Source organism: Halomonas borealis (assembly GCF_004798905.1).
Lineage (GTDB): Bacteria > Pseudomonadota > Gammaproteobacteria > Pseudomonadales > Halomonadaceae > Halomonas > Halomonas borealis.
Window position 1 is genome coordinate 451708 of the sequence record NZ_SDMO01000001.1, and the last position, 57346, is coordinate 509053.

General features: G+C 67.0%; 53 protein-coding genes (2 of these 53 running past the window's edge). 33 read left to right on the forward strand and 20 right to left on the reverse strand.

The window, feature by feature from the left end; translation table 11 throughout:
• The 5 genes from ETC07_RS02110 to ETC07_RS02130 form a co-directional block, all read right to left on the reverse strand.
• Window positions 1-1062: the 5' end (the start) of a bifunctional prephenate dehydrogenase/3-phosphoshikimate 1-carboxyvinyltransferase gene (locus ETC07_RS02110; RefSeq protein WP_136246842.1), read on the reverse strand. Its footprint begins 1290 nt before the window's first position; the window shows 1062 of its 2352 coding nt (coding positions 1-1062); the start codon lies at window positions 1060-1062; its stop codon lies off the left edge, out of view.
• Between the two features lies 1 nt (window position 1063).
• Entirely contained in the window at window positions 1064-2155 is a 1092-nt protein-coding gene (gene pheA / locus ETC07_RS02115; protein WP_136246843.1) for a prephenate dehydratase, read from the reverse strand.
• Window positions 2156-2246: 91 nt separating this feature from the next.
• Complete coding sequence (gene serC, locus ETC07_RS02120) at window positions 2247-3350, reverse strand: 3-phosphoserine/phosphohydroxythreonine transaminase (protein ID WP_136246844.1); 1104 nt, start codon at window positions 3348-3350, stop codon at window positions 2247-2249.
• A 20-nt stretch (window positions 3351-3370) separates the two neighbouring features.
• The gene (gyrA, locus tag ETC07_RS02125) at window positions 3371-6061 is read right to left on the reverse strand and encodes a DNA gyrase subunit A (protein ID WP_136246845.1); all 2691 of its coding nucleotides are present in this window, start codon (window positions 6059-6061) and stop codon (window positions 3371-3373) included.
• A 159-nt stretch (window positions 6062-6220) separates the two neighbouring features.
• Window positions 6221-6640, reverse strand: coding sequence for an acyl-CoA thioesterase (locus ETC07_RS02130; RefSeq protein WP_136246846.1), 420 nt, complete (start codon window positions 6638-6640; stop codon window positions 6221-6223).
• 159 nt (window positions 6641-6799) lie between these two features.
• Here ETC07_RS02130 and ETC07_RS02135 point away from each other — a divergent pair, with 159 nt between their 5' ends.
• From ETC07_RS02135 to nth, 11 genes are all read left to right on the forward strand, one after another.
• Window positions 6800-7732, forward strand: coding sequence for a recombination-associated protein RdgC (locus tag ETC07_RS02135; RefSeq protein ID WP_136246847.1), 933 nt, complete (start codon window positions 6800-6802; stop codon window positions 7730-7732).
• 19 nt (window positions 7733-7751) lie between these two features.
• A complete protein-coding gene (locus ETC07_RS02140; protein ID WP_136246848.1) occupies window positions 7752-8915 on the forward strand; it encodes a 1-acyl-sn-glycerol-3-phosphate acyltransferase in 1164 nt (387 codons plus the stop codon).
• Between the two features lie 64 nt (window positions 8916-8979).
• Window positions 8980-10146 carry a cation diffusion facilitator family transporter gene (locus tag ETC07_RS02145; RefSeq protein ID WP_136246849.1) on the forward strand — a complete coding sequence of 389 codons (1167 nt, stop codon included), beginning with the start codon at window positions 8980-8982 and terminating at the stop codon, window positions 10144-10146.
• A gap of 82 nt (window positions 10147-10228) precedes the next feature.
• Window positions 10229-10945 carry a transglutaminase-like cysteine peptidase gene (locus ETC07_RS02150; RefSeq protein ID WP_136246850.1) on the forward strand — a complete coding sequence of 239 codons (717 nt, stop codon included), beginning with the start codon at window positions 10229-10231 and terminating at the stop codon, window positions 10943-10945.
• A gap of 3 nt (window positions 10946-10948) precedes the next feature.
• Window positions 10949-12877 (forward strand): EAL domain-containing protein, encoded by a 1929-nt coding sequence (locus tag ETC07_RS02155; protein WP_136246851.1) that lies wholly within the window; start codon window positions 10949-10951, stop codon window positions 12875-12877.
• 76 nt (window positions 12878-12953) lie between these two features.
• A complete protein-coding gene (locus ETC07_RS02160; protein WP_136246852.1) occupies window positions 12954-13235 on the forward strand; it encodes a hypothetical protein in 282 nt (93 codons plus the stop codon).
• A gap of 110 nt (window positions 13236-13345) precedes the next feature.
• The gene (thiI, locus tag ETC07_RS02165; RefSeq protein WP_136246853.1) at window positions 13346-14839 is read left to right on the forward strand and encodes a tRNA uracil 4-sulfurtransferase ThiI; all 1494 of its coding nucleotides are present in this window, start codon (window positions 13346-13348) and stop codon (window positions 14837-14839) included.
• A gap of 132 nt (window positions 14840-14971) precedes the next feature.
• Window positions 14972-17113 carry a putative bifunctional diguanylate cyclase/phosphodiesterase gene (locus ETC07_RS02170; protein WP_136246854.1) on the forward strand — a complete coding sequence of 714 codons (2142 nt, stop codon included), beginning with the start codon at window positions 14972-14974 and terminating at the stop codon, window positions 17111-17113.
• A gap of 177 nt (window positions 17114-17290) precedes the next feature.
• Window positions 17291-19327 carry a methionine--tRNA ligase gene (gene metG / locus ETC07_RS02175; RefSeq protein WP_136246855.1) on the forward strand — a complete coding sequence of 679 codons (2037 nt, stop codon included), beginning with the start codon at window positions 17291-17293 and terminating at the stop codon, window positions 19325-19327.
• Between the two features lie 7 nt (window positions 19328-19334).
• Window positions 19335-20300 carry an RnfABCDGE type electron transport complex subunit B gene (locus ETC07_RS02180; protein ID WP_136246856.1) on the forward strand — a complete coding sequence of 322 codons (966 nt, stop codon included), beginning with the start codon at window positions 19335-19337 and terminating at the stop codon, window positions 20298-20300.
• A gap of 17 nt (window positions 20301-20317) precedes the next feature.
• Window positions 20318-20953: an endonuclease III gene (nth, locus tag ETC07_RS02185; RefSeq protein WP_136246857.1), complete on the forward strand. Its 636-nt coding sequence runs from the start codon at window positions 20318-20320 to the stop codon at window positions 20951-20953.
• 93 nt (window positions 20954-21046) lie between these two features.
• Here nth and ETC07_RS02190 read toward each other — a convergent pair whose 3' ends face one another.
• The 6 genes from ETC07_RS02190 to ETC07_RS02215 form a co-directional block, all read right to left on the reverse strand.
• Window positions 21047-21241 carry a hypothetical protein gene (locus ETC07_RS02190; protein WP_136246858.1) on the reverse strand — a complete coding sequence of 65 codons (195 nt, stop codon included), beginning with the start codon at window positions 21239-21241 and terminating at the stop codon, window positions 21047-21049.
• Between the two features lie 15 nt (window positions 21242-21256).
• Window positions 21257-22465: a YeeE/YedE family protein gene (locus ETC07_RS02195; protein ID WP_136246859.1), complete on the reverse strand. Its 1209-nt coding sequence runs from the start codon at window positions 22463-22465 to the stop codon at window positions 21257-21259.
• 68 nt (window positions 22466-22533) lie between these two features.
• A complete protein-coding gene (locus ETC07_RS02200) occupies window positions 22534-23496 on the reverse strand; it encodes a sulfurtransferase (RefSeq protein WP_136246860.1) in 963 nt (320 codons plus the stop codon).
• 126 nt (window positions 23497-23622) lie between these two features.
• Window positions 23623-24300, reverse strand: a complete 678-nt coding sequence (locus ETC07_RS02205; RefSeq protein ID WP_136246861.1) for a glutathione S-transferase family protein — start codon at window positions 24298-24300, stop codon at window positions 23623-23625.
• A 163-nt stretch (window positions 24301-24463) separates the two neighbouring features.
• Window positions 24464-24766 (reverse strand): HlyU family transcriptional regulator, encoded by a 303-nt coding sequence (locus ETC07_RS02210; protein WP_136246862.1) that lies wholly within the window; start codon window positions 24764-24766, stop codon window positions 24464-24466.
• Window positions 24767-24836: 70 nt separating this feature from the next.
• Window positions 24837-26057 (reverse strand): argininosuccinate synthase, encoded by a 1221-nt coding sequence (locus ETC07_RS02215; protein ID WP_136246863.1) that lies wholly within the window; start codon window positions 26055-26057, stop codon window positions 24837-24839.
• A 155-nt stretch (window positions 26058-26212) separates the two neighbouring features.
• Here ETC07_RS02215 and rnt point away from each other — a divergent pair, with 155 nt between their 5' ends.
• Complete coding sequence (gene rnt, locus ETC07_RS02220; protein ID WP_136246864.1) at window positions 26213-26881, forward strand: ribonuclease T; 669 nt, start codon at window positions 26213-26215, stop codon at window positions 26879-26881.
• Between the two features lie 251 nt (window positions 26882-27132).
• Here rnt and ETC07_RS02225 read toward each other — a convergent pair whose 3' ends face one another.
• Entirely contained in the window at window positions 27133-27477 is a 345-nt protein-coding gene (locus tag ETC07_RS02225; protein ID WP_136246865.1) for a Grx4 family monothiol glutaredoxin, read from the reverse strand.
• A gap of 154 nt (window positions 27478-27631) precedes the next feature.
• Here ETC07_RS02225 and argF point away from each other — a divergent pair, with 154 nt between their 5' ends.
• The 6 genes from argF to ETC07_RS02255 all read left to right on the forward strand — a co-directional run bounded on the left by argF (window position 27632) and on the right by ETC07_RS02255 (window position 34839).
• Entirely contained in the window at window positions 27632-28552 is a 921-nt protein-coding gene (gene argF / locus ETC07_RS02230) for an ornithine carbamoyltransferase (protein WP_136246866.1), read from the forward strand.
• Window positions 28553-28758: 206 nt separating this feature from the next.
• Window positions 28759-29667 (forward strand): beta-keto acid cleavage family enzyme, encoded by a 909-nt coding sequence (locus tag ETC07_RS02235; RefSeq protein ID WP_136246867.1) that lies wholly within the window; start codon window positions 28759-28761, stop codon window positions 29665-29667.
• Window positions 29664-30620: an L-carnitine dehydrogenase gene (locus ETC07_RS02240; protein ID WP_136246868.1), complete on the forward strand. Its 957-nt coding sequence runs from the start codon at window positions 29664-29666 to the stop codon at window positions 30618-30620. Before ETC07_RS02235 ends, ETC07_RS02240 begins: the two co-directional genes overlap by 4 nt.
• Entirely contained in the window at window positions 30620-31081 is a 462-nt protein-coding gene (locus tag ETC07_RS02245; protein ID WP_136246869.1) for a thioesterase family protein, read from the forward strand. The genes ETC07_RS02240 and ETC07_RS02245 overlap by 1 nt, the downstream gene beginning before the upstream one ends.
• A 195-nt stretch (window positions 31082-31276) precedes the next feature.
• On the forward strand, window positions 31277-32848 hold the full coding sequence (locus ETC07_RS02250) for a BCCT family transporter (protein ID WP_136247020.1): 1572 nt from the start codon (window positions 31277-31279) through the stop codon (window positions 32846-32848).
• Between the two features lie 236 nt (window positions 32849-33084).
• Window positions 33085-34839 carry a BCCT family transporter gene (locus tag ETC07_RS02255; RefSeq protein WP_240724533.1) on the forward strand — a complete coding sequence of 585 codons (1755 nt, stop codon included), beginning with the start codon at window positions 33085-33087 and terminating at the stop codon, window positions 34837-34839.
• A gap of 134 nt (window positions 34840-34973) precedes the next feature.
• Here the strand turns inward: ETC07_RS02255 and ETC07_RS02260 are convergent, their stop codons facing one another.
• The 4 genes from ETC07_RS02260 to ETC07_RS02275 all read right to left on the reverse strand — a co-directional run bounded on the left by ETC07_RS02260 (window position 34974) and on the right by ETC07_RS02275 (window position 38905).
• Entirely contained in the window at window positions 34974-35936 is a 963-nt protein-coding gene (locus ETC07_RS02260) for a GlxA family transcriptional regulator (protein WP_136246870.1), read from the reverse strand.
• Window positions 35937-36047: 111 nt separating this feature from the next.
• Entirely contained in the window at window positions 36048-37352 is a 1305-nt protein-coding gene (locus tag ETC07_RS02265) for a TRAP transporter large permease (protein ID WP_136246871.1), read from the reverse strand.
• Window positions 37353-37898, reverse strand: coding sequence for a TRAP transporter small permease (locus ETC07_RS02270; RefSeq protein WP_136246872.1), 546 nt, complete (start codon window positions 37896-37898; stop codon window positions 37353-37355).
• Window positions 37895-38905: a TRAP transporter substrate-binding protein gene (locus ETC07_RS02275; RefSeq protein ID WP_136246873.1), complete on the reverse strand. Its 1011-nt coding sequence runs from the start codon at window positions 38903-38905 to the stop codon at window positions 37895-37897. Before ETC07_RS02275 ends, ETC07_RS02270 begins: the two co-directional genes overlap by 4 nt.
• A 192-nt stretch (window positions 38906-39097) precedes the next feature.
• Between ETC07_RS02275 and ETC07_RS02280 the strand changes: the two genes are divergently transcribed.
• From ETC07_RS02280 to ETC07_RS02295, 4 genes are all read left to right on the forward strand, one after another.
• Window positions 39098-40051, forward strand: coding sequence for a GlxA family transcriptional regulator (locus tag ETC07_RS02280; RefSeq protein WP_136246874.1), 954 nt, complete (start codon window positions 39098-39100; stop codon window positions 40049-40051).
• Window positions 40052-40122: 71 nt separating this feature from the next.
• Window positions 40123-40497 carry a Rieske (2Fe-2S) protein gene (locus tag ETC07_RS02285; RefSeq protein ID WP_136246875.1) on the forward strand — a complete coding sequence of 125 codons (375 nt, stop codon included), beginning with the start codon at window positions 40123-40125 and terminating at the stop codon, window positions 40495-40497.
• Between the two features lie 114 nt (window positions 40498-40611).
• Window positions 40612-41838 (forward strand): TauD/TfdA family dioxygenase, encoded by a 1227-nt coding sequence (locus ETC07_RS02290; RefSeq protein WP_136246876.1) that lies wholly within the window; start codon window positions 40612-40614, stop codon window positions 41836-41838.
• 40 nt (window positions 41839-41878) lie between these two features.
• Window positions 41879-43207, forward strand: coding sequence for an MFS transporter (locus ETC07_RS02295; RefSeq protein WP_168709151.1), 1329 nt, complete (start codon window positions 41879-41881; stop codon window positions 43205-43207).
• 4 nt (window positions 43208-43211) lie between these two features.
• On the opposite strand, the gene ETC07_RS02300 is transcribed toward ETC07_RS02295, so the two are convergent.
• Window positions 43212-44213 carry a GlxA family transcriptional regulator gene (locus ETC07_RS02300; protein WP_136246877.1) on the reverse strand — a complete coding sequence of 334 codons (1002 nt, stop codon included), beginning with the start codon at window positions 44211-44213 and terminating at the stop codon, window positions 43212-43214.
• Window positions 44214-44349: 136 nt separating this feature from the next.
• On the opposite strand from ETC07_RS02300, the gene tmpA reads away from it, so the two are divergent.
• The 11 genes from tmpA to ETC07_RS02355 all read left to right on the forward strand — a co-directional run bounded on the left by tmpA (window position 44350) and on the right by ETC07_RS02355 (window position 55280).
• Window positions 44350-45498 (forward strand): 2-trimethylaminoethylphosphonate dioxygenase, encoded by a 1149-nt coding sequence (gene tmpA, locus ETC07_RS02305; protein ID WP_136246878.1) that lies wholly within the window; start codon window positions 44350-44352, stop codon window positions 45496-45498.
• Entirely contained in the window at window positions 45495-46082 is a 588-nt protein-coding gene (locus ETC07_RS02310) for an HD domain-containing protein (RefSeq protein WP_136246879.1), read from the forward strand. The genes tmpA and ETC07_RS02310 overlap by 4 nt, the downstream gene beginning before the upstream one ends.
• Window positions 46079-47677: a 5-guanidino-2-oxopentanoate decarboxylase gene (locus ETC07_RS02315; RefSeq protein ID WP_136246880.1), complete on the forward strand. Its 1599-nt coding sequence runs from the start codon at window positions 46079-46081 to the stop codon at window positions 47675-47677. Before ETC07_RS02310 ends, ETC07_RS02315 begins: the two co-directional genes overlap by 4 nt.
• A gap of 97 nt (window positions 47678-47774) precedes the next feature.
• Window positions 47775-48716: a glycine betaine ABC transporter substrate-binding protein gene (locus tag ETC07_RS02320; protein ID WP_136246881.1), complete on the forward strand. Its 942-nt coding sequence runs from the start codon at window positions 47775-47777 to the stop codon at window positions 48714-48716.
• Entirely contained in the window at window positions 48713-49444 is a 732-nt protein-coding gene (locus tag ETC07_RS02325) for a class II aldolase/adducin family protein (protein WP_136246882.1), read from the forward strand. Before ETC07_RS02320 ends, ETC07_RS02325 begins: the two co-directional genes overlap by 4 nt.
• Before the next feature lie 31 nt (window positions 49445-49475).
• Window positions 49476-50669, forward strand: a complete 1194-nt coding sequence (locus tag ETC07_RS02330; RefSeq protein ID WP_136246883.1) for a pyridoxal phosphate-dependent aminotransferase — start codon at window positions 49476-49478, stop codon at window positions 50667-50669.
• Window positions 50670-50676: 7 nt separating this feature from the next.
• Window positions 50677-51480, forward strand: coding sequence for an ATP-binding cassette domain-containing protein (locus ETC07_RS02335; protein ID WP_136246884.1), 804 nt, complete (start codon window positions 50677-50679; stop codon window positions 51478-51480).
• A 49-nt stretch (window positions 51481-51529) separates the two neighbouring features.
• Window positions 51530-52297, forward strand: a complete 768-nt coding sequence (locus ETC07_RS02340) for a transporter substrate-binding domain-containing protein (protein ID WP_136246885.1) — start codon at window positions 51530-51532, stop codon at window positions 52295-52297.
• 85 nt (window positions 52298-52382) lie between these two features.
• Window positions 52383-53096: an ABC transporter permease gene (locus tag ETC07_RS02345; protein ID WP_136246886.1), complete on the forward strand. Its 714-nt coding sequence runs from the start codon at window positions 52383-52385 to the stop codon at window positions 53094-53096.
• Between the two features lies 1 nt (window position 53097).
• Window positions 53098-53850, forward strand: coding sequence for an ABC transporter permease (locus ETC07_RS02350; protein ID WP_136246887.1), 753 nt, complete (start codon window positions 53098-53100; stop codon window positions 53848-53850).
• Window positions 53838-55280, forward strand: a complete 1443-nt coding sequence (locus ETC07_RS02355; protein WP_136246888.1) for an aldehyde dehydrogenase family protein — start codon at window positions 53838-53840, stop codon at window positions 55278-55280. The genes ETC07_RS02350 and ETC07_RS02355 overlap by 13 nt, the downstream gene beginning before the upstream one ends.
• Before the next feature lie 82 nt (window positions 55281-55362).
• Here ETC07_RS02355 and ETC07_RS02360 read toward each other — a convergent pair whose 3' ends face one another.
• The 3 genes from ETC07_RS02360 to ETC07_RS02370 form a co-directional block, all read right to left on the reverse strand.
• Window positions 55363-55701 carry a tRNA-binding protein gene (locus ETC07_RS02360; protein WP_136246889.1) on the reverse strand — a complete coding sequence of 113 codons (339 nt, stop codon included), beginning with the start codon at window positions 55699-55701 and terminating at the stop codon, window positions 55363-55365.
• Window positions 55702-55756: 55 nt separating this feature from the next.
• Window positions 55757-56680: an aromatic amino acid exporter YddG gene (gene yddG / locus ETC07_RS02365; protein WP_136246890.1), complete on the reverse strand. Its 924-nt coding sequence runs from the start codon at window positions 56678-56680 to the stop codon at window positions 55757-55759.
• A 75-nt stretch (window positions 56681-56755) separates the two neighbouring features.
• Window positions 56756-57346 carry the 3' portion of an AraC family transcriptional regulator gene (locus tag ETC07_RS02370; RefSeq protein ID WP_168709152.1) on the reverse strand. Its footprint extends 219 nt past the window's final position, so 591 of the gene's 810 nt are visible here — the last part of the coding sequence; the start codon falls outside the window, past its right edge — the gene reads right to left on this strand; its stop codon occupies window positions 56756-56758.

A 57346-nucleotide genomic window follows, 5' to 3' on the forward strand; every position in this document is an offset into this window, starting at 1 on the left:
GCGGATACGCCCGGTCACACCGCCACCGGGGGCGACCCGGTAACGCAGCTTGTCTTGTGCTTGCATCTGGTATTCCGCCTGGTAACTGGTCTGGTTAATCAGGGAGTCGAAGTAATGTCGAGCGTGACTGGCACGATCGAAGGTCGCCAGCATGGCATCGGTGTCGCCGTGCTCGACCGCTCGACGCAACCGGGCCACGCCGGCCTCGAAGTCGTCGAGGGCATGCAACACCGCATCACGGTTGGCGACGAAGATGTCGCGCCACATCACCGGATCGCTGCCGGCGATGCGCGTGAAATCGCGAAACCCGCCGGCGGCATAGCGGAAGATATCGAGGCGCTCGTCCTGACGCGCCAGGGTGTCGACCAGCGAGAAGGCCAGCAGGTGCGGTAGATGACTGGTACGGGCCAGCACCTCATCGTGGCGCGCTACCTCCATCTCGAGCACCTCGGCGCCGGTGGCTTCCCACAGCGTGCGCACCATGCCCAGAGCGTCGGGGTCGGTGCTCGACTCGGGCGTGAGGATCACCTTGTGGCCGACATAGAGATCGGGGTTGGACGCCGCGACGCCGCTCTTCTCGGAGCCGGCGATGGGGTGCCCCAGCACCAACCTCGGCGGCATGCCGCCGAAGACCGCCTCGGCCGCCTCGCGGATGGCCGCCTTGGTGCTGCCGACATCGGTGATCACCGGATCGATGCCGGCCCGGCGAATGCCGACGGCAAGCGTTGCCATCACCTCGCGCATGGCCAGCACCGGCACCGCCAGCACGACCAGATCGACACCCTCGAGCAGCGCTTCGAGCCGGGTGCCGCCTCGGTCGATCAACCCCATCTCGACGCCGCGGGTGATTTCCTCGGCATCCGGGTCGCAGGCCAGGATCTCGCCGGCGGCGGCTTTTCCTACCGCCCCGAAGCCGGCGGCGTCTTTTTCTATCGCCCCGAACCCGGCGGCATCTTTTTCGACCGCCCCGAAGCCGGCGGCGCGTAGCGCGGCGGCCAGCGAGCCGCCGATCAGGCCGAGGCCGACGATCAACACCCGGGAGGAAAGCGCCTGACGCTCCATCCTAGAGCACGCCCTGGGGATAGGAGCCCAGCACCTTGACCTCGGCGGCACGAACCTGCACTTCTTCGAGCATCGCGGCGACCCGCGGCTCGTCCCGGTGGCCCCTGAGATCGATGAAGAAGACGTAGTTCCACACCCCGCTGCGCGAGGGGCGCGTCTCCAGGCGCGTCAGGTCGATCCGGTGGCGATGGAAGGGTTCCAGCAGGTCGTGCAGGGCACCCGGCTGGTTGCGCATGGCCACCACGATGGAGGTCTTGTCCTCGCCGGACATCGGCACGTCCTGGTTGCCGATGATCAAGAAACGCGTGGAGTTGTCCGGGCGATCCTCGATCTTCTCGGCGATGCGCGTCAGGCCATAAAGCTTGGCGGCCATGTCGCCGGCGATGGCGGCGCTGTGCCACTCGGTCTTGACCAGTCGGGCCGCCTCGGCGTTGGACGACACCGGCACCCGCTCGGCATGCGGGTAATGGGCGTCCAGCCACTTGCGACACTGGGCGAAGGACTGCGGATGGGAGTAGATCCGCGAGACCTTGTCGCGCCGCGTGGTATCGGCCACCAGCAGATGATGGTGGATGCGCAGCACGACCTCGCCGCAGATGCGCATCCCCGAGTCGATGAAGGAGTCCAGGGTGTGATTGATCACGCCCTCGGTGGAGTTCTCCACCGGCACCACGCCGTAGTTGACGGCGCCGGCCTCCACCTCACGGAACACCTCATCGATGGCCGCCATGGGCAGGCTCACGGCGCTGTCGCCGAAATGCTTGAGCGTCGCCTGCTGGGTGAAGGTGCCTTCCGGCCCCAGATAGGCGACCTTGACCGGCTGCTCGAGGGCCAGGCAGGCGGACATGATCTCGCGGAACAGGCGCGCCATTTCCTCGCCATCGAGGGGGCCAGGGTTGAGCTCCATGATCCGACGCAGCACCTGAGCCTCGCGCTCGGGCCGATAGAAGACGGCACCGGGATCGCCCTGGGTCTTGACCTCGGCGACGCGGCGCGCGCATTCCGCGCGCTCGCTGATCAAGCGCAGGATGTCGTGGTCCAGTTCGTCGATGCGCTGACGGAGCGAATCGAGATTGATGGGGGTATCACTCATGGTGGTTCCCTTGTATCGGGGACAGAGCCCGGTGTCTGGCTTGTCGAGGCCCGAGGTTCGAGAACGCCTTGTCACCTCGTGCCTCGCTCCGTTATCCCTTGCGGCGCTCGAAATCCGCCATGAAGTGGACCAGGGCGTCCACGGCGGCTTCCGGCACGGCGTTGTACAGGCTCGCCCGCATGCCGCCGACGCTGCGGTGCCCCTTGAGGTTGAGCAGGCCGGCCTGCTCGGCCTCCTTGAGGAAGGGCTCGTCGAGCCGATCGTCGTCGAGCACGAAGGGCACGTTCATCCGCGAGCGGTTCGCCGTGGCGATGGGGTTCGAGTAGAGGCCGCCGCCATCGATGGCGGCGTAGAGCTTCTCCGCCTTGCGGTTATTGAGCGCATCCATGGCGGCCAGGCCGCCGATGTCATGCTTGAGCCACTGGAACACCAACCCCGCCAGGTACCAGCTGTAGGTCGCCGGCGTATTGACCATGGAGCCGGCCTCGGCCTGAGCCTTGTAGCCCATCAGGCTCGGCATTCCGGCACAGCCACGGTCGAGCAGGTCGTCACGCACGATCGCCAGCGTCAAGCCGGCCGGGCCGATGTTCTTCTGGGCACCGGCATAGATGACACCGAACGGCGAAACATCCAGCGGACCGGACAGGAGGCTCGACGACATGTCGCAGACCAGCGGCACCTCGCTGCCATCGGGGCGAACGCCCCGCGGCACGTAGTCGAACTCGAGACCCCCGATGGTCTCGTTGGCGGTGTAGTGCAGGTAGGCCGCGTCATCGGCCAGCGCGATGTCGGCCTGGCACGGCACCGCACGATGGCCATTCGCCTCGCTGGACGCCACGACCGGCGCGGCCCCGAACAGGTGGCGCGCCTCGGCGATGGCCTTCTTGCCCCAGATGCCGGTATGCAGGAAGTTGGCGCTACCGCCAAGCCCTAGCAGGTTATAGGGCACCGCGGCGAACTGCATCGTCGCCCCACCCTGGGTGAAGATCACCCGATAGTTATCGGGGATCGCCAACAGCTCACGGAGATCGCTCTCGGCCTGCTCGGCGATGGCCACGAACTCGGGGGAACGGTGGCTCATCTCCATCACCGAGAGGCCGCGCCCACGATAATCGAGCAGCTCGTCGCGGGCACGCTCCAGCACCGCCTGTGGCAAGGCGGCCGGGCCGGCACAGAAATTGAAGTGGCGTGTCATCGGCGTCGTTCCGTCATGAGTTACTGATCATCGTCGGTGGCCGGCGGTTCGCCGCCGGCGTCGGCCTCGGGCGCATCACCCTCTTCTCCTGCGGGCAACGCTTCCTCCTCGGGTTCGTCGACACGCACCGTCTTGACCAGCGCCTCGCTCTCGCCCAAGCGGATCAACATCACCCCTTGGGTGTTACGCGAGTTGATCGACACCTCGTCGACCCGGGTACGCACCAGGGTGCCGCGGTCGGTGATCAGCATCATCTCATCGGCGCCATAGACCTGCATCGCCGCCACCAGGGCGCCGTTGCGCTCGCTGGTCTGCATGGCGATCACCCCCTGGCCGCCGCGTCCGCGCAGCGGGAACTCCTCGAGCCGCGTGCGCTTGCCATAGCCGTTCTCGCTGGCGGTCAGGATGGTGATCTGACCGCCGTTGCCGGCCGCGGTCTCGGCCTGGGTCTCGCCATCCACCGCATCCTCGGCATCGATGCGCTGACTCTGCGGGATGATCAGGCTGATCACCTCGGCGCCACCCTGCAGCCTCATGCCCCGCACGCCACGGGCGGTGCGGCCCATGCTACGCACGTCGCGCTCCTCGAAGCGGATCGCCTTGCCATTGGAAGACAGCAGCATGGCGTGGTCCGCCCCGCTGGTGATGGCGGCCCCGACCAGCCGATCGTCCTCTTCCAGCTCGATGGCGATCAGGCCCACGCTGCGCGGCCGGGAGAACTGCTCCAGGCTGGTACGCTTGACCGTACCCTTGGCGGTGGCGAAGAAGATGTAGCTCTCGGGATCGTAATCGCGCACCGGCAGGATGGCGTTGATCGACTCACCTTCAGCCAGCGGCAGCATATTGACCAGCGGCTTGCCACGCGAGCCGCGGCTGGCCGCCGGCATCTCGTAGACCTTGAGCCAGTAGACCTTGCCGCGATTGGAGAACAGCAACACGGTGTCGTGGGTCGAGGCCACCAGCAGGTGCTCGATGATGTCCTCGTCCTTCATCGTGGTCGCCGATTTGCCACGGCCGCCGCGGCGCTGGGCCTGATAATCGGAGAGCGGCTGGGTCTTGGCGTAGCCGGAGCGGGACACGGTGACCACCATGTCCTCCTCGGCGATCAAGTCTTCGATGGACAGATCGAGGTGGCTGGCCTGAATCTCGGTACGGCGCGCTTCGCCGAACTGGTCGCGCACGGCGGTCAGCTCCTCGCGAATCACCTCCAGCAGGCGTTCGGCACTGGCCAGGATCGCGGTGAGCTCGGCGATCTTCTCGAGAATGCCCAGGTATTCATCGAGCAGCTTCTCGGTCTCGAGCCCGGTCAGGCGGTGCAGGCGCAGTTCGAGGATCGCCTGGGCCTGGCCCGGCGAGAGGCGATACTGGCTGGCTTCGTCGTTGAGACCGAAGCCCTCGTCCAGGTCCTCGGGCTTGCAGGAATGGGCGCCGGCCCGCTCCAGCATGCCGGTGACCTGCCCCGGCGCCCAGCTGCGGCCGAGCAGCTTGTCCTTGGCCTCGGTGGCATTCGGCGAGGCCTTGATCAGCTCGATCACCTCGTCGATGTTGGAGATGGCGACGGTCAGGCCTTCGAGGATATGACCGCGCTCGCGGGCCTTCTTGAGTTCGAACAGGGTGCGACGCGTGACCACCTCGCGGCGGTGGCGGATGAAAGCCTCGAGCACCTGCTTGAGGGTGTGGATGCGCGGCTCGCCGCTCTCGAGGGCCACCATGTTGATGCCGAAGACGTTCTGCAACTGAGTCTGGGAGAAGAGGTTGTTGACCACCACCTCGCCGGACTCGCCGCGCTTGACCTCGATGACGACGCGCAGCCCATCCTTGTCGGACTCGTCACGCAGCTCGGCGATGCCGTCGATGCGCTTGTCCTTGACCAGCTCGGCGATCTTCTCGATCAACCGCGCCTTGTTCACTTGGTACGGCAGCTCGGTGACGATGATGTGATCGCGACCGGTCTTGTCGTCGTGCTCGATGGTGTGACGGGCCCGCACGTAGATGCGCCCGCGCCCGGTGCGATAGGCGTCGAGGATACCCGCCCGACCGTTGATGATGCCCCCGGTGGGGAAATCCGGCCCGGGGATGTATTCCATCAGGTCATCGACCGTCAGGGTATGGTCATCGATCAGTGCCAGGCAGCCGTCGACCACCTCGCGCATGTTATGCGGGGGAATATTGGTGGCCATGCCCACGGCGATGCCCGAGGAGCCGTTGACCAGCAGGTTCGGCACCTTGGTGGGCAGCACGTCGGGGATGCGCTCGGTGCCGTCGTAGTTGTCGACCCAGTCGACGGTGTCCTTCTCGAGGTCGGCCATCAGCTCATGGGCGAGCCGGGCCATGCGCACCTCGGTGTAACGCATCGCGGCGGCGTTGTCGCCATCGATGGAACCGAAGTTACCCTGGCCATCGACCAGCACGTGGCGCATGGAGAAGTCCTGGGCCATGCGTACGATGGTGTCGTAGACGGCACTGTCACCGTGGGGGTGATACTTACCGATGACATCGCCGACGACGCGCGCCGACTTCTTGTATGGCTTGTTCCAGTCGTTGTTCAGCTCATGCATCGCGTAGAGCACGCGGCGATGAACCGGCTTCAAGCCATCGCGCACGTCAGGCAGCGCACGGCCGATGATCACGCTCATCGCGTAATCGAGGTACGACTGCTTGAGCTCGTCCTCGATGTTGACTGGCAGAATCTCTCTGGCGATGTCACCCATGGGTCGTCGAATCCTTTGCACTGCAAGAGGTTGGCCCGTCGCCTGGCCGTGAGACGACGCGCCATTTCAGCCGTGCATCATACCACTGTGGGGCGCGCAAAGCAGCGGTCAGGCTGGGCTATCGCCAGGCGCCGCATTCCGGGAGATGCGACGACGCGCTCAGTCGACGACCAGCGGCGCCAGGGCCTCGCGCAGCATGCCATCGATGGCCACGGCCTTGTTGGCCGTCACGTCCAGCAGCACGAAGGTCATGTCGGCACTGGCCACCGCCTTGCCGTCGCGCACACGACGGATGTCCTGGTGCATCCGTGCGCTGCGGCTACCAAGCTCGGCGAGCCCGGTGACCACCTCCAGATCATCACCGGCCATCGCCGCTCGGCGATAGTCGATGTTGAGGTTGACGGCGACGAAGGCCACCTCGCCGCCCTGGATCACCTCGGCCAACGCCTGCCGTTCGTCGAAATACGCCCAGCGCCCCTCCTCCAGGAACTCCAGGTAGCGAGCATGGTTGACGTGGCCGTAGCCGTCGAGGTGATAGCCGCGCACGCGCAGCGCTATGGTGGAGCGCCGATCATCCATGAGAATCTCCGTCAGTAATAGGACAGCGAACTTCCGATTCTAGTCAGACCCATCGCCGACATTCAAACGTCAGTTTGAATACGCAGCCGAGCGGGCCCTGGCACCCCCGTTCCCCATTCGCCATAATGTGCCCCTTTTCGCCCAGGAAACGCTTCATTCATGTGGTTCAAGCATCTGCACCTCTATCGCCTGCACGACGCACCCGACCTGGATGCCACGAGCCTCGAGGAGGCCCTGACGCAACAGGCGTTTCGCCCGCTGGGTGGCAGCGAGGCACGTCGTCTCGGCTGGTCGGCACCCGCCGGCCGCGCCGGCACCCAGCTGCTCCACGAGCTGCAGGGTCAACGACTGATCACCGCTCTACGCCAGGAGCGGCTGCTGCCCGCCGCCGTGGTCAAGGAAGAACTCGAGGAACGCGTGGAGGTCATCGAGACCGCCGAGAGCCGCAAGCTGCGCCGGCAGGAGAAGCTCGCGCTCAAGGAGCAGGTCTATGAGGAACTGCTGCCACGCGCCTTCGTGCGTAGCCAGAAGGTCGATCTATGGTGGGATAGCCGCCGCCACCTGATCGCTATCAACACCAGCAGCCGCAAGCGTGCCGAGGAGCTGCTCGACCTGCTGCGCGAGACCCTGGGCAGCCTCAAGGTCACTCCTCTGGCCAGCCAGACCCTGCCGATGCGCGCCATGACCACCTGGCTCGGCGATCCGGCCTCACGGCCCGCCGACCTGATGCTCGGCGATCAGGTCGAGCTCAAGGCCAAGGGCGACGACGGCGTGCTGCGCGCCCGCCAGGTCGATCTCGACAGCGACGAGATCCAGCAACTGCTCGAGGGCGACCGCCAGGCCAGCAAGCTGGCCCTGGCCCTGGAAGGCCGGCTGACCTTCGTGCTGCATGACGACCTGGCGGTCAAGTCACTACGCTTCGACGACGCCCTCGTCGACGAGGCTTCCCAGACCGACGATGGCGACGACGCCCTGGTACGCCTGGAGACCGATTTCCTGCTGATGACCCAGGCGCTGGCCGACGGCATCGAGCGTCTGCTGGACTGGCTGGGCGGCGAAGCCCAAGCCGGCCAGGCCACCCCATCCGCCTGACCGACACGGCCCCGCGCTCATGACGACCACGCACGACCAAAACGCCCACGATCCCTGGGCCGAGATTCGCCCCTATCACGACGGGGAGGTAGCCGAGGCGCTGGAGCGCCTCGCCCGGGATCCTGAGCTGCTCGACGCCCTGACCCGCTTCCGCCTGCCGCGCCTGGCCAAGTGGATGCCGCGACTCTCGCGCACCATCGCCAGCGCCGCGGTGCGTCGCGAGGTACGCGACGTCACCACCATTCGCGGCTTTCAGGACCGCATCGCCGCCTACATGCAGCGGATGCTGCGCAACTCGACCACCGACTTCCGCGTCGATGGGCTGGAACAGCTGGAGCCCGATACCGCCTACCTGTTCATCGGCAACCACCGCGACATCTCGCTGGACCCGGCGTTCGTCAACTACGCCCTCTACCTGGCGAACCGCAACACGGTGCGCATCGCCATCGGCGACAACCTGCTGCAAAAGCCCTACGTCACCGATCTGATGCGGCTCAACAAGAGTTTCATCGTGCCGCGCAGTGCCCGCGGCAAGCGGGCCATGCTGGCCGCCTACCAGAAGCTCTCGGCTTACATTCGCCATTCGATCACCGTCGACAACCATTCGATCTGGATGGCCCAGCGCGAGGGCCGGGCCAAGGACGGCATCGACGGTACCGACCCGGCGATCTTGAAGATGCTGACCATGGCGCGCCGCGGCGAAGACCGCAGCGCCGATATCGGCGACGCGATCGCCGAGCTGCGCGTGGTGCCGGTGTCGATCAGCTACGAGTACGACCCCTGCGACGTGCAGAAGGCCCGCGAACTGCACGCCGTGCATACCAGCGGCGCCTACGACAAGAGCGAGTTCGAAGACATCCGCTCCATCGTCGCCGGCATCACCGGCCAGAAAGGCCGCGTGCACCTGCGCTTCGGCACGCCGCTCACGGCGGACTTCAACAGCCCCGAGACGGTCGCCTCGGAGATCGACCGTCAGGTGCTCGGCGGCTATCACCTCTTCCCCAGCCACTATCTGGCCCTCGAGGCCCTGGGCGATGCCCCAGAGCTGCTGGACCTGAGCGAGGTCACCGACGCCGACCGTGCCCACTTCCAGGCTCGGCTCACCGCGGTGCCATCGGAGCTACGCGACTGGTGGCTCGCCCAGTACGCCAACCCGGTGCGTCATGCGCACGGCAGGATTTAACCACCCGGCACAGGCGGTGCAGCGCCCAGGCCCACCGCCATACCAGGGCTAAGGGAGACCCAGGATGACACCGAGCCCCACGCAGCGCGCGAACCAGGCCCGAGCGGCCCACCGGGTCACGCTGATCGGGGCGCTGGTGGATCTCCTGGTCGGCCTCGCCAAGCTCATCGCCGGCCTGCTGGTCGGGTCGGCGGCTCTGGTCGCCGATGGCATCCACTCCTTCTCCGATATCGTCACCGACCTGTTCGTGGTGGCGGCCACCCACTTCGGCCGCCAGGCGCCCGACCGCCTCCACCCCTACGGCCACGGCCGCATCGAAACCCTGGCCACGCTGTGGCTCGGCAGCGTACTGATCTTCGTCGCCGGCGCCATCGCCTGGGCGAGCGTGGGACGCCTGATCGCTGGCGAGGCCGCCCATGCACCCGGCGGCTGGGCCATCACCATCGCCGGCGCGTCCCTGCTCGCCAAGGAAGCCATCTACCATTACACGATGCGCGCCGCCCGCCGCATCGGTTCGCGCCTGCTGGCGGCCAACGCTTGGCATTCCCGCTCCGATGCGCTCTCCACCCTGGTGGTGCTGATCGGGCTGGTCGCCACCCAGCTGGGCCTTGCCTGGATGGATGCCGTGGCCGCGATCATCGTCGGCGTGATGGTCGGCCAGGTCGGCGGCCGCCTGCTGTGGGAGTCCGGCCAGGAGCTGATCGACACCGCCCTGCCCGAGGAAGAACAGGCGCGACTGCAACACACCGCCGAGCAGGTCCCGGGCGTGCACGGCGTCCACGAGCTACGCACCCGCCGCATCGCCGACGATGTGTTGCTCGACCTGCATATCGTGGTGCCGCCACGTGTCACCGTCTCCGAGGCCCACGAGATCGGCAATACCGTCAGCCGCCGGCTACGCGAGACGCTGCCACACCTGGCCGACATCACCTTCCACATCGACCCCGAAGACGACGAAGGCGAGACCGAACACAGCCTGCGTCCTGGCCTGCCGCTGCGCGTCGATGTCGAGGCGCTGCTCGATGAGGCCTGGCACGAACAGCCCGCCTGGCAGGCGCGTATCGATCTCGACCTGCATTATCTGGACGATCGGATCGATGTGTCCCTTTACCTCGACGCCTCGCCCCACCCCTTCGCCCTCAACGCCGCCGCCGCCGAGCTTCGCCGCGCCGCGAGCGGGCTCGACTGGCTGGGTCGACTGCGGCTGTGGCAGGGTCCGGGATGCGGCTGATCGCCTCCGCATCGGCCCACGCTCGCGCTTCCCTCCCCTCCCACCTAAGCTTGATCTCACCCTCCCCCATGAGCGGGATGCCATGTCCGTCTTCCCTCGTCCCGGTCCGGCCTCAACCGAACGCCGGCAGTGCCTGATCCTGCTCGGCAGCATGCTGACCACCGCCACACTGGGCCTGCATGCCCTCGACGCGCTGGCACGCCTCGACCAGGCACGCCTACGCGACAGTATGCGACGGCAATATGGGGCTGACGGCCTCTCGATACTCGAGACCTGGCTGGCGATGCTGGACGGGCTGCGCGGCGCCGATATCGCCGCGCAGTTGACGGGGGTCAACGACTTCATCAATCGCCACGTACGCTGGCTCGATGACGATGAGATCTGGCGGCAGGAAGACTACTGGGCCACCCCCCTGGAAACGCTCGGCCATGGCGCCGGCGATTGCGAGGACTTCACCATTGCCAAGTACATATCGCTGCGCGAACTGGGCCTGCCCGAGACCGTACTGCGCCTCATCTATGTCAAGGCCCGGATCGGGCGCAGCCGCATCACTCAAGCGCACATGGTGCTCGGCTATTACGTCTCGCCCGGGGCAGAACCCATGGTATTGGACAACCTAGTGACCACGATCCGGCCGGCCGGCGAGCGGCCGGACCTCGACCCACTGTTCAGTTTCAACGGCCGCGGCCTATGGACCGACGACTCCCGCCAATCGCGCGCCGACCCCGTGGCACGCCTGTCTCGATGGCGCAGCGCCATCGAGCGCATGCGACAACAGGGCTTCACCCAGGGGAGATAACATATGTCACTCATCAAACAGCTGTGGTGGATCATCGCCGGGCTCATACTATTGTCCTTCGGCGCCAGCCTATTCATCAGCGTGGCCACCAGCCGCGACTATATCGAGCAGGAAGTCCGCATCAAGAACCTCGATAACGCCAACGCCTTGGCGTTGACCCTGACCCAGATGCCCAAGGACGATGTCACCGTCGAACTACTGATCGCCGCCCAGTTCGATACCGGCTACTATCGGCGTATCGAACTGCGCTCCTCCGAGGGCACACTCCTCGAGTCACGCCAGGCCGATGCGGCGATCGGCAACGTACCGGCCTGGTTTATCGAACTGGTCGACCTCCACGTCGCTCCCGGCGTGGCGGTGGTCCAGAACGGCTGGCAGCAGTTCGGCACCCTGACGGTGGAAAGCCAGCACAGCTATGCCTACCGCTCGCTATGGCGAAGCGTCCTGAAACTGGCCGGCTGGTTCGGGCTGGCCGGCCTCACGGGGCTGTTGCTCGGCGGCTGGTGGGTACGCAGCATCCGCCGGCCGCTACACCGGGTCGTCGAGCAGGCACGGGACATCGGCATGCGTCGCTTCACTCGCTCTCCCGTCCCCCACACCCGAGAGCTCGGCGACGTGGTCGAGGCCATGAACCGGCTGAGCCACGATGTGGGCGAGATGCTCGACCGCGAGAGCCAACTGATCGATGGACTGCGCCAGCGCCTGCAGCACGACGCGGTGACCGGCGCGCTGAACCGCGACGCCTTCCTCGCCCAGCTACAGATTCATCTGGAGAGCCAGAACGCCCGCGCCAGCGGCGGCCTGGCGCTGATTCGCGTCAGCCACCTGGGGCAGCTCAACGAGCGGCTCGGCCATGACGGCGCGGACACACTCCTGAGGGAACTCGTCGCCTCACTGAAACGCTTGCTCCAGGCACACGGCAGCGGCCTGGTCGGGCGCCTCGACGGCCGGGATTTCGCCTTGCTGTTGCCGGGGTTGGACGACCTCGACCCGCTGCGGCGTGAACTCAAGCACCATCTGCAGATGCTGATCGAGGCACGGCATGCGCCGATCGTGCTGCCGGCCGTGCTCGGACACTACGCCCAGGGCGATCGGTGCAACACGCAACTCGCGGGCCTCGATGACGCGCTCTCGGCGGCCGAAGCCCAAGGGCTTCACGACCCCGTCATCATCGATAACACCCAGGCCGGCAGCCTGTTCGACGATCACGCGGAATGGCACCAGGCCCTGAAAAACGCCCTCGAGGAAGGCCTCAGCCTGGCCCATCACCCGGTGCTGGATCGAGACGGCAAACTGCTGCATGTCGAGTGCCCGTCGCGCCTGTACCTGAAACAGCAATGGCGGACCGCCGGAGTGTTCGCACCCTGGGTGTCACGGCTGGGCATGTCGACGCAGCTGGACCTCGCGGTGGTCGACGCCGCGTTGCAAGACATCGTCCAGCACCACCAGCCGGTGAGCATCCACCTCTCCGGCGACGCGATGCGCGACGCCCACTTCGCTTGGGAACTAGGCGCACGACTCGGCGCCAAGCCCGATGCCGCCACGCGGCTGTGGCTGGATATCCCCGGCAATCTCGCCATCCAGGATCTCGAACATTTCCGTGCCCTGTGCACGATACTTCGCCCCCTGGGATGCCAGTTGGGGCTGGAGCATGTCGGCGCCGAACTCACCCGCATCGCCGACCTCCACGACCTCGGCCTGAGCTACTTGAAGATCGACGCCACCCTGGTCAAGGATGTGGCGGAAGGCCACGAGCAGCAGGCCATACTGCGCGGCATGGCCACGCTCTGCCACTCGCTGGGCATCCTGGCCATCGCCGAAGGCGTCGAGCATGGCGTTGAGGCCCGCATGCTCTTCGAACTGGGGCTCGACGGGGTCACCGGGCCTTGCACCGACTGGCTCGACCCTTTCCCACCCGCACCGACCTCGTGAGGGTTGGCGCTGGAGCTTCGGAAAAAACATGGTATCGTCGGCGGAGATCCGTCCCGCCCGCCCAAGGAGAAATGCCATGTCGTCATCGGAGATCCAGAAGACTCGCGTCATCAATGAACTACGCAGTTTCATCAAGAAGCTGCTACAAGATCCGAAAGTTCTGGAACAGTCCCTGGCGGTCGCCCGGCAACGCCTCGGCGAGAGCGACCAATCAGACGTCATGGCGCACATCGCCAACGAGATATCCGATACCACCAGCGTGCACATCCCCGAGGATCCCAAGGAGCACTCGGAGGCCGACCGCCTCTTCCTCGAGCTCCTCAAGGAAGTGGTCAGGGAAGAACAGGCCCTGTACTGATCCTGCGGAGCACGAGGAGGCGACTCACGGCGCCGTAATACGCCTCCCCCGACTGCGCTTGTGCATGGCAGGTGGTATAATACCGTGACACTTTATCAACGCCGCGCCTCATGCTCTATCTGCTAAAGCTCCACCCCGAGATCACCATCAAGTCCCGCTCGGTGCGTCAGCACATGACTCGCTGCCTGACGTCCAACATCCGCAACACCCTGCGCCGCATGGATGAACGCGCTCGGGTCAAGGACCAGTGGGACGCCGTGCGCGTGCGCCTGTCGGAGGACCTGACAGCCGAGACCACGGCCGCCATCGAGGACAGCCTGACGCGTATCCCCGGCATCCAGCAGATACTGGCCACCGAGGAGGTGGCCTTCGAGTCCCTGGAACAGGCCGCCGAGCATATCGTGCCACTGTGGAGCCCGGCGATCGCCGGACACAGCTTCCGGGTCCAGGCCAAGCGACGCGGGCAACACGACTTCACCTCCGCGGATATCGAGCGCTATCTCGGCGGCCGCCTGCTCGAAGCGGCGCCGGGAGCCCGGGTCGATCTCAAGCACGCCGAGGTCGTGGTGCCGGTGGAGCTTCACGACCGGCGTCTGCAGGTGATCCGCGCGCGCTGGAAGGGGCTAGGCGGCTACCCGCTCGGCGTGCAGGGCCAGGCCCTGGCGCTGATGTCGGGCGGCTTCGACTCCCCGGTGGCGGCCTGGAAGATGATCCGCCGAGGCGTCAAGACGCACTTCCTGTTTTTCAACCTGGGCGGCCCGGCTCACGAGGCCGGCGTGCGCGATGTCAGCCACCACCTCTGGGAACGCTATAGCCTGTCTCACAAGGTAAAGTTTATCTCGGTGCCCTTCGACGGCGTGGTCGGCGAGATCCTGCGCAGCATCCCCGATGGTCTGATGGGGGTGGTGCTCAAGCGTTTGATGATTCGCGCCGCCAACCGGGTGGCACAGCGCTTGCGCATTCCGGCACTGGTCACCGGCGAAGCGATCGCCCAGGTCTCCAGCCAAACACTCGCCAACCTGGCGGTGATCGACGAGGTCAGTGAACGGCCGATCCTGCGCCCGGTGCTGACCGACGACAAGCAGGACATCATCGACCGGGCCCGGCTCATCGGCACCGCCCGCATCGCCGAATCCATGCCCGAATACTGTGGCGTGATCTCGCGCCGGCCCCACAACAAGGCGCCGCTGAACGACGTGCTGGCGGCCGAGCGCGACTTCGATGACGGCGTGCTCGACGCGGCCATCCAGGCCACCGTCGTCAAGCAGATCGACCAAGTATTGGAGGACGAGGCGCCGACCGCCGAGGTCGTGACGGCGAACACCCCGGAGGAGCTCACCGCACTCGACGGGCCCTGCATCATCGACATCCGCCGCGCCGATGAACGCGAGGCCGCGCCCCTGCTGCTTCCCCAAGCCTTGTCCCAGGTGCCGCTGATCGAGATCCCCTTCTTCGAGCTGCAGGACAAGGCTCCCGAACTCGACGCCGACAAGCACTACCTGCTGTATTGCGACCAGGGCGTGATGAGCCGCATGCAGGCGCTCCATCTCGCCGATCGCGGCCTGCATCACTTCGGCGTCTATCACCAGCGCCCCGACGCCTGACACCCGGCCTCTGATAACGCAGAGGCGTGCTATCTCCCCCCCAGAGTAGGAGAAATCTCCTACTCACTCCCTCGGCAGGCCCCACACTTCCCCACTATAGTGAGGGCACATTCCCTCCGTGAGTCGCCTTACATGGGCATGGATTCCGATTCCCGGGCCGAGGGCGGCCTGCTAGCCCGGCTCGCCGATGCCTGCGAGACAACCGATGTGCTGAATGGTCGCCGCGATGACCTCCTGGCGCTGATCGAGCAATTGTTCGGCCGCACCCCGATCATGCTCAATGGCTTCGATCGCCAGAGGCGCTGCATCCTCTGGAATCACCAGTGCGAGCGTGCCTTCGGCTGGCGCACCGACGAGGTCATGGCGCATCCCGATCCATTGGCCCTCTTCTACCCCGATGTCACGGAGTACCAGGACGTCGTGGCCGGCCTAGCCTCACACGACGGCTCGAGGTTTCAGGAGTGGACTCCCAGGACCCGGGACGGGCGTCGACTCACCACCCTGTGGGCCAACGTCGTCCTGCCGGGCGGCGACAGGCTCTGCATCGGTCACGACATCACCGAACAGCGCGAGGCCGAAAAGCATCGCCGGCTCGCCGCCAGCGTCTTCGAATCCAGCTACGACGCCATCATGATCACCGATGCCGAACAGCGCATCTGCGATGTCAACGCCGCTTTCACGCGCATCACCGGCTACCACCGTGAGGAGGTCCTCGACCTGACGCCCGGCATGCTCGGCACCGCCCAACGCAATGCCGAAGCCTATGAGGCCATCTGCCAGCACCTGGAAACGCATCATAACTGGAAGGGCGAGATCATCGGCCAGCGACGCAACGGCGAGACCTACCCTCTGCTGTTGTCCGCCTCGGTGGTACGCGACGACCAGGGCCAACGCCTTCATTACGTCGCCACCTTCTCCGACATCACCCTCCTCAAGCGCCACCAGGAGGAACTTCACCGCCTGGCCCGCCACGATGTACTGACCGAACTACCCAACCGCCGTCACTTCGCCGAGCGCCTCGAGGCCGCCCTGCCTCGCGCACGGCGCGATGAGACGCTGCTCGCTGTCTGCTTCCTCGACCTGGATGGCTTCAAGCCGATCAACGATCGCCTCGGACACGCGGCCGGCGATCAGGTACTGATCACGGTCAGCCAACGCCTGCGGCACGCCATTCGCGCTAATGACGTCCTGGCCCGGCTGGGGGGCGACGAGTTCGCGCTGCTGCTGGGTGATCTCGACAGCCAGGACGAATGCCTGCAGGTGGTCGAACGCATTCACGACCTGATCGGCCGCCCCATCCCCCTCGACGACTCGCTGGTGAAGACCTCCAGCAGCATCGGCATCACCCTGTTCCCGCATGACGACTCGGAAGCCGAAATCCTGCTGCGCCACGCCGACCAGGCCATGTATCGCGCCAAACGCAGCGGCAAGAACCGCCATTGCCTGTTCGATGCCAGACACTATCAGGAGGAACATCACAGCCGCCGACGCCTGGACCGCCTCGAACAGGCCCTGTGCGGCGACGAGTTCCTGCTCCACTACCAGCCACGCGTCGACCTGCGCCGCGGTGAGGCCTGTGGCCTGGAAGCCCTGCTGCGCTGGCAGCACCCCGAACACGGCCTGCTCGAACCCGCCGACTTCCTGCCTCAGCTGCTCGGCAGCCGGCTCGAATCGCCCCTCGGCGACTGGGTCATCGAGCGGATCCTCGACCAGCTCGAGCAGTGGCGACACCAGGGCCTCGCGCTGCGCATCGGCTTCAATGCCAGCGCCAACGATCTGGCCTTGCCTGAATTCGCCGAGCGGCTGACCCGTGCCCTGGCACGACACCCTGGGCTGGATGGCCGCATGCTCGAGATCGAGTTCCAGGAAAGCGCCGCCATGGATGACCAGCAGGCCGTCAGCCGGGCGCTCCAGCACTGCCGCGACATGGGGCTGCGCGTCGCGCTGGACGACTTCGGCACCGGATACTCATCGCTGTCGCACCTGCGCGAGCTGCCCATCGACATCCTCAAGATCGATAAGCGCTTCGTCGCCGCCATGCTCGACGACGACCGCGATACCGCCCTCGTTCAGGGCATCCTCCAGATCGGCGCGCGGCTCGGGCTCGACGTGATCGCCGAGGGCATCGAATCGCCTGCCCACGGCGAGCGGTTGCTGCAGCTGGGAGGCTCGCTGGCACAGGGCTACGCCATCGCCCACCCCATGCCTGCCGAGCAGGTCCTGCCCTGGCTGGAGCGCTGGCCGGCAAGCGGGTGGCACTCCCGCCGTCCGTGACCCCGTCGCGCGGCCCGACACTTCTGGCCTCGCGCCCGGCGAGGGCGAGTGCAGGGGACGCGGAAAATGCTACAATCCGAGGCCTGATTTCACGGATATCTCGCATGACGGCCTCGACTTCGCCCAGGCGTCGAGTCGGCCGCCATGTTCCACGCTTACGGGAACCTCAGAGCCACCATGTCGAACACCGCCCCGCGCCAGATCCTGGTCACCAGCGCCCTGCCCTATGCCAATGGCTCCATCCACCTGGGTCACCTGCTGGAATACATCCAGACCGACATCTGGGTGCGCTTCCAGAAGAGTCGCGGCCACGACTGCCACTACGTCTGCGCCGACGACGCCCATGGCACCGCCATCATGCTGCGCGCCGAGCAGGAGGGCATCACCTCTCAGGCGCTGATCGACCGCGTCAGCGACGAGCACCAGACCGACTTCGCACGCTTCGGGGTGGCCTTCGACAACTACCACTCGACCCACTCCGAGGAAAACCGCCACTTCAGCGAACTGATCTACACCCGGTTACGCGATCAGGGTCATATCGCCACCCGCGATATCGAGCAGATGTACGACCCGGTCAAGGGCCTGTTCCTGGCCGATCGCTTCATCAAGGGCAGCTGCCCGAAGTGCAAGACCGACGACCAGTACGGCGATAACTGCGAGGCCTGCGGCGCCACCTATACCCCGGCCGAGCTGATCGAACCGGTCTCGGCGATCTCCGGCGCCACACCGGAGGTCCGCAGCTCGACCCACTACTTCTTCAAGCTGCCGGACTTCGCCGACTTCATGCAGCGCTGGATCAACGACGGCCATGTGCAGCCCCAGATCCGCAACAAGCTGATGGAATGGTTCGAGGCCGGTTTCAACGAGTGGGACATCTCCCGCGATGCCCCCTACTTCGGCTTCGAGATCCCCGACGCCCCGGGCAAGTACTTCTACGTCTGGCTGGACGCGCCGATCGGTTACCTAGCCAGCTTCAAGAACCTCTGCGAACGCGAAGGCCTCGATTTCGACGCCTACTGGCGCGAGGACTCCACGGCCGAGATCTATCACTTCATCGGCAAGGACATCGTCTACTTCCACGCGCTGTTCTGGCCGGCCATGCTGCATGGTGCCAGCATGCGCACCCCGAGCGCGGTGAACTGCCACGGGTTCGTCACCGTCAACGGCGCCAAGATGTCCAAGTCCCGCGGGACCTTCATCAAGGCCGCCACCTACGCCGAGCACCTGAACCCCGAATACCTGCGCTACTACTTCGCCGCCAAGCTCACCGCCGGCGTCGACGACCTGGACCTCAATCTCGAGGACTTCGCCCAGCGCGTCAATTCGGATCTGGTCGGCAAGGTGGTCAACATCGCCAGTCGCTGCGCCGGCTTCGTCAAGAAACTCGGCGGTGGCCGGCTCTCCGAGCATTGCGCCGAGCCCGAGCGAGTCGCGCGTTTCATCGCCGCCGGCGACGAGATCGCCGAGCACTTCGAGGCCCGCGAGTTCGGGCGCGCCATGCGCAAGGTGATGGAACTCGCCGACGAGGCCAACACCTACATCGCCGAGGCCGAACCCTGGGTGCTGGCCAAGCAGGAAGGTCGCGAGCAGGAGGTCCTCGACATCTGTTCGGTGGGCATCAACCTGTTCCGCCAGCTGATGGTCTACCTGGCCCCGGTGCTGCCGAGCATGGCCGAAGGCGCCCGCGCCTTCTTGAAGCTCGACTCCCTGGCCTGGGACAGCCGCCAGCAACTGCTGACCGATCACGAGATCGCCAAGTTCAAGCCGCTGATGACGCGGGTCGAGAGCGATCGCATCGACGCCATGATCGAGGCTTCGAAGGAGGATCTGGTGGAAGAGCAGAAGCTCAAGGACACCCCCAAGGGGCCGCTGACCGACCAACCGATCGCCGACGAGATCGCCTTCGACGACTTCGCCAAGGTCGATCTGCGCATCGCCCGCATCGCCAAGGCGGAATACGTCGAGGGCGCCGACAAGCTGCTCCAGCTGACCCTCGACATCGGCGGGGAGACGCGCAACGTCTTCGCCGGCATCCGCAAGGCCTATGCGCCGGAGGCCCTGGAAGGCCAGCTCACCGTGATGGTCGCCAACCTGGCCCCGCGCAAGATGCGCTTCGGCGTCTCCGAGGGCATGGTGCTGGCCGCCGGCGACGACGCCGGCATCTACCTGCTGGAGCCGCATTCCGGCGCCCAGCCCGGCCAACGCGTGAGCTGAGCCCGGCATGGAGCAACGCGCCCTGATCGAAGCCGTCGACGCTACCCTGCCACAGACTCAGTGCGGCAAGTGTGGCCACGACGGCTGCCGCCCCTATGCCGAGGCCATCGCCGCGGGACAGGCGATCAACCGCTGCCCGCCCGGTGGCGATGCCACCGTGGCGCGACTGGCCGAGCTGACCGGCCAGGCCGCGATACCGCTCGAGCAGCCGGCACAATCACCGCTGGTGGCCTGGATTCGCGAGGACGAATGCATCGGCTGCACCAAGTGCATCCAGGCCTGCCCGGTGGATGCCATCCTCGGCGCCGCCAAGCAGATGCATACGGTGATCGAGGCCGAATGCACCGGCTGCGAGCTATGTGTCGCCCCCTGCCCGGTCGACTGCATCGACCTGCTGCCGCATCCCGACTGGCAGGCCGCCGATGACGACGCCGAACAGGCCGCCTACCTGGCACAACGTGCCGAGCGCGGACGGCAACGCTTCGAGGCCCGCAACGCACGCCTGGAGCGCGACGCCGCAGAGAAGCGCCAACGGCGTCTCGAGCGCCGCCGGTCGACATCGGACGCCGTCCCTGGCCAGCCTGCCGCGGCCTCCTCGAGCAGCCTGCGTGCCAACCGCATCGGCCTGGTCGCCAGCCTCAAGCGGCTGGATCGCCAGCGCCAGGCAGACGACCTCGATCCCACCCAGGGCGACGCCCTGGCACGGCGCGAGGCGGAGCTGCGCGAACGCCTGGCCGAGATCGACCGGCAGCTGGAAACCACCACCGGCACCCAGGCCTCACACCCGGACGCGCGACAGCGCCGCATGGCGGTCAACGCCGCCGAACAGGCCCGGCGCCGCGCCCGTCAGCAGCTCGCTCACGCCGAGCGTCAGCACGACGATGATGCCATCGCCGCTGCCCACGTGCAGATCGAGCGCGCCGAGCGGATGCTCAGCGATGCCCGCGCCGCCCTCGATTCCGCCTCCCACTGAGCCTCAGCCACCACGCCATGAATGCCCACAAACGCCACGCGATATTCGCGCGCCTGCGCGAGCACAATCCCGAGCCCACCACCGAACTGAACTGGTCGACGCCCTTCGAGCTGCTCGCCGCGGTGCTGATGTCGGCACAGGCCACCGACGTGGGCGTCAACAAGGCCACCGACCGACTCTTCCCGGTCGCCAACACGCCCGCGGCGATTCTTGCGTTGGGCCTCGACGGTTTGAAGGAACACATCAAGACCATCGGCCTGTACAACACCAAGGCCGAGAACCTGATGAAGACCTGCCGACTCCTGGTCGACAACCACGATGGTCAGGTGCCCCGCACACGCCAGGCCCTGGAGGCGCTGCCCGGCGTCGGCCGCAAGACCGCCAACGTCATCCTCAACACCGCCTTCGGTGAGCCGACCATCGCCGTGGACACCCATATCTTCCGGGTCTCCAACCGCACCGGCCTGGCCAAGGGCAAGGACGTGGTCGAGGTCGAGCAACGGCTGATGCGCCATGTGCCCCGGGAGTTTCGCCAGGATGCCCATCACTGGCTGATCCTGCATGGCCGCTACACCTGTGTGGCCCGCAAGCCGCGCTGTGGAAGCTGCGTCATCGAGGACCTCTGCGAGTACCCCGACAAGCTGGATCTCTGAACCGGCGCCTCGTCGACGCCTCACGCTCCATGCCCCAAAACGCAAGACGCCGCGGCCAAGCCGCGGCGTCGACGTCACCTCATCCCCGAGATATCACTCCCGCGTCGATGGGCAGGGCGCACCGCAGGGCGCACAGGCACTGGCATCGCGTTGCACCAGGGCCGACTCCGCACGACCATTGCCCATGTTGAAGGCGAAGGTGGGGCTGTGCAGATGATCGATCAGGATCATCACCAGCACGGCCAACAGGACTCCGACGAGGCGATGGCGTTGATAGGCGGCGGTCATGTCGTCTCCTTGGAATCAGTTGGCCAGGCGGAACCAGGGGCGCAGGCGAATGCCGATCCACGAACCGGCGAAGGCGCAGGCGAACCACACCCAGGCATGCACGCTGGCCGAGGCCAGGCCGGAGAACAGCGCCCCGATATTGCAGCCGAATCCTAGCCGCGCCCCATAGCCGAGCAACAACCCGCCCACCACGGCGGCGAGGAAGGAGCGACCCGACGGCGTCCGGCGGCTGGCCTCGTTGAAGCGGCTGGCCATGCCGGCGGCGAGCATCGCGCCCAGCAGCAGCCCGAAGTTCATCACCGACGGAATGTTGACCAGCACCGAGTCGGACAGGGCCTGAGCGGGATAGGCCCAGCTCCAGAACTCGAAGTGCCCCATGTCCACGCCGAGCCCCTGCAGCGCCTTGGCGCCCCACAGGTTGAAGGCGAAGGTGATGCCCCAGGGCGAGCCGCCGATGACCAGCGTCAACGCATTGCCCACCGCCAGCACGGCGATCGCCCACAGAAACGGCCAGCGGCCGGTGAACAGGGCCTTCAGGGCACCTCCCTCGGCCGGGCGAAGCCGCAGCTCGCCATGCTCGAGATGGCCGTGAGCCCGCCGCTCGACGCGGTTGACCCACAGCGCGACGGCACCGAGCCCCAGCCACTGCACGGCGATGGCGCCGGGCACACCGACCCCATCGATCAGGCTGATCGGATCCACCGCCGGCAGGTCGAGCCACCAGGGCAGATGCAGCGAGCCGACCACCGCGCCGATGATGAAGAACAACAAGGTCACCAGCATACGCAGGTTGCCGGCCCCGACGGTGAACAGGGTGCCGGAGCCACAGCCCCCACCCAGCTGCATGCCGATGCCGAACAGGAAGGAGCCCACCACCAGGGAGGTCCCCACCGGGGCCACGGCGCCGATCACGTCATCGCGGCCACTGCCCAGGATCGGGATCATGATCAGCGCGGTCAGGGCGAACAGCAGCAGCTGTGCCCGCATGCCGGCGCCACGCTTCTGGGTCACCAGGTTGCGCCACCCGGCGGTGAAACCGAAGGCGCCATGATACAAGGCCACCCCCAGCAGGGTGCCGATGGCCAGCAACGCCAGCAGGAAAGGCGCCGTTTCCGCCCATACCAGGCTGCCCAGCACCACCAGGCCGACGAGCGCCAGCCCGACCACGAAACGATCGGGCCCCGGACGGGCCGTCGGCGCGGCCATGGTATTCGCTTGATTCATCGTTTCTCTGTCCTACTCCTCGGGGCATCCACTCCGCGCCCGGCAGGCGCGGAGCACACGATCGCGGCTTAATCGGCGCCGAAGAACTCGAGCACCTTGCCGAGCCCTCGCTTGGCCACCGTGACCGGGCGCGCAGCGTCCTTAGACCACTCGGACATCGAGCCGTCGTAGAGCGACACGTCGTCGAATCCCATGATCTCGCTGAGCACGAACCAGTCGGTCGCCGCCCAGTGCCCGGTGTTGCAGAACGACACCGTAGGCCTTCCGGGCTCGACACCGGCCGCCTCGATGCGCGATTGCAGCACCTCCTGATCCAGATACCAGGCCTGATCTCGCTCACCGAGCAGTGTCTGTTGAGGCAGGTTGAGCGCGCCGGGAATGGTCCCGGGCACCTCGACCGCGGGTGACTGGTTCTCGCCGCGGAAATAGTCCGCCGGGCGAGCATCGACCAGCTGCGCCTGCGTCTCCCGGGCGGCTTGCACCTCCTCGGTGGTGGCGATCAGCTCGGACTGCAGCTCGCCCGCGAAGTCGGCGACCGCGGGGCGTTCGGGAGTGCCGCTGGCCACCTCCATGCCCTGGGCCTTCCAGCCGGCGAAGCCGCCGTCCAGGATCGCGACCTCGCCATGGCCCAGCACCTTGAAGGTCCAATAGACACGGGCCGCGCTGCCGAAGTCCGTGGCCCCGGTGCCGGCCGGCACCACCACCACGGTGTCATCGTTGTCGATGCCCAGCCCGCCGATCAGGCGCTCGAGACTTGCGACCGGCGGCAACACGCCCGTCACGCCATCCCGCGACTCGCGCCAGCCATCGTCGGTGTAACTGCTGTAGAGGCTGCCGGGAACATGCGCCGACTCGAAGGTGCCGCGGTCGCCCCCACCATCGATGCCGGAGCGCACGTCGAGCACCACCAGGTCATCATCAGCGAGCCGCTCACTCAGCCAGTCGGCCTCCACCAAGGGCGTGACATCGGTGGCCAGCGCCGTTGATGCCGCCGCCATCATTCCGGCGCCGGCCACGAGGGATCTCCACATATTCTCGACCTCTGTCATCCGGATTCAGGGCCTTTCATTATGCGGGTCGTCAGCACGACTTCAATATATACCAAACGAATAAATAACATTTCTTTAGGGTCATAAAGTTATTAACTTATGCCGCCATCAACCCAGCGCCAGCTCCCCACCTCGCTCGATGGCCCGCTGGTAGGCCGGCCGCTCTCGACAGCGCGACAGGAAGGCTTGCAGCCTCGACGTCGCCTCGATCCCGCCACGACGCTCCATCGCCAGCACCGGGAAGCTCATCTGGATATCCGCCGCCGAGAAGGCCTCACCGGCGAACCAGGATGCGCTTGCAAGCTCGGCCTCCCAGTAGTCGCGCAGCTCGCGGATTCTCGGCTCGAGGAAGTTATGCTCTACGCCCTTGGCGAACTGGCGACCCAGCGGGCGCATCAAGGCCGGCACCGGAGGCTTGCCGAGCCGGGAGAACACCAGCCGCATGACCAGCGGCGGCATCGCCGAGCCTTCGGCGTGGTGCAGCCAGAAGCGATAGCGGTCATGCTCATCGCCGCCGGTCGGCGGCGCGAGGCGCCCCTCGGGATCGTGATGCTCGAGCAGGTAATCGATGATCGCCCCGGACTCGGCGATCACGCGGCCGCCCCGGTTCTCGTCGGTAATCACCGGCGACTTGCCCAGCGGATGCACCGCCTTCAACGAGGCCGGCGCCAGCCAGGTCTCTGGGTCACGTCGATAAACGTCCACCTCGTAATCGACGCTCAGCTCCTCCAGCAACCACAGCACGCGATGGGAACGCGAACTTTCCAGATGATGCACACGAATCATGCTGCCTCCTCTGTGTCGTGAATCCTCAGTGTAACGGGCATGTGCGCGTTGAAGACACCGCTGGCGGCGGCCACCGCGAGGCAACATCGCCACTCAACGCAAGACGGCGCCCCGCATGGGACGCCGTCTTGTCGAGGAAAACGCGAGAGACTCGCCTCAAGGATCAGGGTTCATCGAACAGCGCATCACCCTGCTCATCGATGAGCCGCTCCGCCTTGCTCAACATCAAGGCATCACAAGCCTCGCGGCCGGGCACCACATCGGAGCGCTCGAAGCGTTGCTCGCGCATCGCTTCCCCTTCGCCGCGGGGCTTGCGAATCCAGCCGCTGACACGGTACTGGCCACCCACCTCCTCGGACTGGGGGACGATCCAGTAGCCTTGATAGGAGACCGGCTCGCCCTCGGGAGCGGCGCTGGGTGACGCCTCCCCCTGGCCAAACAGGCCGGACAACAGTTTCTTCAGCATCAGCACCCTCCTGATGAATGGCAGAGCTCTCCTCGACGCCGGGAACTCCGTGTTTCCTTGGGCCTACGCGTCAGTCCTGCTGGCGACCCTTGCCCGCCGCGATACGCAGCCGCAAGGCGTTGAGCTTGATGAAGCCCTCGGCATCCTTCTGATCGTAGGCACCGGCATCGTCTTCGAAGGTGGCGATGGACTCGTCGAACAACGAGGCGTCGGACTTGCGGCCGGCCACGGTCGCATTGCCCTTGTAGAGCTTCATGCGCACCACGCCGGAGACGTTCTTCTGAGTCTCGTCGATGGCGGCCTGCAGGGCGCGGCGCTCCGGGCTCCACCAGTAGCCGTTGTAGATCACCTCGGCGTACTTGGGCATCAGCTGGTCCTTGAGGTGGGCCTCCTCGCGGTCCAGGGTCAACGACTCGATGGCGCGGTGGGCGCGCAGCATGATGGAGCCCCCCGGCGTCTCGTAGCAGCCCCGGGACTTCATGCCCACGTAGCGGTTCTCGACGATATCGAGACGCCCGATGCCGTTGTCGCCGCCCAGCTGGTTGAGCCGCGACACCACCTCATGGGGACGCATCGGCTCGCCGTCGATGGCCACGATGTCGCCGCGGTCATAGGTCAGCTCGACGTAGGTCGGCTGGTCCGGGGCGGCCTCGGGCGAGACGCTCCAGCGCCACATGTCTTCCTCGGCCTCGGTCCAGGGGTCCTCGAGGTTGCCGCCTTCATAGGAGATATGCAGCAGGTTGGCATCCATGGAATACGGCGACTTCTTCTTCTGACCGGCGAAGTCCACCGGGATGTCGTGCTGCTGGCAGTAGGCCATCAGCTTCTCGCGGGAGTTGAGGTCCCACTCGCGCCATGGGGCGATCACCTGGACGCCCGGCTTCAGCGCGTAGGCACCGAGCTCGAAACGCACCTGGTCGTTGCCCTTGCCGGTGGCGCCGTGGGAGATCGCATCGGCACCGGTCTGGTTGGCGATCTCGATCAGTCGCTTGGCGATCAGCGGGCGCGCGATGGAGGTGCCGAGCAGATACTCGCCCTCGTAGACGGTGTTGGCGCGGAACATCGGGTAGACATAATCACGCGCGAACTCCTCGCGCAGGTCCTCGATGTAGATCTCCTTGACGCCCAGTGCTTCCGCCTTGGCGCGAGCCGGCGCGACTTCCTCGCCCTGGCCGATGTCGGCGGTGAAGGTCACCACTTCGCAGTCGTAGGTTTCCTGCAACCACTTGACGATGACGGACGTGTCCAGGCCGCCGGAATAGGCGAGCACGACCTTCTTGACATCGGACATGCTGAGGCTCCTTTTAGCTATTCGGTGTAGAAGGCCGATTATAGCGCGCCGAGACAGGCGCGAATACCGGCCCGACGGGACGCATCGCGGCGGAACTGCTAGACTCCCGCGTTTCGAGACAACCCGTCCCCCTAGCCCCTAGTAAGGAGAGGCGCATGAGCGAGGTGGCCACCCGCGAACTCATGGCACAACGCTTCCGCAGTTTCCTGCCCGTGGTGGTGGATATGGAGACCGGCGGCTTCAATGCGCAGGGCGATGCGATCCTCGAGATCGCCGCCGTGACCCTGACGATGGACCCCGAGGGCAACCTGATGCCCGACGCCACCTATGCCTACCACGTCAACCCGTTCGAAGGGGCCAATGTCGAGCAGTCCGCCCTGGACTTCACCGGCATTCGTCTCGACGACCCGCTGCGCCAGCAGGTTGCCGTGAGCGAGGCCGAGGCGCTGGGCGAGATCTTCCGGCCGGTTCGCAAGGCGCTCAAGGCCAACGGCTGCACCCGTGCCGTACTGGTCGGGCATAACGCCGCCTTCGACCATGGATTCCTGAACGCCGCCGTGGAGCGCTGCGGGGTCAAGCGCAATCCCTTCCACCCCTTCTCGAGCTTCGACACCGCGTCGCTTGCCGGCCTGGTCTACGGCCAGACCGTGCTGGCCCGAGCCTGTCGCGCCGCCGGCATCGCGTTCGACAACGGCGAGGCCCACTCGGCGCGCTACGACACCGAGCGCACCGCCGAGCTATTCTGCGCCATGGTCAATCGCTACAAGGATCTGGGTGGCTGGCAGCTCGCCCAACGCGAACAGGGGATGGACGAAGAGGCGTAGCGCGACAGCATGATAGGCGCCTTCTAACGATGCGCTGATTCATGTCGCGACCGATGAGAGGCCGGGTGACGCCGGAGCTCAGGAAGCGGAGTGTAGCCTGCCACATGAGGATTCCGAGCACCGCCGACACCCAGGATGTCGAATGCAGCAATCAATCTGCGTTTCCCTAACGACGACACCCCCGCAGCATGGCTGCGGGGGTGTCGTCTTCCCACTTCAAGCTCCCAGGCGCGAAGCGCGCCCTGCTAGCCTCAAGCTTCCGGCTGATCGTCCTGATGCTTGGCGGCGGAATCCTTGACCAGGGTTTCCAGCTCGCCGTTCTGATGCATCTCGACGACGATGTCGCAACCGCCGACCAGCTCGCCCTCGACCCACAGCTGCGGGAAGGTCGGCCAGTTGGCGACCTTGGGCAGCTCGCTGCGGATGTCCGGGTTGTCCAGCACGTTGACGAAGGCGAAGCGCTCGCCGCAGGCCATCAGGGCCTGAATGGTCTGGGCGGAGAAGCCACACTGGGGCAGCTGGGGAGTCCCCTTCATGTAGATCAGGATCGGGTTTTCACTGATCTGGCGCTGAATGTTCTCGACGGTAGTGCTCATCTGCATTCCCTCTGGATCGGTGGTGGCCGCCGCGTCACGGACAATACCCGAGCGCGCAGGTAAGCCTTCGATGCTTTTATTGTACGGATGCCAGGCGCGTTGCGCATCCCCCGCCGGCTGGCTAGGATGGTCGTTTTTCCCGTGGAGTGACGCCATGGCCACCCGCCATTTCATGACCCTGCTCGACTTGAGTCCGGAAGAGTTGCGCTACCTGATCCAGCGCGGCATCTCGATCAAGAACGGCCTGAAGACCCATGGCCCGACCTACACGCCATTCGCCAATCGCACCCTGGCGATGATCTTCGAGAAGTCCTCGACCCGGACCCGCGTCTCGTTCGAGACCGCCATGGCGCAGTTCGGCGGCCATGCCCTGTTCCTGTCGTCCCGCGACACCCAGTTGGGCCGCGGCGAGCCGATCGGCGATACCGCTCGGGTGCTCGCCGAGATGGTCGATGCGGTGATGATCCGCACCTTCTCTCACCAGAGCCTGGAGGCCTTCGCCGACGCCAGCGAGGTGCCGGTGATCAACGCCCTCACCGACGACTACCACCCCTGCCAGCTGCTCGCCGACGTCATGACCTGGACCGAGCTGCGCGGCAGCGTTCGCGACCGTACCGCGGTGTGGATCGGCGATGGCAACAACATGTGTCATTCCTGGATCAATGCCGCCCGCCAGTTCGACTTCCAGCTGCGCGTGGTCTGCCCCGAAGGCTACGAGCCGCGCCAGGATATCCTCGACGCCGCCGGCGATCGGGTGACCCTCCACCGCGACCCGATGGCCGCCGTGGAGGGTGCCGATCTGGTGACCACCGACGTCTGGGCCTCCATGGGCCAGGAAGAAGAACAGGCCAAGCGCGAAGCCGACTTCGCCGGCTTCCAGGTCAGCGAGGCGATGCTCGACCGTGCCGCCGACGACGTGCTGTTCCTGCACTGCCTGCCGGCCCACCGCGGTGAGGAGATCAGCGAGACCCTGCTCGAGGACCCGCGTGCCGCGGTCTGGCAGGAAGCCGGCAATCGCCTGCATGCCCAGAAGGCGCTGATCGAGTTTCTGCTCTTGGGTCGCGTCGAGAACTGATCGTCCCGACGCCCTCGCCTTGTATGTTTCGACGCCCCGCTCGGGGCGTCGTCGTTTTTCAGGGCCACCATCCTTCGGCGCCTCAGGGCTCGCGATGGCACCACTCACGACAGATTGGCGGATCACGTCAACTCGATGTCGCTTTTTGCATACTACGGCACGGCTCCATGACGGACACTCCCTGCAAGTTTCGCAAGGAGGTCATCATGAACCGTAACGCTATCCTGACCTGTGCCATCACCGGCGCAGGCGACACCGCCGGCAAGAACCCCAACGTACCGGTCACGCCCAAGCAGATCGCCGACGACTGCATCGCCGCCGCCAAGGCCGGTGCCAGCGTCGCCCACATCCACGTTCGTGACCCCGAGACCGGCGGCATCAGCCACTCGGTCGAGCACTTCCGCGAAGTCATGGATCGCGTTCGTGAGTCGGATACCGACATCGTCATGAACATCACCGCCGGCGGCGGCGGCGACTGGGTGCCCGATGCCGAAGACCCGACCCGTGGTGGCCCGGGCACCGACATCCAGACCCCCGCCGAGCGCCACGCGCCGGTCGGCGAGCTGCTGCCCGAGCTGTGCACCCTGGACTGCGGCAGCCTCAACTTCAGCGACATGGTCTACGTCAACACCGCCGACTGGCTGCGCGAGCACGCCAGCTTGGTTCAGGCCGCCGGCGTCAAGCCCGAGCTCGAGTGTTTCGACCTGGGCCACGTCTGGTTCGCCCGTCAGCTGCAGCAGGAAGGCCTGCTCGACGGCGACCCGCTGTTCCAGCTGTGCCTGGGCATTCCCTGGGGCGCCGAGGCCGATCCCGAGACCATGCTGGCGATGCGCAACAAGCTGCCGGAAACCGCCAACTGGGCGGCCTTCGGCATCGGCCGTCAGCAGATGCCGATGGTCGCCCAGGCCATGCTGCTCGGCGGCCATGCCCGCGTCGGCCTCGAGGACAACCTCTACCTCAGCAAGGGCGTACCGGCCACCAATGCTGGCCTGGTCGAGAAAGCCGGCACCATCATCGACAACCTGGGCGGTCGCATCATGACCCCGGCCGAGACCCGGGCGCATCTCAAGCTGCGTGACCCCAGCACCGGCCGCATCGCAGGAGGTGACGCATGAGCCGCCAACTCTCCGTGATCGGTACCGGCGTCATCGGCAATGGCTGGATCGCCCGCGCCCTGGCCAACGGCTGGGATGTCGTCGCCTTCGACCCGGCCGCAGAGGCCGAGACGCGTACCCGCGACTTCGTCGCCAATGCCTGGCACTCCCTCGAGAAGGACGGCCTGGCCGAAGGCGCCTCCCAGGAGCGCCTGAGCTTCGCGCCGAGCCTCGAGGAAGCCGTCAACGGCGCCGACCTGATCCAGGAAAACGTGCCGGAGCGTCTGCCGCTCAAGCAGGAGATCCTGGCCGCCATCGATGCCGCCGCCGGCGAGCAGGTGGTGATCGGCTCCTCGACCTCGGGTTTCAAGCCGAGCGACCTGCAGCAGGACTGCCAGAAGGCCCCGGGCCGCGTCATCGTCGCCCACCCCTTCAACCCGGTCTACCTGTTGCCGCTGGTCGAGCTGGTCGGCGGCGAAGCCACCGAGGCCAGCCACACCGAACGGGCCCAGGCGCTCTACCAAGAGCTCGCCATGCGCCCGCTGGTGGTCAAGCGCGAGATCGAAGGACACATCGCCGATCGCCTGATGGAAGCGCTGTGGCGTGAGGCCCTGCACCTGGTCAACGACGGCGTCGCCACCACCGAGGAAATCGACGCCGCCGTGGTCTATGGCTGCGGCCTGCGCTGGTCGCTGATGGGCACCTTCCTGACCTTCCACCTGGCCGGTGGCGAGCAGGGCATGCGCCACATGCTCGAGCAGTTCGGCCCGGCACTGAAGCTGCCCTGGACCAAGCTCGAGGCCCCGGAACTCACCGACGAACTGATCGACAAGGTCGTCGAGGGCTGTGAATACCAGGCCGCGGACCGCCCGGTCGCCGAACTGGACCGTCGCCGCGATGACTTCCTGGTCGAGCTGCTGGCCCTGACCCGCAAGTACTGGCCGGAAGCCGAAGGCCTCGAGGGGCGCATCTGATGGCACTGCTCGAACTCCGCGTCGACAGTCAGTGGGTCGACTACAACGGCCATATGAACGATGCCGAATACGCCCGGGTATTCTCCCTGGGCGTGGAGGCGCTGATGGACGCCGTCGGCCTCGATGAGGCCGGCCGGCGCCAGCATGGCTATACGATCTACACCCTGGAGACGCATCTCTGCTATCGTCGCGAGGCCCACGAAGGCCAGCCGCTAAGCGTCGAGGTGACGGTGCTGGCACGCGATGCCAAGCGCCTGCATGCGTTCTTCGAGATGTACGACAGCGAAGGCACCCTGCTGGCCACCAGCGAGCAGATGCTGATGGGAATCGACGTCGACGCTGGCCGCCCGGCGGCCTTCCCGTCGCCGGTCGATAGCGCCATCGATGGTCTGCCCCAGGCCACGGAGGGTAGCTGGCCCGAGCTCGCCGGGCGACGCATCGGGCTGCCTGCTAGGCGCTGAGGCGGCAGCGCATCATACTATCGCCTTGCTACACCTTTCCGCCTGGCCATGCCGGGCGGAATGACGCGGGATCGCCGGCCCGTCGACCGGCTGCAAAGGAGATGAGTTATCACTCCCCCTAAACCTAACAACGACAGCATCGAGACCACCGACTATACGGTGACCGAGCTGGCCCAGGGCGGATTCTTCCGCGGCATGCACAAGGGCATGACCATCACCTCGGCCTGCCTGGTGCTGGCCTTCGTGATGTTCACCGGGATTGCCCCGGAGCTCGCCGGCACCCTCTTCGGCGCGGCCCGTGGCTGGATCGAGACCACCTTCGACAGCTACTACCTGATCACCGTCGTGGCGCTGATCGCCGTGTGCGCCTATATCGTGCTGAGTCGTCACGGTAGCGTGCGCCTCGGCAGCGACGACAGCCGCCCCGAGTTCAGTAACTTCGCCTGGTTCTCGATGCTGTTCTCCGCCGGCATCGGCATCGGCATCCTGTTCTTCGGCGTCGCCGAGCCGACCTTCTACATGGACGACAGCGGCGCCCTCGGCTACCCCAACAACCCACATGCCGACATGGCCGGCGCCATGGCGATCGGCCATGAACGTGCCGTGGACGCCCTGCGTGTCGCGGTGTTCCACTGGGGGCTGCACGGCTGGGCCATCTACGTGATCGTCGGGATGTCGCTGGCCTACTTCGCCTACCGCCGCGGCCTGCCCTTGGCACTGCGCTCGTCGCTCTATCCGTTCATCGGCGAACGCATCTATGGCCCCATCGGCCATCTCGTCGACATCATCGGCGTGCTGGGCTGCGTGTTCGGCGTCGCCACCTCGCTGGGGCTCGGCGTCAGCCAGATGGCGGTGGGCCTCGAGCGGCTGATCGGCGTCGGGTCCGGCCTCAACACCCAGCTGCTGTTGATCGCCGCGATCTCGACCATCTCGATCCTCTCGGCGGTCTCGGGGGTCAAGCGCGGCATCAAGATCATCTCCGAGCTCAACATCTGGGTCTCGGTACTGGTGATCGGCGCCTTCCTGCTGGGCGGCCCGACCCTGTGGCTGATCCAGGTATTCGGCGAGACCATGCTCGACTACGCCATCAACTTCATCCCCATGGGGCTATGGATCGCCGATGAGCCGGGCGAGGCTCAGTGGCAGCAGGCCTGGACCATCTTCTACTGGGGCTGGTGGCTGGCCTGGGCGCCCTTCGTCGGACTCTTCATCGCCCGCATCTCGCGGGGCCGCACCCTGCGGGAATTCGTGCTCGGCGTGCTGCTGGTGCCGACCCTGATCATCTGCGTGTGGCTGATCATCTTCGGTGGCAGCGCGCTCTATCAGGAGCTCCACGCCGCCGGCGGCCCCGGCACCGCCGGCATCATCGAGCTGGTCAATGCCTGGAACCTGCCCGCCGCGCTGTTCGCCACCGCCGACGGCATCGCCGGCACCGGCACTCTCGGGTGGACGCTGTCGGCGCTGATGGTGTTCCTGCTGATGAGCTGGTTCGTGACCTCGTCGGATTCCGGCACCCTGGTGCTGACCACCATCCTCTCGCTGGGCAACGACGAGCCGCCGCAACGCTTCCGGGTGTTCTGGGGCGCGGCGATCGGGCTGGTGGCCGCGGTGCTGCTGGTGGCCGGCGGCCTCAAGGCACTGCAGACCGCCCTGATGGCGGCCGCCCTGCCGTTGAGCGTGGTCATCCTGGTGATGACCGCCGGCGTGCTGGTCTCGCTGTTCCGTGAGGCACGTACGAACCAACTGACGAGCCACGAAAAGCGCTGACGCCAGCCGCTCACAGGCCCGCCCCGTTGGGCCTGCTCGGCATATCAGGGCCACCCTCAGGGGTGGCCCTGATGCGTCGTGGCCTGGGATCCGGCCATCGACCGGCATCGGGACTATCTTTACCCTGACCACCGCCTTAGCGCGGCCCACAAGGCCATCATACTAAAGTTAAATTTGATAACATGTTGCTCACAGGGCTCTGACGGCCCACACGGCTTCTCTGCCTTCGACCCTCGATGTCGAAGGCCCCAAGTTCACCGAACCGACGACCCACCACAAAGGACATCATTATCGCCCCTCTCGAACCTCCCCAATCTTCCAACGACAACGACAACGACAACGACAACGACAACGACAACGACAACGAAGCCATACGCGACCATACGCTGACCGAACTCTCCCAGACCGGGTTCTTCCGTGGCATGCACAAGGGCATGAGCATTGCCTCGGCCTGCCTGGTGCTGGCCTTCGTGCTGTTCACCGGACTCGCCCCGGAATTCGCCGGCAGCCTCTTCGGCTCGACTCGTGGCTGGATCGAGCAGACCTTCGGCAACTATTACCTGATTAGCGTCATGGCGCTGATCGCCATGTGTGCCTATATCGTGCTGAGCCGTCACGGCAGCGTGCGCCTCGGCGCCGACGATAGCCGCCCCGAGTTCAGCAACTTCGCCTGGTTCTCGATGCTGTTCTCCGCGGGCACCGGCATCGGCATCCTGTTCTTCGGCGTCGCCGAACCGACCTTCTACCTGGATAACGGCGGCGCCCTGGGCTACCCCAACAATCCCCATGCCGACCTGGCCGGCGCCACGGCCATCGGCCGTGAACGCGCCATCGATGCGCTACGGGTCACGATGTTCCACTGGGGCATGCACGGCTGGGCCATCTACGTGATCGTCGGCATGTCGCTCGCTTACTTCGCCTACCGCCGTGGCCTGCCCCTCGCACTGCGCTCGTCGCTGTATCCGTTCATCGGCGATCGCATCTATGGACCCATCGGCCATACCGTGGACATCATCGGCGTGCTGGGCTGCGTGTTCGGCGTCGCCACCTCGCTGGGCTTCGGCGTCAGTCAGATCGCGGTGGGCCTGGAGCGGCTGGTCGGCATCGTGCCAAACCTCAACACCCAACTGATACTGATCGCCACGATCTCGACCATCTCGGTCGTCTCGGCGGTCTCGGGGGTCAAGCGCGGCATCAAGATCATCTCCGAACTCAATATCGGAGTCTCGGTGCTGGTGATCGGCACCTTCCTGCTGGGTGGCCCGACCCTGTGGCTGCTCCACCTGCTCGGCGACACCCTGCTCGACTACGCCATCCACATCATGCCGATGGGGCTATGGATCGCCGATACCCCAGACGAAGCCCAGTGGCAGCAGGCCTGGACCATCCTCTACTGGGGCTGGTGGCTCGCCTGGTCGCCCTTCGTCGGACTGTTCATCGCCCGCATCTCGCGGGGCCGCACCCTGCGCGAATTCGTGCTCGGCGTGCTGCTGGTGCCGACGACGATCATCTGCGTATGGCTGATCATCTTCGGCGGCAACGCGCTCTATCAGGAGCTTCACGCCACGGGCGGCCCCGGCACCGGGGGCCTCATCGAGCTGGTCAATGCCTGGAATCTGCCCGCCGCGCTGTTCGCTACCGCCGATGGCATCGTCGGCACCGGCGCCCTCGGCTGGACGCTCTCGGCGCTGCTGGTGTTCCTGCTGATGAGCTGGTTCGTGACCTCGTCGGATTCCGGCACCCTGGTGCTGACCACGCTCCTGTCGCTGGGTAACGACGACCCACCGCAACGCTTCCGGATCTTCTGGGGCGTGTCGATCGGCCTGGTGGCCGCGGTGCTGCTGGTAGCCGATGGTCTCAAGGCACTGCAGGCCGCGCTGATCGCCGCCGCCCTGCCGCTGAGCGTGGTCATCCTGCTGATGGCCGCCGGCGTGCTGGTCTCGCTGCTACGCGAGGCGCGCGGAGAGGCCACGACGCTGGCCAACCGCTAGCACGACGCCATCGACGCCAAGGCACACCACCAAGAAGCCCGATCCGGCCTAGCCGGATCGGGCTTCTCATTATCGGGCCGGCGCCCACCGAGGCACGCCGGCTTTGCGCCTGAACCGGCACCGGATCGTATCACTCAGCCGCGGCGAACCTCTCGCGGCGAGCCGCCGAAATGCTGGCGAAAGGCCCGCGAGAAGCTGGAGCTCGAGGTAAAACCACAGGCCAGCCCCACCGCCAGCACCTCGAAGTCGGTCTCCTCGAGCAGGTAACGAGCCCGCTCCAGGCGCAGCGCCAGATACCAGCCACGCGGCGAGCTCCCCAGTTCGCGTTCAAACAGCCGCTGCAGATGACGCAACGAGACCCCACTGCGTCGAGCCACCTCGGACAACGCCAGCGGCGTCTCCAGGTGAGACTCCATCAGGGCGACGGCGTCCACCAGCCGGGCATTGTGGGTATCGAGCCGCCGCGCCAGGCTCATGCGCTGCTGATCGTGGCGCGTGCGCATGCGCTCGTGGACCAGCTGCTCGGACACATCGATGGCGAGACGCTGTCCATGGCGGCGGGCGATCACATGCAGTGCCATATCCATGGCCGAGCTACCCCCGGCACAGGAAAAGCGTCGTTCCCCGAGCTCGAACAGTTCATCGGAGGTCGTGATGGCCGGGAAGCGCTCCCGGAAGGCCGGCAGGCTTTCCCAGTGCAGGGTGACTCGATCATCGTGCAACAGCCCCGCCGCGGCGAGCAGGAAACAGCCGGTATCGAGACCGCCCAATACGCAGCCAGCCCCGTCCAGGCGGTGCAGCCAGCGCATCAACGCACGGCTCAGATAGCGCTCGGGATCGAAGCCGCTGCACACCGCCAACGACGGCAGATGATTGACCGCTTCGATGGCCTGATCGACGAGCAGCGTCATGCCGTTGGAGGCCGTCACCGGGCCGCCATCCTCGCTGATCAAGGTCCATTCGAAGAGCGGGCGGCCACTGATGCGGTTGGCGATGCGCAGCGGCTCGACGGCCGAGAAGAAGGCCATCATCGAGAAACGCGGCAGCAGCAGGAAACCGATCGGTTCGGGAGTCGGGCCGGAATAGTCGAGACGCATGACAAGGATCACCAGAAGCGCGCGAGCCGGTCATGATGACCGGCCCCTGGCGTCGCGGCAAGACGGCGCCCCCACGCCTTGCCGCGGCTGGAATACGAGCTTCTTGCCTCGTCATCCTGACAGTAGCGTCGGCAGCCACAGTGCAATGGCCGGCCACACGCTGATGATCAGCGCCGCCAGGCACATCAACGCGAAGAACGGCGCCGCCGCCAGGGCCACGCGACCGATGCTCTCGCCGGTCAGCCCCTGCAGCACGAAGAGATTGAAGCCCACCGGCGGGGTGATCTGCCCCAGCTCCACCATGATCACCAGGAAGACCCCGAACCACAGCGGATCGTAGCCGGCCTGGACGATGATCGGCAGGGTGATCGGTAGACTCATCACGGTGATCGAGATGCCATCCAGGAATAGCCCCAGCAGGATATAGAACAGTGCCATGGCCAGCAGTAGCGCCACCGGCGAGAAGGCCTGGTCGGCGATCCAGCCAGCCAGCTCACTCGGCAAGTGCAGATAGCCCATGGCCGTGGAAAGCAGTGCCGCGGCCACCAGCAGGCTGCAGACCATCACCGCGCTGACCAGCGCGCCGCGCAGGGCGTCGATGAACAGAACCCGCGTTAGCTGGCGCTCCCACAACAGCAACGCCAGGGTGGCAGCACAGCCGACGGCGGCGGCCTCGGAGGGAGTGGCGATGCCGGTGTAGATGGCGCCGATGACGATCACGATCAGCCCCAGTACCGGGGCGAGATCGCGCAAGGCCTGGAAGACGCCGCTGCCGGTGTCTTCGGCCTTGGGCGCCAGGCCCGGGTTGGCCAGGCAGCGCAGCGTCACGTAGCCGACGTACAGCGCGGCGATGACCAAGCCCGGCAGCACGCCGGCCATGAACAGCTTGCTGATCGAGACCTCGGCCTGCACGCCATAGACAATCATCACGATAGATGGCGGAATCAACAGCCCCAGGCTGCCGGCGCCGGCCAGCGAGCCGATCGACAGGTCACGGTCGTAGCGGCGCCGATCCAGCTCTCGGGTGGTGATCTTGCCGATGGTCGCGGTGGTGGCGGCACTCGAACCGCTGACGGCGGCGAACAGCGTGCAACCGAGCACGTTGGTGTGCAGGATGCCACCGGGCAGATGGCGGGTGAGCGGGGTCAAGCCACGGAACAGCCGTTCGGAGATATTGGAGCGGAAGATCAGCTCCCCCATCAGGATGAACAGCGGAATCGCCGACAACTCCCAGCTATTGGCGGCACGAAACAGGATCTTGGAGAGAATCAGACCGATGCGGTTGGCATCGAAGTCCCCTAGCCCCCACAGCGACAGCATGGCCACGATGACCAGACCGGCGAACACCCAGCTGCCCAGCGCGAGCACCCCGAGCAGCAGGCCGATGACCCCGGCCCCGACGAATAGTGTTTCCATTCAGGTGTCCCCGCTATCGAAGGCCTGCCGCTGTACCAGGACGCGCAACGAACGGACGACCAGCACCAGACACAGCAGATAGAGGCCGACCAGCACCGTGCCCTGGGGGATCCACAGCGGCGTCTGCGCCAGGGTCTCGCTGACGATACCGCGCTGAAAGCTACGTTCCACGGCGAGGGTCAGGTAGCGGGCCAGCCAGCCGAAGGCCAACAGGGCGGTGAGGCTGGCGAACAGTTCAAGCGGCCAACGCCAGGCCCGGGGCAGTCGCTTGAGCACCAGCGCCACACGGATCAACCCGCCCTGTTCGAGAGCGTAGGGCAGGCCGAGGAAGGTCATCGCCGCCACACCGTAGCCGATGTACTCATCGAGGATGAACGTCGACCGACCGAACAGGCGCAGGCCGATCTCGAACAGGATGTGGCCGAGCATGTACACCACCAGCAGCATGGCAAGGCCGGCACCCAGCGAGGCGAGAGCGCCGGACACCCGCCCCAGGGTCGCCACCAGGTAGGCGGCGGTTCCATCGCGGGATGGCACTGCCGTCATTGGTCGTCCTCTTGGCGGAATTGCTCCAGGATCCGGCTGCCGCGTTCCCCGGTGCTCTCGACCCAGTCATCGACGACCGGTTGGGCGGCCTCGGCGAGGGCATCCTGGAATGCGCTCGGCACCGGATCGTGGATCGCGACGCCATGTTCCTCGAGCTGGTCATAGTTCTCGGCAACGCGCGCCTTCACGACCTCCCAGTTGTGGGCATCGGTCTCCTTCGCGGCCTGGAGGATCGCCCGCTGGTCCTCTTCGCTCAGAGACTCGAAGGCGTCGCGGTTCATGTGCACCATGTTGAGGGGCACCGCGTACTGAATGGCGCTGAAGTCGCTCAGGTGTTCCCAGAAGCTGCCGTTGGCGCCGGCCTCGGCGGAGGTGAGCACCGCTTCGATGCCACCGGTGGCCAACTGGGGCACCACATCGGCCCAGGAGAGCTTCACCGGGGAGGCGCCGGCGTTGACCAGGGTAGCGGTGCCGTTGCGGTCATAGCTGCGGATCTTGAGATTCTCGAGGGCCGCCATGCTCGTGACAGGCCCCTCGGACCAGATGCCACTGGCCGGCCAAGGCGAAGCATAGAGCAGGACCTGGCCATTGTCCTCGAAGACCTTTGCATACGCCGGCCGGGCAATCTCGTAGAGCCGGTGGGCCGAGGCGATGTCGTCGGCCACGAAGGGCAGCGACGAGAGCAGGAAGATGGGATCGATACCGCCCAGCGTGCCGGATAGGCTATCGGCGATCTGCACCGCATTGTCGGCTACCGCGTAGAAGTGATCACCGGAACGAAAGCCCAGTGCACCGCCGGTGTGCAGCGTGATATCCACGTCGCCATCGGTCAGCCCGTCGACCCGCTCGATGAACCAGGCATCCCCCTGGGCATGAATCGAGCTGGCGTTGTACTCGTTGGAGAAGTCCATGCCCGTCGAGTGGGCCGACAGGGAAACAGCCGCCAGCCCGAGGGCCAACAGGGATTGTTCCAGCAACGCGGTGGAGGAGCGGGAAGCACGAGGCATCGGCGAATTCCTTTGAGGTTGTGATTGTTCGCTTCCCGAGTATCCATCACCCCACCGCCACCTTGAGATGCCGTCGCGACTCCCGGCTGCCTGAATGCGACTCCCCCAGCGTTGCAACGCCCCCCACAGCCTCTACAATCGAGCCCTCGATACGCGCCACCGCGCGACCTTCACGCTGCCGACCCGAGGCCCATGAGACTCCAGCCCCCCGTGCCCGCCCCGGAGCGGATCGGCTTCCTGCTGCTGCCGCGCTTCGCCATGGTGGCCTTCTTCTCCGCCGTCGAACCGCTGCGCATCGCCAACCGCATCAGCGGCGAAGCGCTGTTCGCGTGGCACCTGGTCAGCCGCGACGGCGAGCCGGTGATCGCCTCCAACGGCATGACGCTGGCCGTCGATCATGCCCTGGCCGACGCACCCGCCTCGCCCAGCCTTGCGGTCTGCGCGAGCTTCGAGCCCGAAATCGCCATCGATGCCACGCTGATCGACTGGCTGCGCTCGCGGGCCGCGGCAGGCTGCCTGCTCGGCGGCATGGACACCGGCTGTTTCGCGCTGGCCGCGGCCGGCCTGCTCGATGACCAGACGGTGACCCTGCACTGGGAGTCGCTGCCGGAATTCCGTACTCGCTTCCCCAGGGTCGACGCGGTGGAGTCGCTCTACGAGGTCACCCCCGACGGCTTCTCCTGCGCCGGCGGCAGCTCGGCCATCGACATGAGCCTCGACCTGATTCGCCGCCGTCACGGCGACGACCTGGCCGGCCGCGTGCGCGCGCAGCTGGTTCACGATCAGGGCCGCCGACCGGCCAGCCGCCAGCGCGACCCCGCCGCTCCCGACGATCCGACCCTGAGCCGCGCCATCGCCTTGATGGAGGCCAACCTGGACACGCCGCTGGGTATCCGCGAGCTGGCCGGCGAGCTTGGCCTTTCCTGGCGTCGCCTCGACCGACTCTTCGCCCGTCACCTGGGCACCTCGCCGCAACGCGCCTACCTGGCCAGGCGCCTCGACCACGCCGACCGCCTGCTGCATGAGACGCGCCACAGCATCATGGACATCGCCCTGGCCTGTGGCTTCGCCTCGGCTTCGAGCTTCACCCGCGCCTTCCGGCGACGCCATGGGGTGACGCCGAGCGAGCTGCGACAGCGGCAGTGACCCAGACCGCGTTGACAGGCCCGCGGGGGGCGGGTCTCATGGCACGGCAATCCCCCTTCACAGGAGCGACCATGACCGCGGCCTGGCAGCAATACCGCAGCGCCCCCGCCCTCGGCACCCGCGTGGTAGAGGCCGACGCCCTGCCCGATCACGGCCACCTGAGCCTGAGCGTGGACAGCGAACGCGGGCGCTTCCCCTTGCTGGTCGTACGCCTCACCGGCGCCGCGCCGCTTGGCTACGTCAACGCCTGCCCTCACCAGTTCCTGCCCCTCGATCAGCGCGGCGATCGCCTGCTCAGCGAGGACGGCGAGCAACTGCGCTGCAGCAACCATGACGCCACCTTCGCGACCCGCAGCGGCGAAGGCATCGGCGGCCTGGGCGTCGGCTGCTCCCTGGAGCCGGTGCCCGTGTCCCTGCGGAGCGGCTGGCTGGTGATCGGTGACTGAGACGCCCCAACTGTCGAATCGTGCATAGTCGGCGTCGAATCCTGCCGCGAGTCGAGTGCCTCACACTGGCATCCTGAGCCGCATCATCACGATGCTCATTTCAGGAGATGCCCCATGACCGACACCGAACTGCCGCGCACCCCGGATTATGACGCCTGGCCGATCGACGCCGATCTCGACAGCGTCTCCTTCACCCCGCGCCTGATCACCGTGCGCTGGAGCGACGGTCGCGTCAGCCGTTATCACAGCATCTGGCTGCGCGAGAATGCCGCCGACGACACCACCATCAACCCGGCGACTCGCGAACGCATCCTGGACCTGTCCAGCCTGCCCGCCTGGCCGGAAATCAAAGGCGCCGAGATCGACGCCGCCGGCGCCCTGTGCGTGGACTTCGCCCCCGAGGATCGTCACCTGCGCTTCCACCCCGGCTGGCTGCGTGCCCACGACTACGACAACGCCGACGATGCCGAGGCGGCGCTGGTGCCGGTCACGACCTGGCAGGGCGGCCCGGAGGCCGGCCCCGACACGCTCGACGCCGCGGGGCTGCTCGACACGGCACCAGACAGCGAGGCCGAGGAGGCGATTCTTGCCCCGGCACTGGAAAGCGTGCTCGGCAAGGGATTGGTGCGCCTGCGAGGCCTGCCCACCGAACCGGGCTCGCTGCAGGCCGTCGCCCACCGGATCGGCCCGGTGCGCTCCACCAACTTCGGCGAACTGTTCAACGTCCGCGCCAAGCCGGACCCGGACTCCAACGCCTATACCTCCATCGCCCTGCCGCCCCACGTCGACCTGCCGACCCGTGAGTATCATCCCGGTCTCCAGTGCCTGTACTGCCTCGAGAACAGCGTGGCCGGCGGCCAGGCCGTCATGCTCGATGGTTTCGCCGTGGCCGAGGCGCTGCGTGAGCATCACCCCGAGGCCTGGCAGACTCTGACCCGGGTGCGCTGGTGCTACGCCAACACCGCCAAGACCAGCGACTACGTATGGTTCGAGCCGATGATCCGCCTGGATGCTCGCGGCGAGCTGCTCGAGGTGCGCATCGCCGACTTCCTGCGTGGCCCGCTGCAGACCGCCTTCGAAGATGTCGAGCCGGCCTATGACGCGCTGATGACGCTACAACGACTGCTACGCGACCCGGCCTTCGCCATCCGTTTCACCTACACCCCCGGCGACCTGGTGATCTTCGACAACCGCCGGCTGCTGCACGCCCGCGACGCCTTCGAGGGCGCCAACGGACACCGTTGGCTACAGGGCTGCTACATGGAACGCGACGAGATCCGTTCGCGCTACCGCATGGTCCAGCGCGCCCAGCGTCACCGGAGGACCACCGCCGAGGCTTGATCCCATGCTGCCCTGAGCGCCATCTACCCAGGAGACCGTCATGAGCGCCCACCCACAGACGCCTACCACCACCATCTCGGCGGCCTGGAGCCTCTGGGCGCTGCTGCTCGGGGTCGGCCTCTTGATGCTCGGCAATGGACTGCAGGGCAGCCTGCTCGGCGTGCGCGCCGCCGAAGAATCCTTCGGCAACACCGTGACCGGCCTGGTGATGTCGGCCTACTTCGTCGGCTTCCTGGCCGGCTCGACCCTGACGCCGCGCAAGCTGCGCCAGGTCGGCCACATCCGCGTGTTCGCGGCGCTGGCCTCGCTCACCTCGGTGGCCATCCTGGTCCATGTGCTGTTCATCGACCCCTGGGTCTGGGCCGTCATGCGCCTGGTCACCGGCTTCGCCTATGCCGGGCTCTACGTGGTCACCGAAAGCTGGCTCAACGGCCACGCCGGCAACCACCTGCGTGGCCGGCTACTCGCTTTCTATATGGTGATCAGCTACTTGGGCATGGGCGGCGGCCAGCTATTGCTCAATGCCGCCGATCCCGGCGGCATCGTGTTGTTCCTGATCGTCTCGATCGTGATGTCGCTGGCCCTGGTGCCGATCCTGCTCAGCTACACGCCGCAGCCGGACACAGGAACGACGGAGACCATGAGCCTGCGTCGCCTCTATCGGCTGGCGCCGATGGGCACCCTGGGCTGCCTGCTGACCGGCATCACCAATGGCAGCGTGTTCGGCATGGGGGCGGTCTTCGCCACCGGTAGCGGCCTGGCCGTGGATCAGGTCGCCGCCTTCATGGGCGCCTTCGTCTTCGGCGGGGCCCTGTTGCAGTGGCCGCTGGGCAAGCTGTCGGACAAGGCCGATCGCCGCATGGTCATCGTGGTGGTGGCCGCACTGGCCACGGCCCTGTCGCTGGCCGGCCTGCTGCTGGAATCGGGCGACGCCCTGGCGCTGACGCTGCTCGGCGTGCTGCTAGGCGGCACCACCCTGACTCTCTACTCGCTGCTGCTGGCCTGCGCCAACGACGGACTCACCTCGTCGCAGACCGTGGCGGCGAGCAGCAGCCTGGTGCTGGCACTCGGCATCGGCGCCATCCTCGGTCCGCTGACCACCGGGCTGCTGATGGATGCCATCGGGCCCGACGGCTTCCTGTGGGATCTGGCCTTGATCCATGCCGCCCTGACCCTCTTCGGGGGCTACTGCCTGATCCGCCAACCCATCGCCGACGACGAAGAGCCGGGCCACTACGTGGCGGTACCCGCCGGTACCGCGCCGCTGGGCGCCACCTGGGTCGAGGAGGCCGCCAGCGAGCCCACCCAGCTCGAGTTCGAGCTGAGTGACCCGTCCAGCGAGGCCACACCGAGCGGGGCGAGCGGCTGAACGTTCAGCCCGGCCCTCGGGCCGCCGTCTCCCGCGGCGACTCCGTGAAGCGCGCCCGATAGGCCCGGGAGAAATGCGCCAGGTGCGCGAAGCCGGTGGCCAATGCCGCCTCGGTGACCCGGCAATGGCTGCCGGCAAGCAGCCGCTGGGCGCGATCCAGGCGCATGCCCAGGTAGCACTGCTTGGGCGTCTCGCCGAAGTGCGTCAGGAACAGCCGCGTGAGCTGGCGCTGGGACTGGCCCGCCATGCGGCAGATCTCGGGTATCGGCAACGCCTGAGCCAGGTTGGCCTCCATCATCGCCAGGCTGCGCAGTACGCTGCGCGGCAACCCCTCGTAGCGCGCCTGTCGCCCGCCCGCCCCATAGTAACGGTCATGCACCAGCTGGCGACCCACGGCGTCGGACAACGCCGGGCCATAGTCACGCTCGATACGGTCCAGCATCATGTCGATGCCGGTGGTCCCCCCGGCCCCGGTCTGACGAGCGATGTCGGACTCGAAGCGTTCACCGCTGATCCGCAGCCCGGGGAATTCGCGACGAAAGGCCGGCACGCTCTCCCAGTGCAGGGCCACTCGATGGCCCTCCAGCACGCCTGCCCGCGCCAGGATGAAGGGCGCGGTGTCCAACCCGCCTAGCCAGCCACCATGGGCCGCTACCCGCCGCAATACCGCCCGCTCCCGGGCCGTGATCCCGGCCTCGGCCTCGTAGGACGACACCACCATCAGGCTGGCATCGTCGGGCACCGAGCCGAGCTGGCCATCCACCTCGATGCGCACCCCGTTGCTGGCCACCACTCCATCGCCATCCGCCGAGCGCAGCCGCCAGGCGAACAGGTCGCGCCCGAAGCGATTGGCTACCCGCAGCGGCTCGAGCATGCAGAACAGGGTCAGCATCGAGAACTTGGGTACCAGCCAGACGTCCAGGGTGTGCTCGGCCTGATCCGGGGAAAGTAACGGGGGAGAATCCGGGCGCGGATAAGGCCAGGCGGTGGAAGGGCTCTCGCTCATGACTAAATTCATCAACTCTATGGCGAATTTAGTCAAATGGTACCGCCGGAGTAGCGTTAGGGTAAAGCCGGTCCCGTCATCGGCGTCACCGACCACGACCGCATCAAGCCCCTGCTTTACCCGGAGAACCCTCGTCATGACCGCAAGTGCCAAGGTAAGCCTGTCCGCCGACGGACAGCGACTGACCCTCGACCTCGATGCCCAGCCCCGCGAGTTCGCCGCCCTGTGGCTGCGCGAACGCACGCCCGATGCCGAGACCCTCGACCCGGGCACCGGACAGCGCCTGATCGAGGCCGCCGAGCTGCCTCTCGACCTGGCACTGGAAGAGGCCGAGATCGATGGCACTGCCCTGGCACTGCGCTTCAACGACGGTCATGCCGCACACTTCCCGTTGGCCGAGCTACGTGATGCCCAGCCCGCCGAAAACGCTCCCCGTGCGTCGGTCGCCGCGGGCCGCACCCTGTGGGACGCCGGCCTCGCCGAGCCGCCCCGCGCCGACTTCGCCGCCGCCCTGGACGACGACGCCACCCTGCTGGCGATGCTCGACGACCTGCATCGCGTCGGCTTCGTGCTGGTCTCCGGCGTGCCCACCGACGAGGACGGCATGCAGACGCTGATCGAGCACGTCGGACCATTGCGGCGCACCAACTGGGGCGGCATCGCCGACGTCAAGTCGGTGGCCAACGCCTATGATCTGACCATGACCCAACGCGGCCTGGAGCCGCATACCGACAACCCCTATCGCGACCCGATCCCCGGCTACATCTGGCTGCATTGCCTGACCAACGCCGCCGACGGTGGCGCCAACACCCTGGTCGACGGCTATCGCGCCGCCCAGTTGCTTCGCGAGCGCGATCCGGCGGCCTTCGAGTGCCTGACACGGGTGACCCCCGGCTTCCGCTATCAGGACGAGACCACCTGGCTAGAGAGCGAGGGGCCGCTGATCGAGCTGGACAGCCAGGGCCGGGTGAGCCGGGTGCGCTACAACAACCGCACCGAGCGGGTCGCCGCCCTGCCCGCCGAGGAGCTGGCACGCTACTACGCCGCGCGTCGCGCCTTCTATGAGCTGCTCACCTCCGACGAGCTCACCGTGCACCTCAAGCTCGACCCGGGCCAGATGCTGATCATGGACAACTACCGCCTGCTGCACGGCCGCGGCGCCTTCGAGCTGGCCGGCGGCGTGCGCCACTTGCGCCAAGGCTACGTCGACCGCGACAGCACCGCCAGCCGCCGCCTGGTACTGCGCCGTCGGCTGGCCGAGAACCGCATGGAGGAGACCGCATGAACCAGGCTCGCTTCCGCTACTTCGGCGAGGCCCGCCACGACGAGTGGGCACTGATCGATGACCGGTTCCGCGACTACGTCGCCGACGCCCCGCGCCGGGTCCTCGAACACCTGGATCGACTGTCCGGCGACACCCACGGCTACCCGGTGGACCGCTATGAGCACAGCCTGCAGACCGCGACCCGCGCCCTGCGCGACGGTGCCGACGAAGAAATGGTGGTCTGCGCCCTGCTCCACGACATCGGCGACGACCTGTCGCCGGCCAACCATGCCGAGATCGCCGCGGGCATCCTCGAGCCGTTCATCGATCCGCTCAATGGCTGGATGATCCGTCACCACGAGCTCTTCCAGGGCTATCACTACCGTCACTACTTCGGCCTGGATCCCCATGCCCGGGAGCAGTTCCGCGATCATCCCGCCTATGAACGCACGGTGCGCTTCTGCGACGACTGGGATCAGGCCAGCTTCGATCCCGACTACGACACCCTGCCGCTCGAACACTTCGTGCCGATGGTCGAGCGCGTCCTCGGACGCGCCCCCTTCGGCGGCCTGCCGGCGATCCTCGAGGAGACTCAAGTCTCATGACCTGCGCCCAACGACTGATCGAACTGCTCGAGGCCCACGGCATCGATACCGCCTTCGGCATCCCCGGCGTGCACACCATCGAGCTGTATCGTGCCTTGGGGGCGAGTGGGCTCGCCCACCTCACGCCCCGCCACGAACAGGGCGCCGGTTTCATGGCCGACGGCTACGCCCGGGCCAGCGGCAAGCCGGCGGCCTGCTTCATCATCTCCGGGCCCGGCATGACCAACATCGCCACCGCCATGGGTCAGGCGCTGGCCGACTCGGTGCCGATGCTGGTGATCTCCAGCGTCAACCAGCGCACCACCCTGGGCCGCGGCCAGGGCCGGCTGCACGAGATGCCCCATCAGGGCGAGACGCTGTCCGGCGTCAGCGTGTTCAGCCACACCCTGCAGGACCCCGAGGCGCTGCCCGAGGTGCTGGCCCGCGCCTTCGCGGTGTTCGCCTCCGCCCGGCCGGGGCCGGTGCACATCGAAGTCCCGCTCGACGTGATGGCCGCTCCGTCGCCCGAGGCGCCGCTCGCCGCCCCGGCACGCGTCTTCCCACCGGCCCCGGCGCCCGAGGCGCTGGCCCTGGCCGGTGACTGGCTTGTTAAGGCCGAGCGCCCGCTGGTGCTGCTCGGCGGCGGCACCGCCGCCGCCCCGGAAGCCGCCCGGGCGCTGGTCGAGCGGCTCGACGCGCCGGCCTTCACCACCATCAACGCCAAGGGCGTGCTGGGCCTCGATCACCCCCTCGACCTGGGCGCCACCCAGAGCCTGCCCGCGGGGCGTCGCCTGGCCGCCGAGGCCGACGTGGTGCTGGCACTGGGCACCGAGCTCGGCGAGACCGACTACGACCTGGTCTTCGACGAGGGCTTCGCCCTCGATGGCCGGCTGATCCGTGTCGACATCGACCCCCAGCAGCTCGGACGCAACCAGGCCGCCGAGCTCGCCATCCTCGCCGAGGCCGGCCAGGCCATGCGCGGGCTGCTCGATTGTCTGCCCGACGCGCCGAACCGCGACGGCGCCACCCGCGCCGCCGCCGTCCGCGAGGAGCTCTCCCTGGCCGCCGACCCGGAGCTCGCCCCCTATGCGCCGCTCTACGCCACCCTGCGCGAGGCGCTGCCCGAGGCGATCGTGGTCGGCGACTCCACCGGCCCGGTCTACGCCGGCAACTTCCTGGCCTCGATGCCGGCCCCGCGGCGCTGGTTCAACGCCGCCACCGGCTTCGGCACCCTCGGCTATGGCCTGCCCGCCGCCCTGGGCGCCGCGCTTGCCCGGCCCGAGCAGCCGGTGGTCGCCCTGGTCGGCGACGGCGGCCTGCAGTTCGTGCTCGGCGAGCTGGGTACCGCCCGCGACCTCGGCCGCCCGGTGGCGCTGGTGATCTGGAACAACGACGGCTACGACGAGATTCGCCGCTACATGTCGATGAGCGAGGTGCCGCACCTGGGGGTCGACCTGGCCGCGCCGAACTTCCGCGCCCTGGCCGAGGCCTACGCCTGCCGCCACCTGGACGTGACCGACCCGGCGAGCCTGCACGACGCCCTGAATCGGCTCTCCGATGCCCATTCACCACTGATCATCGAGGTCGACGCCGCCGCCTGGGCCGCGTCGCTCTGATAGCGACGGCATTTCGATCGACTCAACCCGGGATGAGGCATGAGCGGCGGCGCGTACGCCGCCCTATCCTCTCCCCTCACAAGGGAAGCGCTGATCCATGAAGACGCATACCACGACTCTGACCCTGAGCCTGATCGCCGGCCTGACACTGGCCGGCCCCGCCCTGGCCGCCGACCGCGACGACCGGCTGCGCCTCATCGCTCCGCCCTGGCCCGGGGTGACCGTTAAGAGCGAGATCTTCTCCCAGCTCATCGAGCCGCTGGGCTACACCACCGAGATCCTCGAAGTGAGCTCCACGGTGGGCTACAGCACCCTGCAGAGCGGCGATAGTGATGCCTTCCTGGCCGGCTGGCTGCCCGCTCAGCAGGAAAGCTACGATGCCGCCATGCAGGCCGATGCCATCGTCGACCTGGGCAACAACGTCAACGGCGCCCGTATGGGTTTCGCGGTACCCGAGTATGTCTATGAGGCAGGCATTACCCGCGCAGAGCAGCTCGCCGACCCCGAGGTGGCCGAGCGCTTCGACAAGACGGTCTACAGCATCGAGAGCGGCTCCACCGTCACCGACATGATCAACGCCGCCATCGACGCCGACACCCACGGGCTCGACGACTGGGAGATCATGGCCTCGTCGACGCCCGGCATGCTCAGCGAGGTGGACGGTGCCGTCAAAAGAGAGCGCTGGATCCTGTTCTACGGCTGGACGCCCCACTGGATGGTGCCGGAATACAACACCCGCATCCTCGAGGACTCCGCGGACGTGTTCGGCGCCAACAACGGCAGCAGCGACGTCAAGACGATCGTCGCCAAGGACTACGCCGAGGCCAACCCCAACCTGACCCGGCTGCTCGATCAGTTCGAACTCACCGCCCAGGAGCAGAGTGAGTTCATCCTCGGCTACAGCCTCGAGGAACGAGATCTCGAAGACGTGGCCCACGACTGGCTGGTCAATCACCCCGAGCGCGTGGCCGGCTTCCTCGAAGGCGTCGAGACCCGCGACGGTGAGGATGCCCAGAGCGCCGTGGAGGACAGCCTGTGAGTGATACGGCAAGCGAGCAGCAGGTCCGCGATGACCTGGCCGCCGCCTATCGCCTGATCGCGCTCGATGGCATGGACGACGGCATCTCGACCCATATCTCGGCCCGCCTGCCCGGCGAGCGTTTCCTGCTCAACGCCCTCGGCCTGCGGTTCGAGGAGGTCAGGGCCGACAACCTGGTGACCGTCGACGCCTGCGGCGAGATCCTCGACGACCCCACCGGGCTCGGCATCAACCCGGCGGGCTTCACCATCCACAGCGCCCTGCACGACGCCCGCCCCGAGGTGGAGTGCGTGCTGCACACCCATACCGTGGCCGGCGTCGCCCTGTCGTGCCTCGAGGAAGGGCTGCTGCCGCTCAACCAGTGGGCACTGCAATTCCATGGGCGGCTCGCCTATCACGACTACGAGGGGATCTCCCTGGATCTCGACGAGCGAGACCGCCTCGCCGCCGACCTGGGCCCGCATTCGGCGATGGTGCTGCGCCAGCATGGCCTGTTGACCTGCGGACGCAGCATCGGCGAGGCCTTCCTGCGCATGCGCGACCTGGAGCGCAGCTGTCAGGCACAACTGGCCGCCCAGGCCACCGGCCACCCGCTGCGCCAGCCGTCACCGACCATGGCCGAACACGTGGCCCGGCAATACGACGCCTGGAACGCCAGCGAGCACGGCATCGACCTGGCCTGGCGAGCCGAGCGCCGCCGCCTGCCCGACGGCCCGACCCTGGCCTGACGCCCCCTTGATCCGATAAAGCGAGAGCGAGATGCAATTTTCCCGACTGACCGAGCGTATCGCCGGCGAAGGCGCCGCGGCCTGGGACATCCACAACCGGGCCTTGGCCCGTCAGGCCAACGGCGAGGACATCACCGTGCTCTCGGTGGGCGACCCGGACTTCGACACCCCGGCGCCGATCGTCGAAGGCGCGGTGACAAGCCTGCGCGCCGGCGCCACCCATTACCCCGATGTCCAGGGCAAGCTGGCCCTGCGTGAGGCCATCGCCGAGCGCTATCAGGCGCGTGGCGTGGACGTCACCCCGGATCGTCTGATCGTCATGTCAGGCGCCCAATGCGGTCTCTATGCCACCGCCCAGTGCCTGCTCGACCCGGGCGACGAGGTCATCGTCCCCGAGCCGAGCTATGTCACCTACGAGGCGGTGCTGCAGTCCACCGGCGCCCGCATGGTGCATATCCCGCTGCGTGGCGACGCCGGCTTCCGCCTGGACGTGGCCGACCTGGAAGCGGCGATCACGCCGCATACCCGGGCGATCCTGCTCAACAGCCCGCACAACCCCACCGGCCAGCTGATCGATGCCGAGGCCTGGGCCGCCATCGCCGCGCTGTGCCAGCGCCACGATCTCTGGCTGATCTCCGACGAGGTCTACGCCGAGCTGATCTTCGAGGGCCAGCACACGTGCGCCGCCGGGCTGCCCGACATGGCCGACCGCACCGTGGTGGTCGACAGCCTCTCCAAGTCCCATGCCATGACCGGCTGGCGACTGGGCTGGGTGCTCGGCCCCGAGGCGCTGATCGAGCATCTCGGCAACCTGGCGCTGTGCATGCTCTACGGCTGCCCGGACTTCATCCAGGACGCCGCCCACGATGCCCTGCGCCTGCCCCTGCCCGAGCTCGACACCATGCGTGAGACCTATCGCGGCCGCCGCGATGCCGTGGTCGAAACGCTGGCCGATTGCTCCGCCGTGCGGGTCATCGCTCCGGCGGCGGGCATGTTCCTGATGATCGATATCCGCGCCACCGGGCTCTCTTCCCAGGCCTTCGCCGACCGCCTGCTCGACGAGCAAGGCGTTTCCGTGCTCTCCGGTGAGGCCTTCGGCCCGTCCGCCGCCGGTTTCGTTCGCCTGAGCCTGACCGTCGACGAGGCGCGCCTGCGCGATGCCTGCCAGCGCCTGGTACGAGCCGCCGAAGATGCTCACGCCGACTCCCTGTCCACCACCGCATGAGCCGCCTATGACATCATCGACCCAAGCCTCCTCTGCCGATACCTCCCACCGCCTGGCGGTGGAGGTCCAGCACCTCGTCAAGCGCTATGGCGACCTCGAGGTGCTGCGCGACGTGTCCCTCGAGGTGCCTCAGGGCAGCGTCACTTCCATCATCGGCGCCAGCGGCTCCGGCAAGAGCACCCTGCTGCGCTGCCTCAACCTGCTGGAACGCCCCGACCAGGGCGACCTGGCGATTGCGGATGAGGCGATCCGCTTCGACCGCAATCCCCAGGGCGACATCGTCGGCCTCGACCGGCGGCAGCTACAGAAGCTGCGTGCCAAGGTCAGCATGGTCTTCCAGCAGTTCAATCTTTGGCCCCACCTCACGGTATTAGGCAACATCACCGAGGCCCCCATGCGCGTCCAGGGCCTGTCGAAGCGACGCGCCATCGAGCGCGCCGAGCACTACCTGGAACGCGTCGGCATGGCCGACAAGCGCGACGGCTATCCGGCGTTCCTGTCGGGTGGCCAGCAGCAGCGTGTGGCCATCGCCCGGGCACTGGCCATGGAGCCGCAGCTGCTGCTTTTCGATGAGCCAACCTCGGCCCTCGATCCGGAACGCGTCAGCGAGGTGCTGGGCGTCATTCGCGGCCTCGCCGACGAGGGCCGCACCATGGTGCTGGTCACCCACGAGATGGCCTTCGCCCGTGAGGTCTCGGACCAGGTCGTGTTCCTCGACCGCGGCTTCGTCGGCGAGGCCGGCTCGCCGCGCCAGGTCTTCGAAGAAAGCCAAGACTCGAATTGCAAGCGTTTCGTGGCACCGGTGGTATGAACCGCCGCGTCATTGCCTCGCGCGACACGATAACTCCAAGGAGAACCGCATGAACCATTCCCTGATGTCCGTCACCGCCGCCGCCCTGCTCGGCCTGTCCGCCACCGCCCAGGCCGCCGAACCGCTGAAGATCGGCATCTCCGCCGAGCCCTATCCGCCGTTCACCTACACCTCTTCCGATGGGGAATGGACAGGCTTCGAGGTCGAGCTTGGCATGGCCTTCTGCGAGGCCATGGAACGCCCCTGCGAGATCACCCCCACCGGCTGGAGCGGCATCATTCCCTCGCTCAAGGCCGGGCGCATCGACATGATCATGAACTCCATGTCGATCACCGAGGCACGTCAGCGGGTCATCGACTTCAGCGATCCCTATTACTTCTCGGGCAGCGCTTACGTGGCCGCCAAGGATCTCACGCTCGAGATCCCCGAAGGGCTCAGCGATTACGTGCTCGGCGTACAGGCCGCGACCACCCAGGCCACCTACGCACGCCGCGCCCTGCGCGACAGCGTCGGCGACACCCGCCTGTATGACCAGGCCGAACAGGTCAACCGTGACCTGCTGGCCGGCCGCCTGGATGTGATCCTGGCCGACAAGATCGCCATGATCGAGTTCCTGCAGCGTGATGCGGCCGCAGGCTACGAGGTCAAGGCCACCGCCCCCCGCCACGAAGCCTTCGGTGAAGGGATCGGCCTCGGCCTGCGCCAGGGCGACGACGCCCTGGAGGCCGACCTCAACGCGGCTATCACCGAAGTCCGCGAGGACGGCACCTGCGCCGCGCTTTCCGAGAAGTACTTCGCCACCGATATCTGTACCTGATCCCGGTCCTCGACGACGCTCGTCCGGCAGGCGCTATCCCCCGCCTGCCGGCCTCGCCCTGTCTCATCAAGGACACCCTGTTTCCATGGACAACGTTTCCCAAGAGGGCCTGCTCGATTGGGCCGGCCCCATTCTCCAGGGGGCACTCACGACCCTCGAGATCGCCGTGCTGGCCTACGCCATTGGCCTGATGCTGGGTCTGATCGGCGCCAGCGCGCGACTCAGCCCCTGGGCGCCGCTGCGGGGCCTGGCCACCGTCTACTCCACCGCGGTGCGGGCGGTCCCCGAGCTGCTGCTGATCATCCTGCTCTACTACGCCGGCTCCCAGGCGCTCACCGCCCTGACCAACGCCTTCGGGCTACCCGGCCAGGTCGCCATCAACGGCTTCGTGACCGCCGTCGGCGTGCTGGCCTTCGTCCAGGGTGCCTACATGACCGAGGTGCTGCGCGGCGCCATCCTGGCCATTCCCCGGGGCCAGCTCGAGGCGGCCGATGCCTTCGGCTTCTCCGCCTGGACGCGCTTTCACCGCATCGTGGTGCCGGCCATGCTGCCCAACGCCCTGCCCGGGATGTCCAACCTGTGGCTGATCCTGATCAAGGACACCGCCCTGATCAGCGTGATCGGCTTCAGCGAGCTGTTCTTCACCATCCAGCAGGCCGCGGCCAGCACCCGCGCCCATTTCCTGTTCTACGCCGCCGCCGGGGTCATTTACCTGATCATCACGCTGTCGTCCACGGCCCTGTTCACCCGGCTGGAGCGCCGCGTGCGCCGCGGCCTCCCGCATCAAGAGGAGGCCTGACATGGACTTTTCCTGGCTCCAGGACGGCTTCTATCAGGAATACCTGATCGAAGGCTTCATCAACACTCTGTGGTTGCTGGTCGTCTCCGCGATCGGCGGCCTGATGCTGGCCGTGGCGGTGGCCATGGCGCGCCTCAAGGGCCCCCGGCCGCTGGCCATGCTGGCGAAAGGCTTCACCATCGTGATGCGCGGCACACCACTGCTGGTGCAGCTGTTCTTCTTCTATTACGGCGTCGGCCGATTGCTGGAAGGCATCCCCGGTATCCAGGACAGCCCGATCTGGCCGATCCTGCGCGATCCCTTCTTCTATGGTGCCCTGACCTTCACCCTGAGCGTCGGCGCCTACTCCGGAGAAGTCCTGCGCGGCGCGCTGGCCAACGTGCCTCAAGGCGAGCGCGAAGCCGGCCGTGCCTTCGGCATGAGCCCGTTCCAGGTGTTCTCCCGGCTATGGCTGCCACGCGCCATCCAGCTATGTCTACCGACCCTGACCGGCGAGATGATCCTGCTGCTCAAGTCGGTGCCATTGGTCTCCACCATCGCCCTGATGGACCTGCTGCAGGCAGCCAACATCATTCGTGACGAGACCTTCCTGGTCTACGAACCGCTCATGCTGATCGCCGGCATCTACCTGGCCATGACGGTGGTACTGACCCTGGTACTGCGTCAGGTGGAACGCCACTTCCCGGGCATGCAGCCGACGCGCCGCCGCTGGCTTCCCTCCCGCCACATGGAGCCCTCCTCATGCAAGGACTGATGCACCATTTCATCGATAAGCAGTGGGTCACCAGCCGTGGCGAGCGCCGCTTGCCGGTCACCGACCCCTACCATGACACACTGATCGCCGAGGTCACCGCCGGTGCCCCCGAGGATGTGGACGCCGCCGTGAGCGCGGCACGGCGTGCCCTTCCCGCCTGGCGCGCCCTGGGCGGCGTGGCGCGCGGCGCCTACCTGGATGCCTTCGCCGATGCCCTGGCCGAGCGCCGCGATGAGCTCGCGGCGCTGTCCAGCCGCAACAACGGCAAGCCGCGGGCCGAGGCCGAGCAGGATTTAAGCGATGCCATCGCCTGTTACCGACACTATGCCGGCGAGGCTCGAGATCTCGAGGCCCGCCAGGGCGAGACCGTGAGCACCGGCGAGGCGGGCCTGGTCTCGCGGCGCTACCAGGAACCCGCCGGCGTAGCCGGGCTGATCACGCCCTGGAACTTCCCTCTGGTCAGCAGCGCCTGGAAGATCGCCCCGGCGCTGGCCGCCGGCTGTACGGTGGTGTTCAAGCCCTCCGAGGTCACCCCGCTGCCTGAGCAGGCCCTCGCCGAGATCGCTCAGGCTATCGAGCTACCGGCCGGCGTCTTCAACCTGGTGCACGGCGATGGCGCTAACATCGGCGCCCCACTGACCGCTCACCCCGGGGTCGACAAGCTGTCCTTCACCGGCAGCAACCCAGTGGGTGAGGCAGTCATGGCCGCCGCCGCCCGCGGCACGCGCAACGTCTCCCTGGAGCTCGGCGGCAAGTCGCCGATACTGGTCACCGAGGATGCCGACCTGGACCTGGCGACGGAGCTGGTACTGGCCGGGTTCTGCTACAACGCCGGCCAGATGTGCTCGGCCACCTCACGTCTGCTGGTCCACGAGCGCGTCGCCAATGCCCTCCACGACCGGCTGGACGCGGCCATCGCCGAGTTGGTCGCCGGCGACCCGCAGGACCCGGCCACCACGCTAGGCCCGCTGGTCAACGCCACACAACGCCATCGGGTCAGTGCCTACCTGGCCGAAGCCGAGGCCGAGGGGCTCACGCCCACCACAACGCCGGCGCTCGCCCTACCCGATCAGGGGCATTTCGTCAGCCCACGGGTATTCCGCGACGTGCCGACCGCGAGCCGGCTGTGGCGCGAGGAGATCTTCGGCCCGGTCCTCTGTGCGCGAGCCGTTCGCGACGATGACGAGGCGGTGGCACTGGCTAACGACAGCGCCTTCGGGCTGGCGGCCACCGTGGTGGCCGGCACGGGCGAACGCGCCGATGCCCTGGCGAACCGTCTCACCGCCGGCAATGTCTGGTGCAACACCTACCAGGTGGCCCCGCCGGGGCTCGGCTGGGGCGGCATGAAGGGCAGCGGCCTCGGCCGCGAGCTGGGCCGCGCGGGTCTCGATGCCTATCTCGAGGCCCGCTATGTGACGCGGCCGGCCTGACCACGGCTGACGATATGCTCTTCCAACAACGCAACGAGGCCGCCCACTGGGCGGCCTCGTCGTCGTCATGATGTGTCGAGCTCTACGCCAGCCGCGCCCCGTTCGGCACCGCCAGGTCGGGCGTGGCCAGCGCCACGGCACCGTCCTCGCGGTGGAAGCCAGTGACCAGGCACTCCGACGTCATCGGGCCGATCTGCTTGGCGGGAAAGTTGACGACCGCGACCACCTGCTTGCCGATCAGTTTGCCCGGCTCGTACAGGTCGGTGATCTGGGCGCTGGACTTGCGCATCCCGATGGCCTCGCCGAAGTCGACATGCAGCTTGTAGGCCGGCCGCCGGGCCTCGGGAAAGGCCTCGGCGTCCACGATAGTGCCCACCCGCAGTTCGACCCTGGCGAAATCCGCCCATTCAATCTGTTCCATGCGTTTCTCCTCTTGCGTCTTCCATCCGACCCGACGGCGTTCAACGCACCGGGCGCTATCCCCGCGACGCTTCCCGCGACCGCCGATCCTTTCGGCTTCCCAGCATGTCGCTGCCGATCAACGCGCCGCCGCAGATCAGCAGCGCGGCGATCAGCAGCGTCGCGCTGGCCGTCGCCAGGCCGGCGGCGATCAGCACTAGGGTGGAGAACAGCGGCGTGGCGTAGGACAAAAGCCCCAGCAGACGCACCCGCCCGCGCTTCATGCCGACATCCCAGGTGAAGAAGGCGCTGCCCACCGGCCCCAACCCCAAGGCCAGGATGGCCAACGGGTTCGCGCCCTCGGGCCAGCCGCGAGGCTCCCAGGCCAGGTGACAGCCAAGCGCCAGCGCCGCGGCGCCGAGGCAGTTCCAGGCCACCGCGGTGGTGGGAATCCGCGACAATAGCCGCGAGGCCACGGAATAGCCGCTCCAGATGAAGGCCGCGAGCAGCGCCACCAGGTAGCCCAGCGTGTATTCCCCCGCCCAGTCGAAGCCGGAAGGCCCCACCAGCAGTGCCGCACCGATGAAGCCACACACGCCACCCAGCAGATGAATGCCGCGCAGGCGCTCGCCGGGCAGCAGCCAGCCGGCCAGGATCACGATCAACAGCGGCCACAGGTAGCTGATCAGCCCGGCGTTGGCCGCCGGGGCGTTCTGCTGGGCGATGAAGTAGCAGAGGTGATAGCCGAACAGGCCGCCGACGCCCAGCAGCCAGCCCGCCGGCGGCTGACGAAACGCCTCGGCCAGGGCCTGGCCCTCGCCGCGGGCCAGGAACACCAGCAACGCCAGGCCGCCGGCCAGTCCGAAGCACAGCGCGGTGAGCAGGAAGGGCGGCACCGGGCCGGCCCATTGGGTGAACAGCGCCAGGGTCGCCCAGTTGAGGACGGTACTGGCGCCCCACAGGGTGGCGCGATGCGCCTCGGCGGTGAACTCGGCCGACATCTCGATGCCTCCATTCGCGGGATGGGCCGACGAGTGTGGCCGTCCGACGCGACGACGGCTTGTCGATTTCGGCCATCAGGGCCGGCGGCGGAAGTCGCTCGGCGTCATGCCCCGCCAACGGCGGAAGTGGCGACTGAACTGGGCCCCGTCGGCGAAGCCGCAGGCCAGGGCGATCTCGGTGATCGAGGCATCCCCGGAGGCCAGCAGCCGCTCGGCCAGCGACAGGCGCTGGGCCTGCAGCCACCGCCAGGGAGGCTGGCCGGTCGCATCGAAGAGGCTGCGACGCAGCTGGCGCTCCGAGAGCCTGGCGGCCTCGGCCAGGCGCGCCAGGCTCCAGGGCGCGGCCGGATCGTCCTGTACTAACCGGGTCAGCCGCGCCATGTTGAGCCGCGCCCCCCACCAGGGCGGCGCGCCACCGAGCCGTGCCAACAGCGCCTCATCGCCCAGCCCCCTGGCCTCCTCCGGCGACAGGCGCAGGAAGCGGATACGCGCGAACAGCGCATCGACGGCGTCCTCGCCGACCGGTAGATCCAGCACCCGGCAACGGTTATCGAGGTCGAGCCCCAGGTAGTGATGGGTCGCGGCGGCGGGAATCAGGCACACCCCGCCCGGCGCCATGGCGCCGCCACGCCCCTCGACCTCGACATCCACGCGGCCGTCGAGCCC

Coding starts and splice junctions, on each gene's coding strand:
- pheA (WP_136246843.1), bottom strand. CDS start 2,155: ATGAGTGATACCCCCATCAATCTCGATTCGCTCCGTCAGCGCATCGAC.
- serC (WP_136246844.1), bottom strand. CDS start 3,350: ATGACACGCCACTTCAATTTCTGTGCCGGCCCGGCCGCCTTGCCACAG.
- gyrA (WP_136246845.1), bottom strand. CDS start 6,061: ATGGGTGACATCGCCAGAGAGATTCTGCCAGTCAACATCGAGGACGAG.
- ETC07_RS02130 (WP_136246846.1), bottom strand. CDS start 6,640: ATGGATGATCGGCGCTCCACCATAGCGCTGCGCGTGCGCGGCTATCAC.
- ETC07_RS02135 (WP_136246847.1), top strand. CDS start 6,800: ATGTGGTTCAAGCATCTGCACCTCTATCGCCTGCACGACGCACCCGAC.
- ETC07_RS02140 (WP_136246848.1), top strand. CDS start 7,752: ATGACGACCACGCACGACCAAAACGCCCACGATCCCTGGGCCGAGATT.
- ETC07_RS02145 (WP_136246849.1), top strand. CDS start 8,980: ATGACACCGAGCCCCACGCAGCGCGCGAACCAGGCCCGAGCGGCCCAC.
- ETC07_RS02150 (WP_136246850.1), top strand. CDS start 10,229: ATGTCCGTCTTCCCTCGTCCCGGTCCGGCCTCAACCGAACGCCGGCAG.
- ETC07_RS02155 (WP_136246851.1), top strand. CDS start 10,949: ATGTCACTCATCAAACAGCTGTGGTGGATCATCGCCGGGCTCATACTA.
- ETC07_RS02160 (WP_136246852.1), top strand. CDS start 12,954: ATGTCGTCATCGGAGATCCAGAAGACTCGCGTCATCAATGAACTACGC.
- thiI (WP_136246853.1), top strand. CDS start 13,346: ATGCTCTATCTGCTAAAGCTCCACCCCGAGATCACCATCAAGTCCCGC.
- ETC07_RS02170 (WP_136246854.1), top strand. CDS start 14,972: ATGGGCATGGATTCCGATTCCCGGGCCGAGGGCGGCCTGCTAGCCCGG.
- metG (WP_136246855.1), top strand. CDS start 17,291: ATGTCGAACACCGCCCCGCGCCAGATCCTGGTCACCAGCGCCCTGCCC.
- ETC07_RS02180 (WP_136246856.1), top strand. CDS start 19,335: ATGGAGCAACGCGCCCTGATCGAAGCCGTCGACGCTACCCTGCCACAG.
- nth (WP_136246857.1), top strand. CDS start 20,318: ATGAATGCCCACAAACGCCACGCGATATTCGCGCGCCTGCGCGAGCAC.
- ETC07_RS02190 (WP_136246858.1), bottom strand. CDS start 21,241: ATGACCGCCGCCTATCAACGCCATCGCCTCGTCGGAGTCCTGTTGGCC.
- ETC07_RS02195 (WP_136246859.1), bottom strand. CDS start 22,465: ATGAATCAAGCGAATACCATGGCCGCGCCGACGGCCCGTCCGGGGCCC.
- ETC07_RS02200 (WP_136246860.1), bottom strand. CDS start 23,496: ATGTGGAGATCCCTCGTGGCCGGCGCCGGAATGATGGCGGCGGCATCA.
- ETC07_RS02205 (WP_136246861.1), bottom strand. CDS start 24,300: ATGATTCGTGTGCATCATCTGGAAAGTTCGCGTTCCCATCGCGTGCTG.
- ETC07_RS02210 (WP_136246862.1), bottom strand. CDS start 24,766: ATGCTGAAGAAACTGTTGTCCGGCCTGTTTGGCCAGGGGGAGGCGTCA.
- ETC07_RS02215 (WP_136246863.1), bottom strand. CDS start 26,057: ATGTCCGATGTCAAGAAGGTCGTGCTCGCCTATTCCGGCGGCCTGGAC.
- rnt (WP_136246864.1), top strand. CDS start 26,213: ATGAGCGAGGTGGCCACCCGCGAACTCATGGCACAACGCTTCCGCAGT.
- ETC07_RS02225 (WP_136246865.1), bottom strand. CDS start 27,477: ATGAGCACTACCGTCGAGAACATTCAGCGCCAGATCAGTGAAAACCCG.
- argF (WP_136246866.1), top strand. CDS start 27,632: ATGGCCACCCGCCATTTCATGACCCTGCTCGACTTGAGTCCGGAAGAG.
- ETC07_RS02235 (WP_136246867.1), top strand. CDS start 28,759: ATGAACCGTAACGCTATCCTGACCTGTGCCATCACCGGCGCAGGCGAC.
- ETC07_RS02240 (WP_136246868.1), top strand. CDS start 29,664: ATGAGCCGCCAACTCTCCGTGATCGGTACCGGCGTCATCGGCAATGGC.
- ETC07_RS02245 (WP_136246869.1), top strand. CDS start 30,620: ATGGCACTGCTCGAACTCCGCGTCGACAGTCAGTGGGTCGACTACAAC.
- ETC07_RS02250 (WP_136247020.1), top strand. CDS start 31,277: ATGCACAAGGGCATGACCATCACCTCGGCCTGCCTGGTGCTGGCCTTC.
- ETC07_RS02255 (WP_240724533.1), top strand. CDS start 33,085: ATGTCGAAGGCCCCAAGTTCACCGAACCGACGACCCACCACAAAGGAC.
- ETC07_RS02260 (WP_136246870.1), bottom strand. CDS start 35,936: ATGCGTCTCGACTATTCCGGCCCGACTCCCGAACCGATCGGTTTCCTG.
- ETC07_RS02265 (WP_136246871.1), bottom strand. CDS start 37,352: ATGGAAACACTATTCGTCGGGGCCGGGGTCATCGGCCTGCTGCTCGGG.
- ETC07_RS02270 (WP_136246872.1), bottom strand. CDS start 37,898: ATGACGGCAGTGCCATCCCGCGATGGAACCGCCGCCTACCTGGTGGCG.
- ETC07_RS02275 (WP_136246873.1), bottom strand. CDS start 38,905: ATGCCTCGTGCTTCCCGCTCCTCCACCGCGTTGCTGGAACAATCCCTG.
- ETC07_RS02280 (WP_136246874.1), top strand. CDS start 39,098: ATGAGACTCCAGCCCCCCGTGCCCGCCCCGGAGCGGATCGGCTTCCTG.
- ETC07_RS02285 (WP_136246875.1), top strand. CDS start 40,123: ATGACCGCGGCCTGGCAGCAATACCGCAGCGCCCCCGCCCTCGGCACC.
- ETC07_RS02290 (WP_136246876.1), top strand. CDS start 40,612: ATGACCGACACCGAACTGCCGCGCACCCCGGATTATGACGCCTGGCCG.
- ETC07_RS02295 (WP_168709151.1), top strand. CDS start 41,879: ATGAGCGCCCACCCACAGACGCCTACCACCACCATCTCGGCGGCCTGG.
- ETC07_RS02300 (WP_136246877.1), bottom strand. CDS start 44,213: ATGAGCGAGAGCCCTTCCACCGCCTGGCCTTATCCGCGCCCGGATTCT.
- tmpA (WP_136246878.1), top strand. CDS start 44,350: ATGACCGCAAGTGCCAAGGTAAGCCTGTCCGCCGACGGACAGCGACTG.
- ETC07_RS02310 (WP_136246879.1), top strand. CDS start 45,495: ATGAACCAGGCTCGCTTCCGCTACTTCGGCGAGGCCCGCCACGACGAG.
- ETC07_RS02315 (WP_136246880.1), top strand. CDS start 46,079: ATGACCTGCGCCCAACGACTGATCGAACTGCTCGAGGCCCACGGCATC.
- ETC07_RS02320 (WP_136246881.1), top strand. CDS start 47,775: ATGAAGACGCATACCACGACTCTGACCCTGAGCCTGATCGCCGGCCTG.
- ETC07_RS02330 (WP_136246883.1), top strand. CDS start 49,476: ATGCAATTTTCCCGACTGACCGAGCGTATCGCCGGCGAAGGCGCCGCG.
- ETC07_RS02335 (WP_136246884.1), top strand. CDS start 50,677: ATGACATCATCGACCCAAGCCTCCTCTGCCGATACCTCCCACCGCCTG.
- ETC07_RS02340 (WP_136246885.1), top strand. CDS start 51,530: ATGAACCATTCCCTGATGTCCGTCACCGCCGCCGCCCTGCTCGGCCTG.
- ETC07_RS02345 (WP_136246886.1), top strand. CDS start 52,383: ATGGACAACGTTTCCCAAGAGGGCCTGCTCGATTGGGCCGGCCCCATT.
- ETC07_RS02350 (WP_136246887.1), top strand. CDS start 53,098: ATGGACTTTTCCTGGCTCCAGGACGGCTTCTATCAGGAATACCTGATC.
- ETC07_RS02355 (WP_136246888.1), top strand. CDS start 53,838: ATGCAAGGACTGATGCACCATTTCATCGATAAGCAGTGGGTCACCAGC.
- ETC07_RS02360 (WP_136246889.1), bottom strand. CDS start 55,701: ATGGAACAGATTGAATGGGCGGATTTCGCCAGGGTCGAACTGCGGGTG.
- yddG (WP_136246890.1), bottom strand. CDS start 56,680: ATGTCGGCCGAGTTCACCGCCGAGGCGCATCGCGCCACCCTGTGGGGC.